Source organism: Thermococcus argininiproducens (assembly GCF_023746595.1).
GTDB classification, from domain to species: Archaea; Methanobacteriota_B; Thermococci; order Thermococcales; family Thermococcaceae; genus Thermococcus_A; species Thermococcus_A argininiproducens.
The window spans coordinates 1,869,856-1,924,318 of record NZ_CP080572.1 but is presented as its reverse complement, the minus strand read 5'-3'; the positions used below and the strand labels follow the sequence as shown (position 1 = coordinate 1,924,318).

65 protein-coding genes and 2 tRNA genes (2 of these 67 running past the window's edge) are annotated in these 54,463 nt (G+C 38.6%); 37 read left to right on the top strand and 30 right to left on the bottom strand.

Features of this window, described 5'->3' with window-relative positions; translation table 11 throughout:
- Window positions 1-871 carry the 5' portion of a cell wall-binding repeat-containing protein gene (locus K1720_RS10515; protein WP_251949159.1) on the bottom strand. Its footprint begins 305 nt before the window's first position, so the window shows 871 of its 1,176 coding nt (coding positions 1-871); its start codon is at window positions 869-871; its stop codon lies beyond the left edge, outside the window.
- Window positions 872-1,214: 343 nt separating this feature from the next.
- On the opposite strand from K1720_RS10515, the gene mtnA reads away from it, so the two are divergent.
- Genes mtnA through K1720_RS10500 form a run of 3 tightly spaced genes read left to right on the top strand, consistent with a single transcriptional unit; the run spans window position 1,215 to window position 6,250 of the window.
- The gene (mtnA, locus tag K1720_RS10510; RefSeq protein WP_251949158.1) at window positions 1,215-2,279 is read left to right on the top strand and encodes an S-methyl-5-thioribose-1-phosphate isomerase; all 1,065 of its coding nucleotides are present in this window, start codon (window positions 1,215-1,217) and stop codon (window positions 2,277-2,279) included.
- Window positions 2,280-2,306: 27 nt separating this feature from the next.
- Window positions 2,307-3,449, top strand: coding sequence for an iron-containing alcohol dehydrogenase (locus tag K1720_RS10505; RefSeq protein ID WP_251949157.1), 1,143 nt, complete (start codon window positions 2,307-2,309; stop codon window positions 3,447-3,449).
- A 29-nt stretch (window positions 3,450-3,478) separates the two neighbouring features.
- Window positions 3,479-6,250, top strand: a complete 2,772-nt coding sequence (locus K1720_RS10500) for a DEAD/DEAH box helicase (protein WP_251949156.1) — start codon at window positions 3,479-3,481, stop codon at window positions 6,248-6,250.
- 119 nt (window positions 6,251-6,369) lie between these two features.
- On the opposite strand, the gene K1720_RS10495 is transcribed toward K1720_RS10500, so the two are convergent.
- Together K1720_RS10495 and K1720_RS10490 are read right to left on the bottom strand one after the other, a co-directional pair.
- Window positions 6,370-6,567 (bottom strand): hypothetical protein, encoded by a 198-nt coding sequence (locus tag K1720_RS10495; RefSeq protein ID WP_251949155.1) that lies wholly within the window; start codon window positions 6,565-6,567, stop codon window positions 6,370-6,372.
- Between the two features lie 44 nt (window positions 6,568-6,611).
- Complete coding sequence (locus K1720_RS10490) at window positions 6,612-7,664, bottom strand: M20/M25/M40 family metallo-hydrolase (RefSeq protein ID WP_251949154.1); 1,053 nt, start codon at window positions 7,662-7,664, stop codon at window positions 6,612-6,614.
- 176 nt (window positions 7,665-7,840) lie between these two features.
- On the opposite strand from K1720_RS10490, the gene K1720_RS10485 reads away from it, so the two are divergent.
- Window positions 7,841-8,530, top strand: coding sequence for an MBL fold metallo-hydrolase (locus K1720_RS10485; protein ID WP_251949153.1), 690 nt, complete (start codon window positions 7,841-7,843; stop codon window positions 8,528-8,530).
- A complete protein-coding gene (locus K1720_RS10480; protein ID WP_055283351.1) occupies window positions 8,527-8,790 on the top strand; it encodes a DUF504 domain-containing protein in 264 nt (87 codons plus the stop codon). The genes K1720_RS10485 and K1720_RS10480 overlap by 4 nt, the downstream gene beginning before the upstream one ends.
- On the opposite strand, the gene K1720_RS10475 is transcribed toward K1720_RS10480, so the two are convergent.
- Window positions 8,767-9,717 carry a DUF835 domain-containing protein gene (locus K1720_RS10475; RefSeq protein ID WP_251949152.1) on the bottom strand — a complete coding sequence of 317 codons (951 nt, stop codon included), beginning with the start codon at window positions 9,715-9,717 and terminating at the stop codon, window positions 8,767-8,769. The two genes, K1720_RS10480 and K1720_RS10475, sit on opposite strands and share 24 nt — an antisense overlap.
- A gap of 80 nt (window positions 9,718-9,797) precedes the next feature.
- Between K1720_RS10475 and K1720_RS10470 the strand changes: the two genes are divergently transcribed.
- On the top strand, window positions 9,798-10,559 hold the full coding sequence (locus K1720_RS10470; protein WP_251949151.1) for a YchF/TatD family DNA exonuclease: 762 nt from the start codon (window positions 9,798-9,800) through the stop codon (window positions 10,557-10,559).
- Between the two features lie 5 nt (window positions 10,560-10,564).
- Window positions 10,565-10,864, top strand: a complete 300-nt coding sequence (locus K1720_RS10465) for a DUF3216 domain-containing protein (RefSeq protein ID WP_251949150.1) — start codon at window positions 10,565-10,567, stop codon at window positions 10,862-10,864.
- A gap of 106 nt (window positions 10,865-10,970) precedes the next feature.
- Here the strand turns inward: K1720_RS10465 and K1720_RS10460 are convergent, their stop codons facing one another.
- Complete coding sequence (locus K1720_RS10460; RefSeq protein ID WP_251949149.1) at window positions 10,971-12,485, bottom strand: dihydropteroate synthase-like protein; 1,515 nt, start codon at window positions 12,483-12,485, stop codon at window positions 10,971-10,973.
- A gap of 197 nt (window positions 12,486-12,682) precedes the next feature.
- Here K1720_RS10460 and K1720_RS10455 point away from each other — a divergent pair, with 197 nt between their 5' ends.
- Together K1720_RS10455 and K1720_RS10450 are read left to right on the top strand one after the other, a co-directional pair.
- On the top strand, window positions 12,683-13,444 hold the full coding sequence (locus K1720_RS10455; RefSeq protein ID WP_251949148.1) for an ABC transporter ATP-binding protein: 762 nt from the start codon (window positions 12,683-12,685) through the stop codon (window positions 13,442-13,444).
- A 9-nt stretch (window positions 13,445-13,453) separates the two neighbouring features.
- Window positions 13,454-14,986 (top strand): hypothetical protein, encoded by a 1,533-nt coding sequence (locus K1720_RS10450; protein ID WP_251949147.1) that lies wholly within the window; start codon window positions 13,454-13,456, stop codon window positions 14,984-14,986.
- 185 nt (window positions 14,987-15,171) lie between these two features.
- On the opposite strand, the gene K1720_RS10445 is transcribed toward K1720_RS10450, so the two are convergent.
- From K1720_RS10445 to K1720_RS10435, 3 genes are read right to left on the bottom strand one after another with little or no spacing between them, the layout of a single operon-like run.
- Entirely contained in the window at window positions 15,172-15,525 is a 354-nt protein-coding gene (locus K1720_RS10445; protein ID WP_251949146.1) for an Mth938-like domain-containing protein, read from the bottom strand.
- Window positions 15,518-16,042 (bottom strand): NUDIX domain-containing protein, encoded by a 525-nt coding sequence (locus K1720_RS10440; RefSeq protein WP_251949145.1) that lies wholly within the window; start codon window positions 16,040-16,042, stop codon window positions 15,518-15,520. Before K1720_RS10440 ends, K1720_RS10445 begins: the two co-directional genes overlap by 8 nt.
- A gap of 48 nt (window positions 16,043-16,090) precedes the next feature.
- Window positions 16,091-16,930: a PfkB family carbohydrate kinase gene (locus K1720_RS10435; RefSeq protein ID WP_251949144.1), complete on the bottom strand. Its 840-nt coding sequence runs from the start codon at window positions 16,928-16,930 to the stop codon at window positions 16,091-16,093.
- Window positions 16,931-16,977: 47 nt separating this feature from the next.
- Here K1720_RS10435 and dapA point away from each other — a divergent pair, with 47 nt between their 5' ends.
- From dapA to hypD, 3 genes are all read left to right on the top strand, one after another.
- Window positions 16,978-17,859 carry a 4-hydroxy-tetrahydrodipicolinate synthase gene (gene dapA, locus K1720_RS10430; protein WP_251949143.1) on the top strand — a complete coding sequence of 294 codons (882 nt, stop codon included), beginning with the start codon at window positions 16,978-16,980 and terminating at the stop codon, window positions 17,857-17,859.
- A gap of 77 nt (window positions 17,860-17,936) precedes the next feature.
- Window positions 17,937-18,161 carry a HypC/HybG/HupF family hydrogenase formation chaperone gene (locus tag K1720_RS10425; protein WP_055283372.1) on the top strand — a complete coding sequence of 75 codons (225 nt, stop codon included), beginning with the start codon at window positions 17,937-17,939 and terminating at the stop codon, window positions 18,159-18,161.
- 2 nt (window positions 18,162-18,163) lie between these two features.
- Window positions 18,164-19,273, top strand: coding sequence for a hydrogenase formation protein HypD (gene hypD / locus K1720_RS10420; protein ID WP_251949142.1), 1,110 nt, complete (start codon window positions 18,164-18,166; stop codon window positions 19,271-19,273).
- A gap of 9 nt (window positions 19,274-19,282) precedes the next feature.
- On the opposite strand, the gene K1720_RS10415 is transcribed toward hypD, so the two are convergent.
- On the bottom strand, window positions 19,283-20,107 hold the full coding sequence (locus K1720_RS10415; RefSeq protein WP_251950727.1) for a DUF835 domain-containing protein: 825 nt from the start codon (window positions 20,105-20,107) through the stop codon (window positions 19,283-19,285).
- 310 nt (window positions 20,108-20,417) lie between these two features.
- Here K1720_RS10415 and K1720_RS10410 point away from each other — a divergent pair, with 310 nt between their 5' ends.
- From K1720_RS10410 to K1720_RS10400, 3 genes are all read left to right on the top strand, one after another.
- Window positions 20,418-21,611, top strand: coding sequence for a pyridoxal phosphate-dependent aminotransferase (locus tag K1720_RS10410; protein WP_251949141.1), 1,194 nt, complete (start codon window positions 20,418-20,420; stop codon window positions 21,609-21,611).
- Between the two features lie 76 nt (window positions 21,612-21,687).
- Window positions 21,688-21,825, top strand: coding sequence for a hypothetical protein (locus K1720_RS10405; protein WP_251949140.1), 138 nt, complete (start codon window positions 21,688-21,690; stop codon window positions 21,823-21,825).
- Complete coding sequence (locus tag K1720_RS10400; RefSeq protein WP_341480984.1) at window positions 21,810-22,019, top strand: DUF234 domain-containing protein; 210 nt, start codon at window positions 21,810-21,812, stop codon at window positions 22,017-22,019. Before K1720_RS10405 ends, K1720_RS10400 begins: the two co-directional genes overlap by 16 nt.
- Window positions 22,020-22,125: 106 nt before the next feature.
- Here the strand turns inward: K1720_RS10400 and K1720_RS10395 are convergent, their stop codons facing one another.
- Together K1720_RS10395 and K1720_RS10390 are read right to left on the bottom strand one after the other, a co-directional pair.
- Window positions 22,126-22,329: a MoaD/ThiS family protein gene (locus K1720_RS10395; protein WP_251949139.1), complete on the bottom strand. Its 204-nt coding sequence runs from the start codon at window positions 22,327-22,329 to the stop codon at window positions 22,126-22,128.
- Between the two features lie 181 nt (window positions 22,330-22,510).
- Window positions 22,511-22,588: transfer RNA gene (locus tag K1720_RS10390), tRNA-Arg, on the bottom strand.
- Between the two features lie 114 nt (window positions 22,589-22,702).
- Here K1720_RS10390 and K1720_RS10385 point away from each other — a divergent pair.
- A complete protein-coding gene (locus K1720_RS10385; protein WP_251949138.1) occupies window positions 22,703-23,146 on the top strand; it encodes an Lrp/AsnC family transcriptional regulator in 444 nt (147 codons plus the stop codon).
- Here K1720_RS10385 and K1720_RS10380 read toward each other — a convergent pair.
- The 6 genes from K1720_RS10380 to K1720_RS10355 all read right to left on the bottom strand — a co-directional run bounded on the left by K1720_RS10380 (window position 23,135) and on the right by K1720_RS10355 (window position 28,163).
- Window positions 23,135-23,485: a hypothetical protein gene (locus K1720_RS10380; protein WP_251949137.1), complete on the bottom strand. Its 351-nt coding sequence runs from the start codon at window positions 23,483-23,485 to the stop codon at window positions 23,135-23,137. The two genes, K1720_RS10385 and K1720_RS10380, sit on opposite strands and share 12 nt — an antisense overlap.
- 32 nt (window positions 23,486-23,517) lie before the next feature.
- Window positions 23,518-24,231 carry a phosphoribosyltransferase family protein gene (locus tag K1720_RS10375; RefSeq protein WP_251949136.1) on the bottom strand — a complete coding sequence of 238 codons (714 nt, stop codon included), beginning with the start codon at window positions 24,229-24,231 and terminating at the stop codon, window positions 23,518-23,520.
- A 64-nt stretch (window positions 24,232-24,295) separates the two neighbouring features.
- Window positions 24,296-24,820 (bottom strand): YkgJ family cysteine cluster protein, encoded by a 525-nt coding sequence (locus K1720_RS10370; RefSeq protein WP_251949135.1) that lies wholly within the window; start codon window positions 24,818-24,820, stop codon window positions 24,296-24,298.
- 12 nt (window positions 24,821-24,832) lie between these two features.
- Window positions 24,833-25,072 (bottom strand): Lrp/AsnC family transcriptional regulator, encoded by a 240-nt coding sequence (locus K1720_RS10365; protein WP_055283388.1) that lies wholly within the window; start codon window positions 25,070-25,072, stop codon window positions 24,833-24,835.
- A complete protein-coding gene (locus K1720_RS10360) occupies window positions 25,069-26,415 on the bottom strand; it encodes a signal recognition particle protein Srp54 (RefSeq protein WP_251949134.1) in 1,347 nt (448 codons plus the stop codon). The genes K1720_RS10365 and K1720_RS10360 overlap by 4 nt, the downstream gene beginning before the upstream one ends.
- Before the next feature lie 455 nt (window positions 26,416-26,870).
- Entirely contained in the window at window positions 26,871-28,163 is a 1,293-nt protein-coding gene (locus tag K1720_RS10355; protein ID WP_341480968.1) for an MFS transporter, read from the bottom strand.
- 60 nt (window positions 28,164-28,223) lie between these two features.
- On the opposite strand from K1720_RS10355, the gene K1720_RS10350 reads away from it, so the two are divergent.
- The 4 genes from K1720_RS10350 to mtnP all read left to right on the top strand — a co-directional run bounded on the left by K1720_RS10350 (window position 28,224) and on the right by mtnP (window position 31,354).
- On the top strand, window positions 28,224-29,069 hold the full coding sequence (locus tag K1720_RS10350; protein WP_251949133.1) for a damage-control phosphatase: 846 nt from the start codon (window positions 28,224-28,226) through the stop codon (window positions 29,067-29,069).
- Between the two features lie 82 nt (window positions 29,070-29,151).
- Window positions 29,152-29,361: an RNA chaperone gene (locus tag K1720_RS10345; protein ID WP_055283396.1), complete on the top strand. Its 210-nt coding sequence runs from the start codon at window positions 29,152-29,154 to the stop codon at window positions 29,359-29,361.
- 101 nt (window positions 29,362-29,462) lie between these two features.
- Entirely contained in the window at window positions 29,463-30,509 is a 1,047-nt protein-coding gene (locus tag K1720_RS10340) for a hypothetical protein (protein WP_251949132.1), read from the top strand.
- Between the two features lie 41 nt (window positions 30,510-30,550).
- On the top strand, window positions 30,551-31,354 hold the full coding sequence (gene mtnP, locus K1720_RS10335) for an S-methyl-5'-thioadenosine phosphorylase (protein WP_251949131.1): 804 nt from the start codon (window positions 30,551-30,553) through the stop codon (window positions 31,352-31,354).
- Between the two features lie 34 nt (window positions 31,355-31,388).
- On the opposite strand, the gene K1720_RS10330 is transcribed toward mtnP, so the two are convergent.
- Window positions 31,389-31,859, bottom strand: a complete 471-nt coding sequence (locus K1720_RS10330) for an Lrp/AsnC family transcriptional regulator (protein ID WP_251949130.1) — start codon at window positions 31,857-31,859, stop codon at window positions 31,389-31,391.
- A 149-nt stretch (window positions 31,860-32,008) separates the two neighbouring features.
- Here K1720_RS10330 and K1720_RS10325 point away from each other — a divergent pair, with 149 nt between their 5' ends.
- Together K1720_RS10325 and K1720_RS10320 are read left to right on the top strand one after the other, a co-directional pair.
- A complete protein-coding gene (locus tag K1720_RS10325) occupies window positions 32,009-33,190 on the top strand; it encodes a saccharopine dehydrogenase family protein (protein ID WP_251949129.1) in 1,182 nt (393 codons plus the stop codon).
- A 181-nt stretch (window positions 33,191-33,371) separates the two neighbouring features.
- Complete coding sequence (locus K1720_RS10320) at window positions 33,372-34,805, top strand: Na+/H+ antiporter NhaC family protein (RefSeq protein ID WP_251949128.1); 1,434 nt, start codon at window positions 33,372-33,374, stop codon at window positions 34,803-34,805.
- Window positions 34,806-34,923: 118 nt separating this feature from the next.
- Here K1720_RS10320 and K1720_RS10315 read toward each other — a convergent pair whose 3' ends face one another.
- From K1720_RS10315 to K1720_RS10305, 3 genes are read right to left on the bottom strand one after another with little or no spacing between them, the layout of a single operon-like run.
- Entirely contained in the window at window positions 34,924-35,175 is a 252-nt protein-coding gene (locus K1720_RS10315) for an Lrp/AsnC ligand binding domain-containing protein (protein WP_251949127.1), read from the bottom strand.
- Window positions 35,168-35,686, bottom strand: a complete 519-nt coding sequence (locus K1720_RS10310; RefSeq protein WP_251949126.1) for an Lrp/AsnC family transcriptional regulator — start codon at window positions 35,684-35,686, stop codon at window positions 35,168-35,170. Before K1720_RS10310 ends, K1720_RS10315 begins: the two co-directional genes overlap by 8 nt.
- The gene (locus tag K1720_RS10305; RefSeq protein WP_251949125.1) at window positions 35,664-36,638 is read right to left on the bottom strand and encodes a 2,5-dihydroxypyridine 5,6-dioxygenase NicX family protein; all 975 of its coding nucleotides are present in this window, start codon (window positions 36,636-36,638) and stop codon (window positions 35,664-35,666) included. The genes K1720_RS10310 and K1720_RS10305 overlap by 23 nt, the downstream gene beginning before the upstream one ends.
- A gap of 198 nt (window positions 36,639-36,836) precedes the next feature.
- Here K1720_RS10305 and K1720_RS10300 point away from each other — a divergent pair, with 198 nt between their 5' ends.
- The 5 genes from K1720_RS10300 (at window position 36,837) to K1720_RS10280 (ending at window position 41,374) form a co-directional block, all read left to right on the top strand.
- A complete protein-coding gene (locus tag K1720_RS10300) occupies window positions 36,837-37,967 on the top strand; it encodes an aminotransferase class V-fold PLP-dependent enzyme (protein ID WP_251949124.1) in 1,131 nt (376 codons plus the stop codon).
- 5 nt (window positions 37,968-37,972) lie between these two features.
- A complete protein-coding gene (locus K1720_RS10295; protein WP_251949123.1) occupies window positions 37,973-39,301 on the top strand; it encodes a sodium-dependent transporter in 1,329 nt (442 codons plus the stop codon).
- 48 nt (window positions 39,302-39,349) lie between these two features.
- A complete protein-coding gene (locus K1720_RS10290) occupies window positions 39,350-40,588 on the top strand; it encodes an aminotransferase class V-fold PLP-dependent enzyme (protein WP_251949122.1) in 1,239 nt (412 codons plus the stop codon).
- Window positions 40,589-40,608: 20 nt separating this feature from the next.
- Window positions 40,609-40,986, top strand: coding sequence for a RidA family protein (locus tag K1720_RS10285; protein ID WP_251949121.1), 378 nt, complete (start codon window positions 40,609-40,611; stop codon window positions 40,984-40,986).
- Window positions 40,987-41,047: 61 nt separating this feature from the next.
- Window positions 41,048-41,374 (top strand): cupin domain-containing protein, encoded by a 327-nt coding sequence (locus tag K1720_RS10280; RefSeq protein ID WP_251949120.1) that lies wholly within the window; start codon window positions 41,048-41,050, stop codon window positions 41,372-41,374.
- Between the two features lie 336 nt (window positions 41,375-41,710).
- On the opposite strand, the gene K1720_RS10275 is transcribed toward K1720_RS10280, so the two are convergent.
- Window positions 41,711-42,346, bottom strand: a complete 636-nt coding sequence (locus K1720_RS10275) for a DUF257 family protein (RefSeq protein WP_251949119.1) — start codon at window positions 42,344-42,346, stop codon at window positions 41,711-41,713.
- Between the two features lie 343 nt (window positions 42,347-42,689).
- Window positions 42,690-43,322, bottom strand: coding sequence for a DUF257 family protein (locus tag K1720_RS10270; protein WP_251949118.1), 633 nt, complete (start codon window positions 43,320-43,322; stop codon window positions 42,690-42,692).
- Between the two features lie 377 nt (window positions 43,323-43,699).
- Here K1720_RS10270 and K1720_RS10265 point away from each other — a divergent pair, with 377 nt between their 5' ends.
- Entirely contained in the window at window positions 43,700-44,374 is a 675-nt protein-coding gene (locus K1720_RS10265) for a hypothetical protein (RefSeq protein WP_251949117.1), read from the top strand.
- Here the strand turns inward: K1720_RS10265 and K1720_RS10260 are convergent.
- A complete protein-coding gene (locus tag K1720_RS10260) occupies window positions 44,358-44,861 on the bottom strand; it encodes a hypothetical protein (RefSeq protein ID WP_251949116.1) in 504 nt (167 codons plus the stop codon). The two genes, K1720_RS10265 and K1720_RS10260, sit on opposite strands and share 17 nt — an antisense overlap.
- Window positions 44,862-45,041: 180 nt before the next feature.
- Here K1720_RS10260 and K1720_RS10255 point away from each other — a divergent pair, with 180 nt between their 5' ends.
- Window positions 45,042-45,218, top strand: a complete 177-nt coding sequence (locus K1720_RS10255) for a hypothetical protein (protein WP_251949115.1) — start codon at window positions 45,042-45,044, stop codon at window positions 45,216-45,218.
- Window positions 45,219-45,221: 3 nt separating this feature from the next.
- Here K1720_RS10255 and K1720_RS10250 read toward each other — a convergent pair whose 3' ends face one another.
- A complete protein-coding gene (locus K1720_RS10250; protein ID WP_251949114.1) occupies window positions 45,222-46,361 on the bottom strand; it encodes an SDH family Clp fold serine proteinase in 1,140 nt (379 codons plus the stop codon).
- Window positions 46,362-46,679: 318 nt separating this feature from the next.
- Here K1720_RS10250 and K1720_RS10245 point away from each other — a divergent pair, with 318 nt between their 5' ends.
- From K1720_RS10245 to K1720_RS10230, 4 genes are all read left to right on the top strand, one after another.
- A complete protein-coding gene (locus K1720_RS10245; protein ID WP_251949113.1) occupies window positions 46,680-47,267 on the top strand; it encodes a hypothetical protein in 588 nt (195 codons plus the stop codon).
- Entirely contained in the window at window positions 47,236-47,697 is a 462-nt protein-coding gene (locus K1720_RS10240; protein ID WP_251949112.1) for a hypothetical protein, read from the top strand. Before K1720_RS10245 ends, K1720_RS10240 begins: the two co-directional genes overlap by 32 nt.
- A gap of 28 nt (window positions 47,698-47,725) precedes the next feature.
- Window positions 47,726-48,316, top strand: coding sequence for a hypothetical protein (locus K1720_RS10235; protein ID WP_251949111.1), 591 nt, complete (start codon window positions 47,726-47,728; stop codon window positions 48,314-48,316).
- Window positions 48,317-48,507: 191 nt separating this feature from the next.
- Window positions 48,508-48,948: an AbrB/MazE/SpoVT family DNA-binding domain-containing protein gene (locus K1720_RS10230; RefSeq protein ID WP_251949110.1), complete on the top strand. Its 441-nt coding sequence runs from the start codon at window positions 48,508-48,510 to the stop codon at window positions 48,946-48,948.
- Between the two features lie 97 nt (window positions 48,949-49,045).
- Here K1720_RS10230 and K1720_RS10225 read toward each other — a convergent pair whose 3' ends face one another.
- On the bottom strand, window positions 49,046-49,456 hold the full coding sequence (locus tag K1720_RS10225; protein WP_251949109.1) for a hypothetical protein: 411 nt from the start codon (window positions 49,454-49,456) through the stop codon (window positions 49,046-49,048).
- A gap of 217 nt (window positions 49,457-49,673) precedes the next feature.
- Here K1720_RS10225 and K1720_RS10220 point away from each other — a divergent pair, with 217 nt between their 5' ends.
- Both K1720_RS10220 and K1720_RS10215 read left to right on the top strand, forming a co-directional pair.
- Window positions 49,674-50,438: a minichromosome maintenance protein MCM gene (locus K1720_RS10220; protein WP_251949108.1), complete on the top strand. Its 765-nt coding sequence runs from the start codon at window positions 49,674-49,676 to the stop codon at window positions 50,436-50,438.
- A 190-nt stretch (window positions 50,439-50,628) separates the two neighbouring features.
- The gene (locus tag K1720_RS10215; RefSeq protein WP_251949107.1) at window positions 50,629-50,871 is read left to right on the top strand and encodes an AbrB/MazE/SpoVT family DNA-binding domain-containing protein; all 243 of its coding nucleotides are present in this window, start codon (window positions 50,629-50,631) and stop codon (window positions 50,869-50,871) included.
- A gap of 60 nt (window positions 50,872-50,931) precedes the next feature.
- On the opposite strand, the gene K1720_RS10210 is transcribed toward K1720_RS10215, so the two are convergent.
- Both K1720_RS10210 and K1720_RS10205 read right to left on the bottom strand, forming a co-directional pair.
- Window positions 50,932-51,009: transfer RNA gene (locus K1720_RS10210), tRNA-Gly, on the bottom strand.
- A 57-nt stretch (window positions 51,010-51,066) separates the two neighbouring features.
- Window positions 51,067-51,774, bottom strand: a complete 708-nt coding sequence (locus K1720_RS10205) for a nucleotidyltransferase domain-containing protein (RefSeq protein WP_251949106.1) — start codon at window positions 51,772-51,774, stop codon at window positions 51,067-51,069.
- 83 nt (window positions 51,775-51,857) lie between these two features.
- Between K1720_RS10205 and K1720_RS10200 the strand changes: the two genes are divergently transcribed.
- Both K1720_RS10200 and K1720_RS10195 read left to right on the top strand, forming a co-directional pair.
- Entirely contained in the window at window positions 51,858-52,274 is a 417-nt protein-coding gene (locus K1720_RS10200) for a VHS/ENTH/ANTH domain-containing protein (protein WP_251949105.1), read from the top strand.
- A 76-nt stretch (window positions 52,275-52,350) separates the two neighbouring features.
- Entirely contained in the window at window positions 52,351-52,569 is a 219-nt protein-coding gene (locus K1720_RS10195; protein WP_256468528.1) for a winged helix-turn-helix domain-containing protein, read from the top strand.
- Here K1720_RS10195 and K1720_RS10190 read toward each other — a convergent pair.
- Together K1720_RS10190 and K1720_RS10185 are read right to left on the bottom strand one after the other, a co-directional pair.
- A complete protein-coding gene (locus tag K1720_RS10190; protein ID WP_251949104.1) occupies window positions 52,556-53,740 on the bottom strand; it encodes a hypothetical protein in 1,185 nt (394 codons plus the stop codon). The genes K1720_RS10195 and K1720_RS10190 overlap by 14 nt on opposite strands.
- Before the next feature lie 112 nt (window positions 53,741-53,852).
- Window positions 53,853-54,463: the 3' portion of an L-threonylcarbamoyladenylate synthase gene (locus tag K1720_RS10185; protein ID WP_251949103.1), read on the bottom strand. Its footprint extends 415 nt past the window's final position; 611 of the gene's 1,026 nt are visible here — the last part of the coding sequence; its start codon lies off the right edge, out of view; it ends in the stop codon at window positions 53,853-53,855.

Here is a 54,463-nt window from a genome sequence, read left to right as displayed (position 1 = left end):
TAATCACTGCTTCTGCATGTGCTTTGGCTGCTATTGCCTGGCCATAGGCTTTTCCGTATTTTCCTTCGCCATATGCTTCTTTAGCATTTTCAAGTTCCTTCTCGGCAAGGAGTAGAAGTCTCTCTGCAGCTGGAACTTTCACATTCTCGTTTTCCAATAGCTCCTTAGCAAGTAATGTTTTGTTCTCAGCAATTTCTATGGCCTCCCATGCCATTTCAGCTGTTATGTTGGCTTCCTCTTTGGTTACGTTGACTTTCAGCTCTTTCCTTATTCTTTTTTCCATCATTTCCGTCACATTTTCTGAAAATGGGGTTTTTATTATTACAATATGAGTTACCTTGATCATGGCGAGTATCTGAGTTTGGTTCTCAGTCTTGTTAGTGTCTATATACACAGGAAAAGCCTTTTCGACCTTAATTTTCTTGAAGGCGCCTATGTCTCGGCCGTGAGCAATGATGATCTTAACGTTATCTAGAATCTCTGGATAGTTTTCCAAAACATACTCTAGCACTTTAATATTTGTCTCATATCTGTCATTTCCCCATATTCTTGCCCACTCTATTCCCATATCGTCTAAATCTTCCTCATAGTCCTTGGGCACAGCCGCCGGGCCACCTATGATTAAGACCTTATCTGGGGCAGCGCTCATTATTTCCGCTGTTAGGTTTGGGTCGTACACTCCCCACGATGTTATGAATATTGTGAGGTTCATGCTCTCTCCTAACTTTTGTGCGAGTGTTAGGTCAGCTTCATTATTACTTACGAGTATTACAAGAGTGAGGTCACTTTCTTCAGTTGCGGTAGTGGTGGGTACTATGCTTAGCAAAAGGAAGATTCCAAACAGTCCAGCAAATACTTTTTTCGCCACCATGTTATATCACCTCACTTATTATTAAGTAAAAACATCTATTTAAGCTTTTTTCGTGAAATCGTTTTGTTTAGTTTTTGTTTGTTCAAAAATAATCTATTTTAAAGGAGTTTGAGTACCTCATCGTTAAATACCGTTTTTAAGTGTTTACGAATGTTTAAAGAGGGTTATAAGACCCCTTTATGAGAATCCTACACTTAATCTTTTAGTTTAGACAATGAAACAGTATTGGGGCTAAAAACTTGTTGACTGACCTCCTCCCCGCCCTAAAGGACGAGGCTTTCAAAAGAAAAATGTAAAAGCAAACTTTAAATCATTCAGTGAAGAAAGGATGGTGGTGGTTGGAATGAAAATAAAGTATAAACCTGAGGAATTGACGAGACTTCCTAGAAGCGTGGAATTTAGAGAGGGGAAGGTTCATATAATCGATCAGCTCTTGCTTCCAAAAGAGTTTAAAGTAATATCATTGGAGACTGTTGAAGAGGTGGCTAGAGCAATAAAAACTCTACAGGTTAGGGGCGCTCCGGCTATAGGTGCAACTGCTGCTTATGGACTTGCACTGCTTGCTGAAAAGAGTAAAATGGAAAATAAAGAGAAGTTTTTAGATGAGTTCTACAGAGCTTTTGAAGTTTTAAAGAATACACGGCCAACAGCTGTAAATCTTTTCTGGGCTCTTAATAGAATTAAGGATATTGTGGAAGAACACAGAGAGGAGAGCCTTGATAAAATAAAAAGCCTGATTGTTGAAGAAGCACATAAAATAGCAGATGAGGACGTAGAAGCAAACCTCAGAATGGGCCACTATGGGGCTGAAATTCTTCCTGAAGGAAACATTTTAACTCACTGTAACGCTGGAAGTTTAGCAACAGTGCATCTCGGTACAGTAGGAGCAGCTTTGAGAGTAATGCACAGAGAAGGTAAATTGAGGCTTTTATGGGTGGATGAGACAAGGCCAGTTCTCCAGGGAGCCAGACTTTCAGCTTGGGAGTATCATTATGATGGGATTTCATTGAAACTGATAAGTGACAATATGGCCGGTTTTGTAATGCAACAGGGAAGAGTAGATGCAATAATTGTTGGGGCAGATAGAATTGTGGCAAATGGTGATTTTGCCAATAAGATTGGGACTTACTCTTTAGCAGTACTTGCAAAAGAGCACAACATACCCTTTTTCACGATTGCACCGTTGTCAACAATAGACATGAGTCTTAAGAGTGGTAAAGAAATCCCAATTGAAGAGAGACCAAAGGAGGAAGTCTTAACATGCGGGGGATGTAAAATAGCTCCAGATGTCGATGTTTACAATCCGGCCTTTGACGTAACTCCGCACAAATACCTCACAGCAATAATCACTGACAAAGGGGTGGTCTATCCTCCTTTCGAGAGAAATTTAAAGAAACTCTTTGAATAACGTTTTAATTTTCCATGGTGAGGGGATATGAAGTTCTTTGGCTTAAAAACAAGGATAATAATTGGGGAAGATAGTCTTCGATATGTTCAGAGTATTGCGAGAAATTATGAGAAGGTTATGATACTTTCGAGCAAATCCATGCGAATCCACGGATTCCTTAATGAGGTTATGGACTATGTAGAGGAAGCTGGAGCCGAGGTAGATGCCATAGAAGGATTGCCTGCTGAGCCTGATTATGAAGATGTTGAAGAGTTAATTCCGAGGGTTAGGGCTTTTTCTCCAGATTTGCTCATAGCTCTTGGAGGGGGAAGTGTAATAGATATCACAAAGGCCGTAAAGGTCTTTTATGATGCACCAGAAGTTAGTTTTGAAGAGGTAGCATTTTTTAGTAGGTTTACAAAGCCTGTAAAGGTTATACCAAAACTTAAAACTCCATTAGTGGCAATACCTTCTACAAGTGGGGCTGGAAGCGAAGTTTCTGCCGCGAGTGTGCTAAGAAAAGACGGAGTAAAATACAACCTTGTCTCCTACGAGATTGCTCCAGAATATGCAATTCTTGATCCACGGCTACCAAGAACAATGCCAGAGGAAGTGGCAAGGAATTCAGGTCTGGATGTTTTAGTTCATGGAATTGAGGCATATACTACCAAAGTAGCAACTCCATTCAGTGATGCCATGGCGATAAGAGCCATAAAGACTGTTTTTAAGTGGCTTCCGCTGTCAGTTAAAGGAGATGAAAAAGCTAGAGAAAAGATACATTATGCAGCAACAATGGCTGGAATAGCGTTTTTAAATGCTCGTCTGGGTATATGTCATAGCATGAGTCATAAAGCTGCTTGGATAGCTCCACATGGTTTACTTAATGCGATTTTCCTGCCATATGTAATTGAATTCAACATGAAAAGTGAATATGCAAGGAGAAAGTATACCGAGATAGCTAAAGAGGTTGGATTTAACACAGCTGAAGAGCTTGTTGAAGTCATGAAGGAATTCAATGAAATGCTTGGGGTTCCAAAGCTGAGTGACATAGTGAATGAGGATATATTCCTTCTGAAACTTGCTGAAATGACGGATATGGCCTATGCTGATCCTTTAGTCACTTTTAACCCTGTTGAACCAAGTGTGGATGACATCAAAGAGCTCTACAGAAAGGCGTATTATGCCGAGTAGTTTTTAAACCCTCTTTCACTTTTTTTATCATGCACTTTCTTTTAAAACGAGCAATAAAAGAGAGATTTGGGAAGCTTAATGAACTCCAAATGAATGCTTTTGAAGAAGTTAGCTCTGGAAAGAGTGTTTTAATAGTTGCTCCTACTGGTAGTGGAAAGACCGAGGCTGCAGTATTGCCGGTTTTTAATGCAATCCTTGAAGAAGGTCTGAAACCAATTTCTGTTCTCTATATAGCGCCGTTAAAGGCCCTTAACAGAGATTTACTTGACAGGTTAGTCTGGTGGGGAGAAAAACTCAATTTGGATGTAGAGGTTAGACATGGGGACACTTCTGCCTATAGAAAATCTAAACAAGTTAAAAAGCCTCCTCATATGTTGATAATAACTCCTGAAACTCTTGGAGTTATTCTTACAATGAAGTCTCTTCGTAAAGCTCTATCCAATGTCAAGTTTGTGATTGTTGATGAAATAGTAGAGCTTGTTGATAATAAAAGAGGAATACAACTTAGCCTAGCTCTTGAAAGATTGGCAGAAATAGCTGATTTCCAGAGAATTGGACTTTCTGCGACTGTGGGGAATGAGGAAGAAATCAAAACATGGCTTAAGGCTGATACTGTCGTGAAGCCACTGATAGCTAAGGCGTACAAAGTTAAGGTTTTGTTTCCACAACCAGATGAAAAGGACTTTGAGCTTTCTAAGGAGTTGAGCATCCCATTAGAGGTTGCTACTAGGTTGGGGGTTCTCTGGGAAATAATAGAGAAATATGAAAGAGCCCTGATTTTTACAAACACAAGGCAGTTTGCTGAAATTTTAGCTCATAGACTTAAGGCTTGGGGAAAGCCAGTTGAGGTTCATCATGGGAGTCTCTCAAAAGAGGCTAGAATTCAAGCTGAAAGAGCTCTTAAAGAGGGGAAAGTAAAGGCCCTTGTGTGTACATCCTCAATGGAGCTTGGAATAGATATAGGAGATGTGGATGTTGTAATCCAGTACATGAGTCCAAGACAGGTAAATAGACTTGTCCAACGGATTGGGAGATCAAAACATAGGGTAGGAGAGATAAGCGAAGGTTATATCATCACAACAAATATGGAAGACTATTTAGAGAGTTTGATAATTGCTAAAAGGGCCTTGGAAGGTAAGCTTGAAGCCGTGAGACCATATGAAAATGCTCTAGATGTTCTGGCCCATTTCATAGTTGGGCTTCTAATAGAACACAAAAAACTCCCAAGAGAAGTCCCATTTGAAATAGCTAAAAGGGCGTACTCTTATAGAAACCTAAGCTGGGACGACTATGGTGCAGTTCTAAACATGTTAAATGATGCTAGGTTAGTAGGTTATGATGAGGAGAGCGGACTATTATACCTGAGAAGAGGGGCATATCAGTACTATTATGAGAATCTTTCCACAATCCCAGATGAAATCAGTTACAGGGTTTTTGACGTCAAAACTGGTAAGATTGTCGGTCGTCTGGATGAGAAGTTTGTGATGGATCTTGAAGAAGGGATGGAGTTTATCATGCATGGAAGAAGCTGGATAATTTTGGGGATAGATGAGGAGAGTAGGCTTCTTAAAGTTAGGGAAAGTAAAAGCTTAGAAAGTGCAGTTCCAAGCTGGGAAGGCGAGATGATTCCCGTGCCGTTTGAGGTGGCTATTGAAGTTGGAAAACTTAAAAGAGATCTTCTTTTTGATTTTGCCTCTGCTAAAAGAGTAATATCAAATGTAGATTTTGATGAAAAAGAGCTTGAATTTGTGAGGACACTTCTTGAAAAGCAAAAACCTTTAGGAACGGATAGGGACATTGGGATAGAGTCCATTCCAAAGGCCCTTGTGATTCATGCTGATTTTGGAAACCAGGTTAACGAGAGTATTGGAAGATTTCTCATGGCATTTTTGACAGCAAAGTATGGCAAAGTATTTGCAATGAAAGCTCAAGCTCATGCGATAGTACTTCACACTCCGTTCCAGCTTAACCCCAATGAAGTCAAGAACTACCTCCTCCAAGACCACAGGGTTCTTGAGTTTGTGATAGCTAGAGAATTGAGAGGGAGCACGGCCTATCGGTGGAGAATGCTCAATGTGGCAAAAAGAATGGGGACTCTAAGAAGGGAGGCTAAAATAAGAAAAGTCGAGAGGCTTTTTGAAGGTACAGTTATTGAGAAAGAGACTTTAAATGAACTTTTCCATGATAAATTAGATATTAAACAGGCAGAAACAGTCTTAAGGGCGCTAAAGGAGGGTAAAATTAGAATCAAAGTAAATCTGGGAAGAGAACCATCTCCACTTGCAGCTCTTAACTTAACTGTTGGTGGGGAGTTTCTGGTAAGTGGGGAACTGGAAAAGGATGAAATATTAATTCTCTTTAAAGAGCGTCTCTTAAACACGGAAGTAGCTTTAGTATGCACAAATTGTGGATGGAGGAGCACTACAAGAGTCTCACGTTTAAAAAACCGAGTTAAAGATTTACAGTGTCCCAAATGCTCTTCCCTAATGATAGCTGTAGCCCATCCAATAGATGCTGAACTCTTTATTTCGGCTTTAAAGAAGTTTAAACGTAGGGAAAAACTAGAGAAAGAAGAGGAAAGTGCTTATCGGAGGCTAATAAAAGCAAGCGATCTTGTAAAGGCCTATGGGTTTGATGCCGTTCTAGCTTTGGCGAGCTATGGCGTCGGGGCAGATACAGCAGCAAGAATCTTAAGCCAATATAGAGGGGAAGCATTGCTTGTTGCTCTGTTGGAACGGGAGAGAGAATTTATACGTACAAGACGCTTTTGGGTGGATAAAAGGGAGAACAAAGGGAATTAGGTTTTATGGATGTTTATGGTTAGTCGGTTTAGGGAAAAGAAATTACATCTCCACCGCTCTTCTCATGTAAGGGGATATTCTTCCAGAGCTTCAGGTTTTTTAAGACCCTCAAAGTTCCTTTAATCTATCGGCTTTTTCCCACCCTCCGTCTGCCGTAGAGTATGAGAACCTCCTTTCTTCCCGAGTGGTACAGTTCCTCTAGGAAACGGAACTCCTCTCTTCGTTTTGTAAACATTATCTTCACCAAGATAATCTTTATCAAGATAATTATTAGGCCTTTCGAAGTCCTCTAAATCTAGACCAAAAGGCCCTCTCATCAAGCCCCGCAAGACTATGAAATACAAAAAGAACAAAAGAAAAGTCAGCTCTGACCGTAAATCTCATTAACCTTTTTCAGGAATTCACTGGCACTTACAACGTCTCTAACATCTATACGTTCATGCTTGGTGTGTGAGATATCAAGGTTCCCTGGCCCGAAGACAATAGTTCTTGTACCGTTGTACACAAAGTTTATGGCATCTGTCCAGCTTCTCATCCCTCCAAATTCATCTAGACCCACTGCATCCATGGCCTTTTTAGCTATCTGCACAATCTCTTCATCCTCTTCAAGTTCATATCCATCCCATATCTCAGTGTATTCATATTTGGAAGTGTACTCTTCAAGTATTGGCTCCATGAGGTCTAGAATATCCTCGACCTCTTGCTCTGGTAATAATCTTGCCTCAAACCGTCCCCTACATAAAGCGGGGATTAAATAATATGGGTTCTCACATATCAGTTCTTGAAGGCCAATGTACGCATCGAAGTATTTACCCTTCTGATTAAAGGGTTCAAGAGCTTTAAGTTCTTCGATCATTTTGTAAGCTTGGTCGATTGCATTTATTCCGCTCTCTGGGCAGGCACCATGGGCTTCTTTTCCATCTACTTCGAAATATGCTTCAATGTTACCTGCGTGAGCTACATGTACTTCTAAGTCTGTAGGCTCAAGTACGATAGCCATCTTTGGTTTGTAACGTTCCATGAACAATGCTGAGCCCATTCCGCCTTTTTCTTCATCACTCACAAAGACGACTCCAACGTTTAGTTCGCCATTCTCTTTTTTCAGACTCTCTAGCATGAGAAGTACACTGGCAAGTCCACCTTTTACGTCACTTGCTCCAGTACCATAGACTATGTTTCCTCTCACAAAGGGTTCTGCTCTTATATCTATTGTGTCCATGTGGACTTCAAAGAAGAGCTCAGCTTCGGGATTGACAACTAGATCAATTACTCTTCCGTCACTCTCTATGTGAACTTCATAATCAAGTTTATGAAGAAATTCCATTATGTGTAAAGCAAGGCGATCTTCATGGTCTGAAGGTGAGGGGATCTTTAATAACTCAACTAAAATCTCTTTTGCCCGTTCGGCTTTCATTTTGGTCACCTGAGTGAAAATGCGATTTTCGTACTTATAAACACTTTGGGTTGAGGAAAAGTTTATTTTATCCTCCATCAACTATCCTTGGGCGATGAAGAGATTCATCCCTCCTGACGGGACAAGTCCTCGGATGAGGATGCGGTCCCCCCTTGAGCCTTTTTGAGGTGAACAACATGATTCCTATAGAGATACCCCCTAATACTGTCATGCTCAGAGGAGTGGGATATGATTCAAATATTTACCTCTTTCGTGATGGAGAAGAGGGTCTTATAGTAGATACCGGGACCGGAGTTTACTGGCACAAGTATTTTGAGGTTTTTGAACGTGAAGATTACCTTAGGGGACTTAGACGTGTTATTATCTTAAGCACGCATGAACATTTCGATCATGTGGGGGGTAACAGGAGGTTTAAAGAATTTTTTGAAAAAATGGGGTTAGAAGTGAGTTTTGCAGCTCATGAAGTTGCAGCAGAAATTCTTGAGAAAGGTGATGATTACGTCATACTCTCCTATGCTTATGGAAGAAAGTTTGCTCCCCAAAGGGTGGATCTATTTATTAAAGATAAAGATGTCTTAAGAATTGGGAGGAAAGAATTGATTGTTTTTCATACTCCTGGCCATACAGCAGGTAGCGTTTGTATATATGAACCCAAAGAGAAGCTCCTCTTTACAGGGGATACTCTATTTAAGGGCTCTGTAGGTAGAACTGATCTGCCAACAGGGGATTTTAAGGACCTCGTAACTTCTTTAGAAAAATTAGAGGGGATTGAAGTAGATATTGCCCTGCCTGGGCATGGGAGGCCCATACTTGATTGGAAGAAGAATCTTAAGGATATTCAAAAATACTTGGGGGTTATTGAGTGAGAAAGGGCTTTGTTAAAGAAGTGCTATCCAAGCTTAAATATGATCCTCGTGAAAATGAGGAGGACTACTATATCGTCATAGAACATAGGGGCGCTTATGGAGATATAAAAAAGATTCCTGTCAAACTGATAACTCTTGGACATGGGTATTTTTTCATTGAAGATACACAAATTCCCTACCATAGAATCCTTGCAGTAGTTAGAAAAGATGGGAAAATAATATGGAAAAAACGTGGATTAGGAGATAAATTCAAATTCTGAAATTAGAAGCCCCTTATTCTTTTCTTCAAATGTGTTCAAATCTCCAGAAATTAGCAAAAAGCTTTTACTCACAATTGCATGGTCTTTTAGGTATGTCAGTATTTCAAAGAGTTTCTTGAACCCAATTTTGGCATTAAGGTGTTCAATTCCCTCTATCGCGAGTATGGTGTTTCCTTGCTTCAAAAAGTCTATCATGAACTTCTTGGAGTCTTCAAAGCGCTCTGGTGAAATTGAACCGATTACAGGAACGTTTGTTATCCAGTAAACCTCTATCTCCTTCTTAAAGAGCCCTTTAATAGTTTCTGGGTCATCTCGTGTTATGACCATGCTTTTTCTGTTGTCTAAAATGTTCATAAGGAAGTAACGGGATTTGAATTTGCTTGAGAAAAGGTATCCTCTTGGCGAAGGTTCCTTGAGCTTAACTTCATCTTCAGATAGTGCAAGGAGCAAGTCATAGAGTTCTTTTAATTCCTCATAATGTTGTTGCGCTTTTCTTGACATTTGGGAAAGAATTAACTTCAACTTTTCATCTATGGAAACCCTTGCTAAAATTTCATAAATCTCTTTTTCTAGCAGTTCATTGTTCATGCATACACGGAGAACCTTTAAATACTCAGTAACACTAGTCAAAGTCTTTTGAGGAGGTTTGATCTCAAGAAGCGGTAAGTCAAGTTCTATTGGTTCTTCTTCTGGATAAAGAAGTTTGAATTCGTTATAAAGTTCGTCTCTATGTTTGAGATTTTCTTCAGAAAGCATAGAAAAGAGGGCTTTTGCACTCTCTATTTGGCAGTTTTCAGCAAGTTTTTTGTAATACTCGCTCTCTTTTTCTTTATTGGGTATTAAATAACTCAGAATTTCCTTTGGAGATTTATCTTTAAGATACTTAATGATTTGATCGTTCTGTATTAGATGTGACCAAATCTCCATTCTATCCCCCTCTACTTTTTAGTCAGTTCAAATAGAAAAGCTTTTCTATGATTTAGGCTATGGCGTTAGGAGGGTAAAGGATGATAGATGCTCATGCTCACGTGGAGATGTTTAAGGGAGACGTTTCGCTCATTATAATGGAGAGTAAAGAAGAATTAAAAGCTATAGTGGACTCTATAACTGAGTACAGAAAGTTTCATGTGTGGAAAAGTTGGGAACTTTTGAAACCTTACTTTGACTTTATATTCCCCACTTTAGGATTTGCACCTAATGAAGCTCGAAGAGGTAACTGGGAGAAGGTCAAAAAGGTAGAGGATTTTATTTGGCAACATAAGGATGAGATAGTTGCGGTTGGGGAAATAGGTCTTGATTACTACTATGCCCAGACGGAAAAAGAAAGAGAAAACCAGAGAGCGATATTTGACTATTTTCTTGGTGTTGCGGAGGAATTAAAGCTCCCTGTAGTCATACATGCTAGAGATGCTGAAAGAATAGCTTTTGAAATGGTTCAAAGAAGAGGGTTAAAGGCTTACTTCCACTCATATAGTGGAAACATCGATGTTGCTAAGGAAATTGTTGAAAATGGCCATTTTATTGGCATAAACACAGGTATAGTTTTTATCCCAGAGATCGAGAATGTCACGAGGGCTCTTGAAATTGAGAGCATTCTTGTTGAGACTGATGCTCCATATATGAGTCCGTTTAAAGGTGAAAAGAACAAACCTCAGTACATAAAAGTTGCTATTGAAAGAATATCTGAAATCAAGGAAATTAGCTTTGATGAGGTTGAACAGATAACAGAAAGGAATACGTTAGGATTTTTTAGACTAAATTTGGGGTGAGGAAAATGGAAGAGATTGAAAAGGTTAAACTCTTGTGTGAAAAGCTTGGAGAAGGGAATATGGTAAGGGCGATAGACTCATTTGTAGCTCTTCAAAAAGAACTTTCAAGTAAGAAAGGTGAGGACTTTGTAAATATATCGATTTTGGGTTTTATTGAAGGAATGTTGGTAAGTTTTCAAAGAAAATATCCAGAGAACGAAGATGTTCAAGCTCTTCTAGAAGAAGTGAAGGCAAAGAGAGAAAGGCTTGAAGAGAAGTTCAAAAGAGCAAAGGTGCCACTTTTTGAGGGAAATAATAGCACTTAACTATCAGCCCTGGCTGTATTCATCATAGCCAAAGGGCTCGGGCCGTAGGGAAAGTTCATCACAAGCCCGCCAAAATAACTTCTCCGTTTACTTTTAAATTTTTTCGCTAGTAGAACTCTTTGAATAGCTCACCTTCTTGAAGATAGGTTCGTTTGAGCTTAAGGGCGGTTTTTGCTTTTTCTAGTTCTCTACCTAAATAAAAGGCATGTCTTGGGGAGATTTTGAAGTTTTCGAGGATTGTGTCGATTATTGCATTTGGTTTGTCCCCGACAACGGTTAAAACCTGATCAGTGCCCTTATGGGCTATGACCCAGATTTTATCATCTTTGAGGAATATCCGAAAGTAAATGTCTTCTAACTTAATCTCCCTCTCTCTAGCCTTTATAACAGGTGAGTCTATGGTATACTCCACTTTTTCACTTCTCTTCTCTTTAAGGATGAGAAGATCAAACCCTAGGTCTTTGGGCATGTTGAATAGCATCATATCTAGGGCTCTCTTGAGTTCTTTAACGGTTCCCCTGCATTTTGGACTAACTTCGGTGGTTAAAAGTAAAGAGATATTAAGTTCTTTTGCAATTCCGGCCAAAATAGCGTTTATGCCAACACTATCCGCATCAATCATTTCTACGACGTTACCAACACCAGCCAATAGAACGTCCTCTGGATTTCTCTCACGATAGAATTGAAAAGCACTTAAAGACCGTGTTAGATGAGGGATGTGTTCAAGAATTGGATCCAAGATAATTCTCTTATAACCAAGATCAATTGCTTTTTCTTTGAGTTTCTCTAAAAATTCAACTCTTTCTTTTGGATTTTCTGGGAAATATCCTTTTTTCTGATTAGTTGGGATTAAGACAACTGGTTTTTTTGTAACAAGAGCGTCAACATTGCCTTCGTCCACACTTAAAAGAAGATCCATATAGTTCAACGCGTTCTCAAGTTCTTGTTCATTTAGGGAATCAAAACTTATAGGGGGGTCAAAACCATTTCCTCTTAACATTTCTCTGATTTCTGGGATGTTTTCAATAAATTCAAGATTTTTTTCTCCGCTTATCATCCCCACATCTATGATGTCGGCACCATTCTTTAGGTAATATATAGCCTTTTCTACGATTTTGTTTAGATCAAGTTTGGGTGCATCTACGATTTCTGCGACAATCCTCTGGGGAAAGTCCAACCCAACAGGCAAATTCCCCACCAAAAAATTGTATGGCTTCTTGAGAGCTTTTTCGATGTAATTCTTGTTTTTTGTCTTGTTCTTTATATCATCTATTCTTTTTAGGGCATCAATTTGAAATAGTTCATCGGCAGGGGTCTCTTTGCTTAGTTTGAAACCACTCTTAAGAGCCTTGAGTGTTTGAGGGATGTCGTATGCATATTTGGGTCCTTTGAAAGTTGGGATTCCTAAGGCCTCTTCGATCTCCTGAGTAGAGCCTTTAACTAAGCCTGGAACCATAATTAGGTCGTAGTTCTTTATTTTGGCTTGTTTTAGATAATTGACTATCATTCTTGGAGTCAAAAAAGCTGCAACACTAACTGGACAAACAAAGACATCACATCCCTTTCCATATTGTCTTACTAGGGGTTCTGCAATTTTCCCTGTTACTAAGAGAATTTTCATGGTTTGGTATTGGAGATAAATATATTTAGAGATTTTGCTTAAACATCCTTCCAACGTGAAAGCCTTGCCCTTCATAGCAGAAAGGAGGGAAATGTTTAGAGTATTTACTTTTTGATAATATCATAGAAAAAATGTTCAACATTGAGGGAAAGCTATTAAATATGGTGTGGACTTATTCGGATTTAGGTGTAAACATCATGATTAGGGTTGAGGGGCTCTCTAAAAAGTTTGGGGAGAAGATTGTACTTAATAAAATCAGTTTTAATGTCAATGATGGTGAGATTTATGGGCTATTGGGCCCAAATGGAAGTGGAAAGTCCACAACAATGAAAATTCTTGTTGGGATATTAAAGCCAACTGCAGGAAAAGTGGATATTAATGGAATTGATCCCTCAAAGGACCCAATAAAGGTTAAAGAAGTTTCAGGATATGTTCCAGAAACGCCTGTTCTATATGAGAGCCTAACCCCTGCAGAATTTTTCAACTTCGTTGCTAGTATTAGAGGGATCCCTGAAAATGTCTTGGAGGAAAGGGTCACCTATCTTGTTGAGGCATTTGGAATTGAAGAATACCTTGACCAGTTTATTGGAACTCTCAGTTTTGGGACCCAACAGAAGATTTCATTAATCTCTGCTTTGCTTCATGATCCTCAGGTGCTGATTCTTGATGAGGCTATGAATGGTCTTGACCCTAAGAGTGCCAGGATCTTAAGAGAGCTCTTACTTGAGTTTAAAAGGGAGGGAAAAAGCATAATCTTTTCTACTCATATTTTGCCTTTGGCGGAGATGATATGTGATAGAATCGGGTTGATATATAGAGGAGGGCTTATTGTAGAGGGGACAATAGAGGAGTTGAAGGAAAAGGCCCATGAGGAGAATCTTGAAGACATATTCCTTAAGCTTACGGAGAGTAAGGAGGAGATTTACAATATAGTTCAGGCTTTAAAAGGAGCGTTATAGGTGATTTTCATGATCGGCACTCTTTATCGTGAACTCCATTATCAAATAGCTAAAAGGAATCCTCTCATTGCAAACGATGAAAAGCAGTTTAAAAAGGCTATCAAAAATGCAATGAGTATTAAGCGTGGCGTCGGGATACAAATTTTAGGTTTTTTGCCTTTTGGACTGATAATGGCTTCTACTTTTATTTTCACAAATGATAAGATAGTTCTTGCTTCATTGATGGTCTCTCTATCCCTTCTTCCCTTTATTTTTGCTATGTATGTGACTGCGATTCAAACTTCTTATATTCTCTCAGTTGGAATTTTTGAACCTTTGAAGTATCTTCCAGTAAGACTTGGATCGAAATACCTTAGTGGGCTTTTATTGCTTGAGATTTTCCCGGCTTTGGCCACAGTGCTTCCAAGCGTCTTCGTCTTAATGGCAAAGTATCCATACGCAGGATTACTTGGGATCTTTTGGGTATTTATGGGCCTCTTTTTAGGTCACACATTAGGACTCATTGCGGTAAACTTTTTCTCTCTTAAAATTCAGCATAGGGCCGGGAAGGGGCAGTCCATTAGAAACATTGCAAGGATTGTGCTTTTCTTCCTCTTTATAGGCATGTTCATGGTGATGAACTACCTTCAGTATTATATACGGGATCATTCAGAAGAGGTCGCGAGGATAGTTGGGAAATATTTTATTGCATATCCTTTTTCAGTAGCCTCTATTTTTGATCCATTAAGGAGTCTTGTTCTTCTTGGCACATATTTTTGTGTATTTGGATTCCTCTATTACCTGATTCTTAGAAGTGTATGGGGTAAAATACTAGAGCCTGCTGTAGTTTCGGAAAAACAGATCGTGACTAGATTTAAAGCAAAGACCAGGAATAAAATCCTTGCCGTAGCCTTCAAGGATTTTAAGATATTTTTACGAAAGCCTGCAATGCTCGTTGCCTTTTTGTTTCCAATTTATATCATTTTCCCAACGCTTATCTCTTCCTTCAGAGAGGGACATCTTAGTCTAGTGGAAGTTCTTCCTCTCCTCTTTATGATTGGTCTCTTTTCTGTTCCTGGCGCTGATGCAGTTCTCAAAGTTGAAGGGAAAGCCTTGGACTTTTTAAGAACACTTCCCCTGAAAAAGAGAGAATTTGTGGTTGGAAAAGTTTTATCTATGGCCATTGTGCCAATTTTGTTAGGGATAGCTCTTGTAGGTCTTGGAAGTTATTATGACTACAAGGCAGTAGTTTTATTCCCATATGCAATCTTGCTTCCATTGATAGCGTCTTTTACGACCATGTTGTACTTTTTCCATTATTCCGGAGAGGAGATTGGAATACCAGACCTCAAGTGGATTCATGTTATTTTCATGTTTATCTTAGTGGGGGCTATTTTCGCAATCATAGCTATTCCCCTTGTCTTGAGTCTGGAGAATATTTTTATAAGTCAGTTTATAGGCTTTGTAATTCTATTAATCTTGGTATTTCTTATCTTTTTGGGAGGTCTCCTTCCGAGAGGGAGGGGATGCGAACACTCTAAAAGCAGGCACCGAAAAATTTAAATACTCTTGCTGATAGTAATTAGTAGTTCGACAATTTGAAAAGTAGCCGGCGATTCGCTCGTCAGGGCGATAGTCGGTAGTGGCCGTGTGAACCGGCCGGTGAGAGTGAGGCTACCGGCAAGGGGGATGCCGAATGAACTCTCACGAAGCCCCGTCCATTAAGGCGGGGTAGTTCACACGCAGCTCTAGCAGGTAATATGGAATATCCCAAGAACTCTCTCCTCTTTTTTGAGATCGTTGAATATTTTTATTGCTTCCTTGGTAGGTCTCTCAATAACTCTTTTTCCTTTCATAAGTTCTCTGCTCTCTGGGAGTAGAGAAAGTATGCCGTAAATTCCAGTTCCAACTACAAGTATATCAAAATCTTCTCTCAGATACTCTTTTAACTCGTCAGGGTCTAGCTTATGGCTTGTACCATGTTTGTTTTTGGATATCCACTTCTTTCGCTTTTCAATCCTTCCGGAAGGGTAAATGACAATATCATGAGTATAGTCTACTCCATTCACAGTTATTCTCCCAAATTCCACTCTCTCAATCATTTTTCTCACCTAATAACTTTAAGGCATCGTTTATGATTTCTCTATGATCAAAAGCAAGTTTAAGGCCTTTTAATTCACTAATTCCAAAAACTTTGGCCTCTTTAGCATCGTCTCCGCCCTTTAATGTTCCCTCCCCCTTGGCTAAAAAAGCTGTTGTGACAGTATGCCCCCTTGGATCTCTATTAGGGTCACTGTAAACTCCAATGAGCTTTATAAGTTCTACGTCAAGGCCCGTTTCTTCCTTTGCCTCTCTTATCGCTGCATCTTCCACTTTTTCACCATACTCTACAAATCCACCTGGCAGGGCCCAGTGGCCTTTGTATGGCTCATTACGGCGCTGTATTAGAACTATACCATTTTTATAGAGGATTACTAAGTCTACAGTCAAACCTATACACTGATATGTCTCTACTCTAACCTGAGGATGTTTAGTCTCAACGAGTTTTTTTATCTCCTCTCGAAGGGATGTGATATTATATCCTTTTGGAGTTTTTATAAGCAGGATATACCTTTCCATATTGTGCCACCTTGCTTAATAATAACTCATGTGGGATTCAACAGCTGTTCATTTCTCGTTATTTACTTTTTCAACTTCTACAAATTTAGCATTTTCTAAGACCTCATTAAGTGGAAAATCAAAATTTCTTCTTTCTAAGAACATTGCCGTGAATGCGTTGGCTCTCTTCAGGGCTGGGATAAAGGGTAATGTCTTGTAAAAGTAAGAGAAGGCCGCTAAAAATACATCTCCCGCCCCAGTAGATTCTTTAACGTCTTTTTTTATAGGTTTATAGAGATACTTTTGTCCTTCGTGATATACAATCCCACTTTCAGGGCCGTTAGATATCAACAGGACATCCACTTTTTTTGGATCTATATTATTTAAATGCTTGAATTCATTAACATCTGCATGAAGGATCTTTACTTTGCTTAGGAAGCTTCCATCAATATCTTTCAATCTTATACTCTCGTTTTTTACTTCTCTAATGAACCCTTGGATATCGACGGCCAACCACTCCTCTTCAAAGTTGTGCACCATCTCAGGCGGAATTTCATTTGCCACTGGATTCAGTAAGATTATGTCAAATTTCCCTTCTGGAATTTCTTCCGGAGAAAAGGGCTCTGCTTTTGATAGAAGTCTAAGGGTTCTTCTGTTTTCATTGATATATTTTAGCTCATATGTTGTACTGTTTTTGGAGGGAAGTATTATAACAGAAATTCCATGCTCTTCAAGTTCATTTAGCCATGAAATTGGAAATTTCTCCCCAACTTTAGTTAGAACCACTACCTCACAGAACTTTGAGAGTGCTAAAGAGGAGTAATAAGCGCCACCACCAACTCTCTCGATTCTCTCGCTTCCTTTTACTATTATGTCGTGTGTTATATGTCCAATTACTAAGCACCTCATTTCTTCCACCCGCAAGGTTTAATTAGGTTAAGGTTCTTTTTAAATTGATGCCTATGTTTGAGGGTATTTTTGTTCCTCATGTAACGCCCTTTGATGATAGAGAAGAGATAAATGAGGAGATACTGAGAGAACTCGTTCACTATTTTGCAGATGCAAAGCTTAATGGACTGGTAACTTTGGGAAGTAATGGTGAATTTCCCTATCTTAGCTTTGAAGAGAAATTAAGGATTTTGAAGATTGTCAGAGAGGAGTCTCTTCTTCCTGTTATAGCCGGGGTTGCTGAGAATTCAACGAGGGAGACTATTCAGCTTGCAAAGGAAGCTTGGGATATTGGCGTTGATGCAGTTCTAATTGCCCCGCCCTATTACTTTAAGCCCAATAAACGCGAACTTTTGGCTCATTATTCAAGGATAGCTTATGAGGTAGATATCCCCATTTTGCTTTATAATGTTCCAAAGTTCACTACGATTAATATCGATCTTGATACGATTGAAGAACTTGTGGAGGAACATTCAAATATTGTGGGAATAAAAGACTCCAGTGGATCAATAGGTAGAATAGCCGAACTTATAAGAAGAGTGGGAGACAAAATAAACATTTTGGCTGGAACAGCAGATGTAATGTATCCTTCATGGCTTTTGGGAGCACATGGGGCTGTTGTTGCTGTAGCCAATGTCGCTCCAAGGCTTTGTGTGGAACTGTATAATGCATTTCTTGAGAAAAAGTATGAAAGAGCTAGGAAACTGCAACTTATGGTAAACTATCTCAATGAGGTTATTGTGAAGAAGTATAACCAGATAAGTGCTATAAAAGAAGCTATGAGAATGTGTGGGCTTGAAGTGGGCTATCCCAGAATGCCTGCTCTTCCCTTGGATGAGGAGGCTTTAGAAGATATAGAGCAGGTCCTGTTGGATATTGGTCTCATTTAGTACACAATTCTGTGAACAACTTATGGTTTAAAAAAGAATTAAAAACCAGTTCCCGTACCCATTTTAGGTGAGAGAAAATGTGTTTGGCAATACCTGCTAAGGTTATTGAAATTAAGGATAACGTTGCTATAGTGGATTTTGGAGGAGTTAAAAGAGAAGCGAGAATAGACTTCGTAAAAGATGTCAAAGTGGGAGATTATGTTATAGTCCACACTGGGTTTGCTATTGAAAAGCTTGATGAGAAGACCGCCCTTGAGAGCATTAAAGCTTGGGAAGAAGTTATGAAGGCCATGGAGGAATGAACATGGAGCTCTCAATATTCCAAGATAGGGAATTAGCTCAAAAAATATTGATGGGCATAAAGAAAGAGGCTGAAAAAATAGGAAGAGAAGTAAAACTTATGCACGTTTGTGGAACTCATGAGGATACAGTTACTAGAAATGGAATAAGGTCTCTTCTCCCGGAAAACGTTAAAATAATGAGTGGCCCAGGGTGTCCTGTTTGTATCACACCTGCAGAAGATATAGCTACAATGATGGAGATAGTGCGTAAGGCGAAGGAAGAGGGTGAGGAGATTATCCTGACGACCTTTGGTGACATGTATAAGATCCCGACTGCAATTGGTAGCTTTGCAGATTTAAAAAGTGAAGGTTTTGATGTTAGGGTTGTTTACTCAATATACGATTCTTATAAGATTGCTCTTAAAGAGAGTAATAAACTTGTTGTTCACTTCTCTCCAGGTTTTGAAACCACAACAGCTCCAGCGGCAGGAATATTAAACGAAGTCATTGAAAAGGAGATTGAGAATTTTAAAATATATTCTGTTCACCGACTAACTCCCCCTGCAGTGGAGGCACTAATAAAGCAGGGGACAGTCTTCGACGGATTAGTTGATCCTGGACATGTCTCCACCATCATAGGAGTTAAGGGATGGGAATACATAACAAAGGAATACGGTGTTCCGCAAGTTGTGGCAGGTTTTGAACCGGTAGATTTCCTTATGGGTGTGTTCATGCTTCTAAGGATTATACGGAAAGGGGAAGCTAAGATAGAAAACCAGTATACAAGGGTTGTTAAATATGAGGGAAATGTGAAAGCTCAGAAGACTATAGAAGCTATTTTTGAGACTGTAGATGCAAAATGGAGGGCCCTGGGAGTAATACCCAATAGTGGCTTGGAACTTAAAAAGGAATACAAAGACTACGAAATAAGGAGTCTCTTCAAGATTAGGCCTCCAGAGCTTCCCGATTTAGAAAAAGGCTGTATATGTGGGGCAATACTGAGGGGTCTAGCCTTGCCTACTCAGTGTCCTCTATTTGGAAAAACATGCACTCCGAGGAATCCCGTTGGTCCATGTATGGTATCTTATGAGGGCACATGTCAGATATTTTACAAATATGGTGCACTCTTCTAATTTTAATTTTTATTCTATCACTGGGAATTCCTTCTTTAATATCGCCCATTGGTTTTTATTCCATGCCTCTGGAGAAATTACCAGGAGAACTATTGAATTCGTTAGAACAGCGTAATCTTTAATGCTGGAGAGAAACTTAAAGATCCTCTCAAAGTTGTTCTCAAGAGCGAGGTATTCCAATCCCTCTATCAGTACTACTTTTGGAATATTGTCCTTTTTGAGAAAGTCTACTATCAAATGTCCTAGGTACTCAAGGTTTGTAGGCCATATGCACTGTTCACATTCTACTTTTGTAAGCCACATTATAGGGGTTTCCTTAACTCCAAAAAATGTTTTCACTTTGTCAGGTGAGGTTCGGGAAATAATGAATCCAGGACGCTTTTGTAGGATACTTAGGAAAATTTCCTTCTCTTTTCCGGGAATTACAATATAAGAGCCTGAAGTTAAACTAGCATCTAGGCTGTCTGAGTCTTTTAGAGATCTCTCTTTGATAACCCCTATTGCATACCTACTCACAAGTGCTCCAAAAAGTGATGCAAATGCATAAAGAAACAACAGTTGGAATATTACCCATATGTTGTCTGCAATCCATTCCGACTTTTTTATAAATTCTTCTGTGAAGTAATCTGAAAAATATGCTGGAGCATAGAAGCACTCTGCGATAAACCATACCACCGTGGCAAGAAGCAAAGCATCATAAAACTTTCCTGCACCCATATATCGCTCCTTAAATGGTTTCCTGAACTTGAGAGCTAGGGCTATTGTTATTATATTGATTAGGAGAGTGATACTTTCATTAAACTCTTCACTTGAGAGGATTTCAACAATCCCCATTATATCCACTTTTTCTAAGTGTGCAACGCGTGTTAATAAATTTTTTGATCAAAAGAACAAGAATCGGGTAACTACAAAAGGAATAAAGACAAATATTCGCTGATTTTCTTAAACTTTGAAGTGAATACAAAGGCTCGGAGGGTGTTCACGTCATCATTCTTCAGCATGCTTGCTAATCGTCATTGCCTGAAATAGCTACGTTTTTTCTTTTTTAAAGCTATCTCTCAAATATGAAGAGTAATTCTACAATAAGAAAAATTTTTATGCTCGGAAAACAAATATTTTTGACCTACTTTGGAAGGTGATGGTTATGATAAAGGCATCTAAACGGGCTATGGGCATTGAGTATGCCATTAGAGACGTCGTTCTTCCGGCAAGAGAACTTGAAAAACAAGGTGTTAAAATTATCAAACTGAATATAGGGGACCCAGTAAAGTTTGATTTTCAACCACCAGAGCATATGAAAAAAGCCTATTGTGAGGCCATAATGGAAGGTCACAACTATTATGGGGACAGTGAGGGGGACAAAGACCTTAGAGCAGCCATAGTTGAAAGGGAAAAGAAAAAGAATGGGGTTGATATAACACCAGAGGACGTTCAGGTTACGGCAGCTGTTACTGAAGCTTTGCAATTTATCTTTGGGGCCCTGATAGATGGAGGGGAAGAGATACTTATCCCCGGTCCAAGTTATCCGCCTTACGTGGCTTTGGTACACTTTTATGGTGGAGTCCCAGTGGCCTATAGGACAATTGAGGAAGAGGGGTGGCAGCCGGATATTGATGACATGAGGAAAAAAATAAGCGACAAGACAAGGGCTATAGCAGTCATAAATCCAAACAACCCAACTGGTGCATTATATGAGAAGAAAACTCTTCAGGAAATAATTGATCTCGCTGGAGAATATGACATACCAATAATAAGCGATGAGATCTACGATCTTATGACATACGAAGGAAAACACGTTTCTCCAGCTTCTCTAACTAAAGATGTACCTGTGATAATAATGAATGGCCTTTCAAAGGTTTATTTCGCTACAGGTTGGCGTTTAGGATACATGTGTTTCGTTGATCCAGAAAACAAGCTTGCTGAAGTAAGAGAAGCCATTGGAAAACTGGCGAGGATTAGACTCTGTCCAAACACTCCTGCCCAAAAAGCTGCTATAGCAGGTCTTACAGGCCCAATGGATTATTTGGATGAGTACATGGCAAAGCTTAAGGAGAGGAGAGATTACATATACAAGCGCCTAAATGAAATACCTGGAATAAGCACCCAAAAACCGGAAGGAGCTTTCTATATCTTCCCCAAGATTGAGGATGGCCCATGGAAGAACGACAAGGAATTTGTACTTGATGTTCTCCATAATGCCCATGTGCTATTTGTCCACGGGTCTGGATTTGGAGAAGGAGGAGAAATGCACTTCCGTTCAATATTCCTTGCACCAGTGCCTATTCTGGAAGAGGCTATGGACAACTTGGAGAAGTTCATGAAGGAAAGACTTGGTTAGTTTTTCTTCTTTTTTTGGTAGGAAAGAGTATTGAGTTCTTCAAGGCTTTCTAAGACCTTTTTGTTTCCTCCTCTCAATGATCACAGTGACGGTCATTCTCAGAAGAGATATGTTGTTAGAAGTTGCAATTGAAACCTCTAAGCACGATCTTAATCGACATTTGAGCTTCACCTTCACGGACATGGCAAAGGGTTCTTTATCAGGCTCAATATAGAACAAAAGCTCCCGTTCAAGTTTACAAAGATTGGAAGATGGTGGCACAGGGATGAAAAAAATAGAGTTGTTGCTTTGAACGAGCGAGAGAAAAAAGCTCTGTTCGTCGAGGTCAAGTGGAAAAGTCTTAGTGAGAGAGTATGCGAAGGGTCTTGGAGGTTTTCTTATCCACTCGTAAGTGCTTCTTTTGTGTGAAGTATATTGGAACCACTCATTATCATCCTTCGGTGCTCACTTTTAGAGTGTTTGCATTTCCTCCCCTTTCGGAAGGAATCTTCTCCAAATGATAAAAGGTTAAGTCTCAACCTCCAGAAACGACTGGAATAACTTCAACATAATCCTCATCTTTAACAGGATCATCTTCTAAAGCTACTTTCCCATTCACCTTTGCTATTGCACTTTCTGTGTTGAATCCAACTGCTCTAAGCACATCTTTAACTTTCATACCCTTCTGATACTCTACCTCTCTCTCGATTTTTCTTCCAATGACCTTGACCTTAATCATAAGACCTCACCTGAGGAGCATTTTATTTGACATTTTTAACTTTGTCGAAAATTTCTTTAAATTGATTATTGAGATTCTACTGTCGATGATGGGCGTGGCCCGGCACTGAAAGATGATGAGGGCCATCACACCTGAGACAGAACTCATTTTATTTTTCTTGTATAACAACAAAGAATTCTTCTGGCGGACCGGCCGGGATTCGAACCCGGGACCCTCGGCTTAGGAGGCCGATGCCCTATCCTGGCTAGGCTACCGGTCCACTCCCGTTTCCTATCCGTTCTTTCTCGCTTATAAATTTTGTGTTAAACTATTCTATTTAACAAAAATCCAAGGGTATTTAAAGTATTTTTCAAATTCTCTTTGGTGTAGAGGAATGGTGGATGAGCTCGATAGGAAGATAATCTCGATCCTTCAGAAAGACGCTAGACTTTCTTATAGAGAGATAGCCAAGAAATTGGGAATTGCAGTTGGAACAGTTTATAACAGGCTTAAAAAGCTGGAAGAAGAGAAAGTGATCTTGGGCTTTACCCCAAAACTTGATTACAGTAAGTTGGGTTATGATCTGACAACCATTATTGGAGTTAGGGCCCAAGGGAAGAGGATAATTGAGATCGAACGAGAGATATCTAAAGATCCCCATGTGGCATGTGTATATGACGTAACTGGAGAGTATGACATAATTGTAATTGCAAAATTTAGGGGACGAGAAGATATGAATAAATTTGTGAAGAAACTTCTCAGGATAGATGGGGTGGAAAAAACTTACACACATGTTGCTATGGAAGTGGTGAAGGAGGATTTCACATTAGAGGTTTAGAAAAGTGTCTATGAAGCGTTTGGCGAGACTTTGAACGCTCTCTGCGGGAAGTTTTACCTTTTTTCCGTTTACAGTACCTTCAAATATCAGGGGAGTGGGGTTTAGAGTTTTGATGGCTTCAAATTCTGCATGTTCTTTGAGAGTCTCTTTGAGGACTCTCTTGTACTCTTCCAGTGATACTATTTTTATAATGCCCTGAATCTCTATGGTTTCTCCACATTCTTCAATTGGGCAAATAAATCTAAATTCCTTGTTTAACTCCGTTTCCACCATTATACTTTTACCCATAACGTTGTATATCATGAATCTATCTTCTGTTTGAATATTCTCAACTTCCATTGGGGGGCCTCCAAAAGTAATAAAAATTAAAATTAAAGTTGAATCATAACATCCACAGGGATATTATATTCCTCATTTATTCTTTCAACGACGGTACCAACGCTTATCAGGAAGAACATTCCTACCGGGGTAGCATTGGCCTGTTTACACATTTCTAACAATGCCTTTTGGGTTTCTCCACTTCTTACCACATCATCGACTATGAGCACATTTTCTCCTTTTTTAATAGCCCAGTAGGGCAGATAAAGTGTCATAACACTACCAGAAGAACTTGATACATAATTCACCTCATAGAACTTCTCCACACCAACCTCTCTCTTCTTTTTAGCATAAACTACATCGACACCAAGTTCATTTCCGATGTGGATTGCCAAAGGAATACCATCTGTGGCAGCCGTTAATATCTTGTCTATCTTCACTTCCCTATATTTTGAGGCAATGGTCTCGGCAATGAGGCTCATTAAGTCACTATCACTAAGAATTTTCAAATTGTCAAATAGTCCATGCTTATCAAATATTATTCTCCGCCTAACTTCTTCTTCTAGGTTTAGGTAAGGTGAGAGTACCTCTATTAACTCCTTAGTTCTCTGGGTACTTGGAAGAACTTTCCCTCTCACGTATCTGTTTAGCACTGTGATTGGAAGGCCTGTAATCCTTGATAACTCTTCATAGGTGTAATTCTTCTTCAAAAGCCTTAAAATCCTGATAACTCGAAGTTTTTCCTTGACAGCTTCTATTTGACTCAAGCTCCCACCTCCTGTTGGTAGATAATATTGACAGAAAAATGTATAAATATGTTTCGGTTGGCCTTCAAATTGTAAGATTTTCTGGTTTGTAGTGCGTGTTTAAGATTCCCAGTTTATGCTGGTATTCTCTAATAACGTCTCCAAAGTATCTGAGGGCAAGCTCGAGTGTGATAGGTTCGCCCTCGGGGTGATTAATTCCCTTACAGAAAGAATCTTCTTTGAGGTATACTTCGAGGGCTAGACCATGTCTAACTAAGATAAAAGGATAGAGTTTACATGCAAGTGGTCTATGGGAGTATATCTTGCACTTACCATCTTCCTGAAGGAAAGGGCAAGCGTCGTCAAATGGTCTCTTTTTTAGACCATATCCTAAAAATTTGTTCCCACGATAGAACATTTTCTCATAATCAACGAATTCCCATGCGTTGTATCCAAGATCCTCTATTTTGGCAATGTCCTCATTCCTTAAGGGTATGTCTAACTCAATGCAGCATCTACCACATCCTGGTAAACACTTAAATTTAAAAGAAGGGTCATTTTCAATTCGAAGGCTATCCAGGTGTATTGTGGCTACCCACCTTTTCTCCACCTTTTTATCACCTCAGCTCCCATAGGAGCTTGCTATTAACGTCTCAGTCATCTCTATCTCCCTTATTTTCCTCAAAACTGTGTCATGAAATTCATCGAGGGCCTTGATATTGTCCACTTCAACGCGGAGTATAATATCATATTCTCCATAAACCTTGTATATCTCCTTAACTTGGGATACTCCATTCAGTTTGTCATATACCAGATCTTCATTTCCGGGCTTAACAATAATCAACACAAAGGCCTCTATCATAGACCAAACCCTCCAACATTAAACTTCCTGGCCATCTTGGCCAATTTTCTTTTATCCATACCCTTAAAGAATTTTTTCATTTGATTGTATTGGTTGAGTAGCTCTCTTACGTCTTTTGGTGTTGTACCTGAGCCACGGGCTATTCTCTTTATCCGTGAATAGTTTATTATTTCGGGATTTTCAAGTTCTTCCTCAGTCATTGAGTCCATAATAACTTTGAACTTCTTTAACCTAGCTTCACTGACTTTTATCATTTCATCAGGGATGGAATACCCCATTCCAGGGATCATCTTCAATATTTGCTGAAGGGGCCCCATTTTACTCATGGCTTCGAGTTGGGCGTACATATCCTTGAGGTTGAATTTTCCTCTAAGGAACTTTTCCACATCCTCCTCTTTGAATTCTACTTCCTTGCTCAGTTCTTCGAACTTTTCTAGCAACCCTTGGATATCTCCAAGCCCGAGGAGCCTCGATACAAATCTTTTCGGGTCAAATGATTCAAGATCATCTATTTTCTCTCCTACACCAATGAATTTTATTGGAGCGCCAGTAGCGACTACTGCGGATAAAGCTCCTCCTCCTTTTGCAGAACCATCAAGTTTGGTAACAATAATTGACCCAATGGGGGTTGCCTCTTTGAAGGCTAAAGCCTGGTTATATGCCTGTTGTCCGATGGTACCATCTATTACCAGGATGACTTCATGTGGATTTATTGTATTGCTTATCTGTCTCATTTCTTCAATTAGACCTTTCTCTTCTTTGTGTCTTCCAGCGGAGTCAACTATTATCACGTCTGCTCCTTTCTTCCTGAAATACTCAACACCCTCTTTTGCGAGTTTTATTGCATCTTTTTCCTCTGGATTTCCAAAGACTTCGATACCATGAGGTTCTACAAGCTGTTTAAGCTGGTGATACGCACCAGGACGCCATGTGTCTGAACACACAACTCCAACTTTGTAACCATGTTTTTGAAAATAGCGGGCCAGTTTTGCAACGCTCGTAGTTTTTCCAGAACCTTGGATACCCACTGTTAAAAGTATAGTGGGCTTTGCTTTGATTTCAATTGGCTTAGCCTCTTTTCCTAGAAAGTTTGTAAGTTCTTCATACACTATCTTTATTATATGTTCTTTTTTGGAGACCCCAGCAGGAGGTTTCTCTTCTAGGGCCCTTTTTTCTATTTTTTTGGTTAACTCAAGAACAAGACGAACATTAACATCACTCGTGATTAAAGCTCTCTGAATATCTCTAACAACATCTCTCACAAGGGCTTCATCAACCGTGCTTGCACGTGCAAGCTTTCTTAGGGCATTATTTAATGACTGTCCCAGTTTATCTAGCACCATTTTTTCCACCATACATAAAGGCGTTTGTAGGTTTGTGACCTACCTCGTTCTGAAGGAGGAGGTTTTGTGAGAGTTCACTGGGATTACCCTCACTCTCACTGGCCGGGTCACGCGGCCACTACCGGCTATCCTCCCAACGGAGGAATCGCCGGCTACTTTTGTAATATGTGATCGGGCTAAAGCTTGTCCAAGCCCTCATGGTCTTGTAGTAGCCTGAATATTGTCTAACGGTTGATATTTAACTTTTTCGGTGTCTACCTTTGGGTGTTTGTATCCCCGCCCAAGGCCAAGGTTTTCGAAAGATAAGTCCGCACATGGATGGTTGAAGATTAAAATGGGCTTGGATGAGGTAGAAAGTGGAGTAGGTTTTGAGAGTTTATGAGTATCTGTTTGTGAGGGAGTTGGAAAAAAGAAAAAGAAGCCCCTTAATTGAGGAACTCTCATGTATTAATCTTTTATGCTAATTTTATTCCTTTTGTTTCTTCTCCAAGGATAAAGACGTCAAAAGCGCCTATTATTGATACAATTGCTATTGCCAGCACCGCTACTCCAACTGTGGATGTTTCCATGATTCTTCCTGCTAGTATTGGAGCTAATCCACCACCAATTCTGGCCATTGCACCGGCCCAACCAGCTCCGCTTCCCCTAACTTCTGTGGGATAAAGCTCGGGAGTGTATGCATATATGGCTCCCCATGCTCCTAGGTTGAAGAAACTGAAGAGCACGGCACTAGTGAGGATCATTGATACATTTCCAGAACTTGCATAGTTGTAAAACATTACTCCCGCGAGCCCTGAGAGAAGTAGATATCCTGAAAGGGTTTTTCTTCTTCCAATTTTTTCTAATAGATAAGCGGCGCTCCAATAACCAGGAAGTTGGGCTATAGCAGTTATTATAAAGTATTGGAAGCTTTTAAACACTGTTATTTTAAGAGTAGCCGCTAAGAACTTTGGAAGCCATACAAAAAATCCGTAATAGGCAAAAGCAATGCTAAACCATGCAATTGATAACATTAATGTGATTTTTCCATATCTCTGCCAGAGCTCTAGAACAGTAACTTTTGTTCTTATTTTCTGTGGTTGCTCCAATTTTGCTTTAACTCCAAATATTCTTTCTAGTATTTTTTCAGCATCTCTGGTTTTCCCCTTCAAAGCCAAGAACCTTGGGGATTCTGGAAGCCACAGTACTAAGGGTAATAGTGCCAAGACTGAGCCCCCAAAGAGGAGTATGCTTCTCCAGCTGGCCTTTAAGATTATTGCAACTATTCCTATTATTATTGTACCGATTGCCCAAAAGCTTTCGAGAACTGAAATCATTGCTCCTCTGATTTTTGTAGGCATGAATTCTGCAAAGTACGAGCTCGCTACGGGAAGGGCCCCTCCAAGGCCCAAACCTACGATAAACCTGAGACCAATAAGCTGGTCCAATGTACCTGCAAAGCTGCTTGCAATACTACCAAGGCCAAAAAGGCTAATTGCAAGTCCCAAGGCTTTCTTTCTTCCGAGATAGTCTGATAGTGTTCCAAATGACCATGCCCCAACTAACATTCCCCAGAGTGCCGCAGAACCCATTGCACCAAGCTTGCTTAGACTCGCTTGGAAGGCAGGTTCTTTACTTATAAGAGGGATCACAAAACTCACTGAGAGCGTGTTTATCGCTATAAAAGCCCATACGGTCCCGAGTATGCCTAAAAGTAAATAATGGAACCTTCCGAATTTTGCTTTATCTATGGCCTCCACTTCACTCACCGAACATCTGTTCGGTAAACACTTTTTAAATTTATTTTAAATTTTGAAGTAGGTGAGAGCATGAGAATTCATTATGAATGTTTCATGTGTATTGCTGATCAGTGCCAGAGAATTATTGAAATGTCAACAGACGACTTGGAAAAAAGGAAAAAAGCAGCAGTTTTCGCAGCAAAACTCATGAGTAAACTTAAGGAAGATTCAATCTCAGGAATAGTTGCTAGTGAAATATTTTCTGAGCTCTATAAGTTTCTTGGGGTTGAAGACCCATTTAAGGAATATAAAGAGCGCTCAAATGAGCTTGCGAAAAAAGTTTTAGGTAGTATTGAAAAAAATTTAGACGTTGATCTTAAGACTGCCCTTAAGCTTTCAATAGTTGGAAACATCATTGATTTTGCAGTAGGATATTCTCTAGAAAAGATAGAAGGGGACATTATCCAGCTAATTAATGAAGACCTATATATTGACAATTCAAAGGAGCTTTTTGACAGACTTAAGAATGCAAAGACACTTCTTTACCTCACCGATAATTGTGGAGAGATATATTTCGACAAGCTCTTTTTGAAAAAAATACGTGAAGAATTTCCTGATATTAAGGTATATATTGCTGGAAAAGAGCAACCTGCTATTAACGATGCCACTGTAGAAGACCTAAGAAATGCAGGCCTTCAGGAAGTTGGAGAAATAGTGTCCACAGGTTTTGGAATTGTAGGGGTTCCGTTTGACAGAATTTCTGGGAAATTTAAAGAGATCTTTGAAAGTGCCGACATAATTATAGCAAAAGGCCAGGCGAACTTTGAGACATTAAACGAGCTCGGCGATAATAGAATATTTCATCTGTTGAAGGCAAAGTGTAGGCCGATTGCAAGAGAGTTAGGGGTTCCACAGGGGGCCATCCTATGTATATAGACATTTGACGATATTAATATTGACAAGCATCGATTAGAAAGCCTTTTATACCGTGGAGTTGTATAATATAATGGTGATACCTATGCCAACTATGATTAAAAAGGATTTGAAAAAGTTTATGAAGGAATTAAAACTTCATTATGACGATGTCTGGCGTGTTCCTTCTAGTGAGTACCTTAAGCAACCGGATTTCGTTGTAGTTGACCCCAAGACGGGCAAAAAAATAAAAGTTAGTTTTGTGTCATTAGATGATGGAGAAGTTGTCAGTGTAGTGTATGATGACCTTAGCTAATTTCGTTTTTTGACGTATTTTTTTGCGACACTTATTTTATATACATAAAATTGTGAAAAGCGTTAAATATTCCTTTGTCCAATTTTTCTTGATGATGAGACATGGAAGAGGATATTATCAACACCATTTTTGATCTAGTCGAGATAATTGCAGATCCAAAAGTTAGGGCAATTACTTATGCACGTATTGGCTTGGAACTTTTTAGGATAGAAGATCCTAGGTATGTAACGGCATTTAGAAAATCTTTTGAAGCTGCAGAGCTTGTTGAAGACATGCGTGAGCTGGCTGATCTTCTTATAAACATTGGAATATACATAGGCGAGACAAACAAGAATTCGGCGATTAGGGTTTTTAGACACGTTGTGGAACTTGTTGATAGCTTGCCTTTCCAAGACAGGGACAAAGCATTGGAGAAAATGATAAGGTCGATGTTAAAACTTGGGATCACCGAATATGCACTCCCATATGCACTGCTGATTGAGGACAGTAAAATAAGGAATGAGATGCTTTTCACAATCCTCAAGAAATATCTCTCCGAGGGAGACCTGAAAAATGCTATTCAGGTTTCAAAGGAGCTTCTTGAAGAGCCTTGGAGCTCTAAAGCAAAAGCGGAGATCTTAAAGTTCCATATTGATAAGGGTGAAATTGAAAATGCATTGGAAATTTTCAATACTATCGAAGAGGACAGGGCAAAGCTACTCATAGAGATTGCTGGAGAGCTTATGAAGTACCCTGAGTATCTATCTAAGTTTCTCAACTCATTGGGAGGGGATGAGCTAAAAGAAGTCTCCAAGAATTTGTTGAGTATTTTAATTGATTCTCCAAGAAGGGAATACATAGACCTAGTAGAGGAGATTGCAGGGAAAGTGGCCGATGAGGCCATTAAAGTGAAGACTGTGGCTTTCTTGAATAGAGTCGGGGAGATGGAAAAGGCCTTAAAATATGCGAAAGAGATAAAAGATGACTATCTACGGTCTTTAGCCTTTGGAGAGGTAGCAATAGCCTACCTTAAACAGCAAGACCTAGACAGAGCTATAGAAGTTGTAATGAATGTTAAAGACCCCAGGTGGAACTCGCGGCTTCTGGGAGAGATACTTGTTAGGGTATTCAAATTGGCAGCAGAAGAGAGTTTGGAAGAAGAGCATTAGCTTTAAATTCTCTTCTTTTAACTATCTTTGGTGATGTTCTGATGGTAAGAATAGCCATAATCGGTGGATCAGGAGTATATGACCCAAAACTTCTTGAAAATTTGAGAGAAGAGATTGTGAAGACTCCTTATGGGGATATTAAAGTCAAGATTGGGACGTATAAAGGAGAGGAAGTAGCATTTTTGGCAAGACATGGAGAAAAACACAGTGTCCCTCCCCACAAGATAAACTACCGGGCTAACATATGGGGGTTGCATAAGCTTGGTGTTGAGAGAATACTATCAACTTCGGCAGTGGGTTCATTAAATGAGGCTATGAAACCTGGGGATTTTGTAATACTAGATCAGCTGATAGATTTTACCAAGAATAGGACGTACACGTTCTATGATGGCGAAGATGCACCTCATGGAAGGAAATTTGTGGCTCATGTTGATTTCACAGACCCTTACTGTCCAGAGCTTAGGGACTCTTTAATTAGGGCTGCAAGAGAGCTTGGCTTCAGCTACCATCCAAGGGGAACTTATGCTGCAATGGAAGGCCCAAGGTTTGAAACAAGGGCTGAAATTAGGGCCTTGAGAATATTGGGTGCAGATGTTGTAGGGATGACACAGTCACCTGAAGCTATCTTAGCTAGAGAACTAGAAATGTGCTATGCTAGCGTTGCTATAGTGACTAACTACGCCGCAGGGATAAGCAAAACTAAGCTTACTCATTCAGAAGTTGTTGAACTTATGCAGCAGAAAAGTGAGGAGATTAAGCTTCTTCTCATGAGGGCCGTTGAGTATATTCCAAAGATTAGGAGATGTACGTGCAAAGATGCTTTAAAAGGTGCTACTGGAGAGTGATCTTACTTTCATTCATTTTTATGTTTTAGTGTCACTACCACCAACCTTCAGAGTTTATTCCTTCTCCGAGGACTAAATGTGTAACTGTTTCTCTAATTTCTGGGCAGATCTCTCTAATTTTCTTTAGGAAAGGTGTAATCTCCTCAACATCTCGAAAATATGCTTCGATTATGGCATCTTTTTCTCCAGAGATGATATATATTTTTGAAATATGGGGGTAATTCTGTAATCTCTCAACTATTTTTGAGCTAGCACTATACTCTACCTTCAGTTCTATTAATGTCTTTACTGGATATCCCAACTTTTTGGGGTCCACATCTATAGTGTATTTCCGTATAACTCCTGCATTGCGCAAAGCTTGCACTCGGTTGTAACATGCTACTGGACTTATCCCGAGTTTCTCACTTATTTCTTTGTATGTAATTTTAGAATTCTTGTATAATTCTTTCAAAATTTTCAGTATGAAGGGATCTTCATTAATATCTTTCATCGGAGTTCCCTCCATGAAATTATCTTGAAAATATTATTTAAAAATTTCGAATTTTTGGTGAATATTATTCTAAAAAATGATCAAAAATGGCTTAAGTATGTAGGAATATGCGTGAAAATGAGAAAATATTAATCTAAGTAGGAACTTACTGGGGGTGGCCTCACATGAAATTTTTTGTCGCCGGAGCTGGAATGATGGGCAAAGCAATAGTAGAGGATTTAATCCAGCAAGAGGATGTCTTGGAAATCATTGTGAATGATGTCTCTAAAAGAAATTTAGAAAATATGGTGGCATGGTTAAAAAAATTAGGGGTTTTTGATGAAAAGAAAATAAAACTTCAGATGATCGATGTAACTAAAAAAGAAGAGTTTGTCAGATTTTTGAAAGATGGGGATTTTGACGTGGCTATAAACGCACTTCCTCATGAGTTTAGTGTCCTTGCACTAAAAGCATATATTGAAGCTGGAATCAGTGCAGTCGATCTTGCTTTTGAACCTGACCAAATACCACTTCATGAGTCTGCTAAAGAACGCGGGATATCGATCATACCTGGGTGTGGCGTAGCTCCAGGCCTTAGTAATATGTTAGTAGGGTATGGAGCAGCAAATCTCGATGTCATTCACAAAATCTCTATAAAAGTGGGAGGGCTACCTCAAAAACCGCTCCCTCCACTTGAATATAGAGTGGTCTTTCATCTTAACAGCGTGTGGAACGAATATATGAGACCAGCTAGGGTAATCCGTAATAGAAAATTAGAGAGAGTTCCAGCACTTTCTGGTGTAGAACCAATAGAATTTCCGGGGATCGGTGAACTGGAATGTTTCTACACAGATGGTATTTCAACACTTCCATTGACATTTAAAGATGCTTTGGAAATAGAAGAAAAAACGATTAGGTATCCGGGACATGCTCAAAAGATAAAGGCCTTGATAGAATGTGGCCTTCTTGATACCACTCCTATTGAAATAGAAGGGGTTAAAATTACTCCTAGGAGCTTTTTAACAAAGCTTCTAACTCCAAAACTTATGTTGGGAGACGAAAAAGATCTTACTGTAATGCGTGTTGAAGTCTCTGGACTTAAGGGAGAAAAGGAACTCCAGTACGTGTTTGATTTAATTGACTATTATGACGAAAACAAGAATCTCACATCCATGGCAAGGACAACTGGATACACAGGGGCTATTGTAGCTTACTTGATGGCTAAGGGAGAAATAAAAGAAAGGGGTGTAATTCCTCCTGAAAAATTGGGCATGAATAAGCTTCTTTTCGAAAGAATATTGTCAGAGCTAGAAAAAAGAGAGATACACATCAAGGAGACTTCTATTGTTATTAAAGACATATCATAAGCTTTTGGGATGGATGTTTAGGCCAAATATTCAGGTGAATTACAAATTTGAGAACTCAGAGGAGGTGATAAGGAGAGATTAGGGAATAATGGATGTTTGAAGAATACTTTCCCCATGTATAAAGAGCGAATTAAAGTTGAATCTTGTTTGAGAAGATTTGGATTAATATGGAGGGTGAAAGATGTTTGAAGGTGGATATGGGGCGTTGTCGTTACTTCCTGTGGTGATAGCTCTAGCGTTAGCTTTCTTCACAAAAGATGCGATCTTCTCATTATTTATGGGAGTATTAGTGGGAGTTGTAATGCTTGGGTTCGAGCCAACTTGGCTGGGGCCGGCTAGAGGTCTGTCTTTGTTATTCCAAGAGGCACTAGGAAATGCAAGTTTCATTTGGGTAGCATCTATTGAAGTTTTCATTGGTATACTAATAGCATTCTTCTTGAAGGCGGGAGTTACTAGTGAATTTGCAAGAGTTGTTTCTACTAAAATTAAAACTCGACGTCAAGCTCAGGTAATGGGATGGCTCTTAGGCATCTTCATATTCTTCAGTGACTATTTCAGCCCACTCTTTACTGGAACTGTTATGAGACCGATAACCGACAAAGTAAAGGTCTCTAGAGAGAAGTTAGCGTATATCCTCGACTCAGGTAGTGCCCCAGTAATTGTGCTAGTGCCATTTACTGGATGGGCAGTATACATCTCTGGACTATTAGCCAAGCAAGGAGGACCAATTACAACTAGTGAAGAGGCCATTCAGGCGTTTGTCCACTCAATCCCCTACAACTTCTATGCAATAGTTACAGTAATCATGGTAGGCCTTATAGCTAGCGGGATCATACCAGACTTTGGTCCAATGAAGAAAGCTGAGGAGAGAGCGATGAAGACAGGAAAAGTTCTGAGGGATGGTGCCATTCCATTGGTAGGTCAAGAATTAGAGAGAATTAAACCCAAAGAAGGCAAAAAGGCCAACATATTTTTGCATTTAGTAATTCCAGTGATGATAGTAATTGGAATAGGACTTGGTTCGTTTATTGTCCTTAAAAGTGCAAAAACGTTGGAAGCATTTATTACTGCAGTATTGTACCTTATAGTAGTGTTGTATGCGCAAGGATTCTTTGATAACATAAGAGACTTGGTGAGCACAGCTATAGATGGTATAAAAGGAGTTTTACCTGCAATTTTGATATTGGCCCTTGCCTATTCCATCAACACCGTCACAAAATCATTAGGGGCCCAAGACTATATTATTTCAGTAACTCAAAGTTGGATGACGCCCTCATTATTAGTCCTGTTAACGTTTATAGTGGCGGCGTTGATCTCATTCTTCACAGGAACTTCTTGGGGGACTTATGCTATAATGATCCCATTCGTCATCCCACTTGCGTACAATCTTACAAATAACACTCTCGGCCCATTGGTTTATGCAACAATAGCGGCCGTAGCTGGAGGAGGTGTCTTTGGAGACCATTGTTCTCCAGTTTCTGATACAACGGTTCTTTCATCCTTCGGTGCTGCTTGTGATCACATGGATCACGTAACCACTCAATTGCCCTATGCAGTGACAGCGGCAACAGTAGCAGCGGTTCTGTATATTATTGTAGGTGTGTTCATTGTTTGATTTTTCTATTTACTTTTCTGATATCAGCGGATGAGGAAAAGTGGTAAGAGTTTTTTCTTGATTAGGGGATAATTGTATAATTAGCGGTTCTTCATTGAGTGTCTAAGTGGATAACTTCTCATTCTTTTACTGTTTTAGTAACTATGAATACCTGGATTAGTTTGACCCCAGGAGTAAGAGAGATCTTGTTTACAATGCTTCCCAGTTCAGTAGTACTTTCCACTATAACCTCTAAGAACAGTTCGAATTCTCCAGTAACTTCGTATATACGGGTTATTTGGGAAATTCTGGCTAAGGTCTCACCTAACTCAAAAACACGTTTCATAGGCTCGATTCTTAAAAATATCAATGCCTTTAAGGGCTCATTCATGTTCCTCTTCCCCAAATAATTTTTCCAAATTACAAGAATGTTCTTTCATTATTATCATAGTAGAAGTTTTGTTAATCCCACCTATTTTGGTTAATGTGGTCAATAGGGTATCTCTCAGCTCACTTACGTTTTTAACAACTACTTTGGCCATTATGTCATATTCTCCACTCACTTCATAGAGTTCAATCACATTTTTTATTTTTTTGAGCTCTGTTATCACGTGTTCACGCATTTGAGGTTCTATTGCCATTTTTATAAATGCTAAAACACCATAACCTAGTTTATCGAAATTTACTTTTATTGTACTCTGCTTTATTATTCCTCTATCTTTTAGTTTCGCTAACCTTTTCTTTGTAGCAGTAACACTTATGCCCAAAACCTTTGAAATATCCACAAGTGAGATGGAACTATCCTTTACCAAGAGTGAAAGAATTATCCTATCTTTGTAATCTAAGTTCTTCTTTATATTGCTCCCCTCCTTTTTAGAGTTATAATCCAACGAGTTTTCCATTTTCCACAAGAACGAACTTTGAGTCCACTTTTAAACTAGCATTTTTTATACTGAGGTCAACATGAGCAGGAGCTTTGGTTTTACCTCCTAAATGCCCTGCATTGTCTCCTAGTCCTATTATAATCACGCCTCTAGCACTTTCGTCTTCAGTGGCATTTCCACGTATTTTCATTAGGGGGTGTACTCCCACTCCAATTTCGGCTATCTTGTACATATCACTGTTATCGTATGAATCTAGTAGTTTTTCTAATTTTTTAGCGTCATCTCCTCCAGAAATATCTATTATTTCTCCATTCTCTATTTTGAGGTGAATTTCTGAGTTTATGATACCTAAATGACTGATGCTTCCGTTAACTATAACTTCCCCATTTGTGGTCCCTTCAATAGGGGCAATACCAATTATACCTCCCGGTATTATTGTGAATTTTCCTGGAGTATTGGCCAGTCCATCAACATAAACGGCAGCTCTACCAGTTATAGAAGTGGTAAGAATTTTTCCGTACTTTGAAATTAGTTCCAAACTTGAAGCATTGCTAAGGATTGATGCAATTCTCTGTGTTTCGTTTGCTAATGTTTTTGGGTCTATAGAGAGGGCCCGAGAGAACATATCTTCATCGATCCTAGGACATGAGGCTATTCTTTTTCCTTTATTCAAGAGATCTTCAAGTGGCCTAGAGAAGCTTAAGGAGGTATTTGAAATAAGTATTATTGCGTTTGCAAGTTCTAATAAGGGGAACGCCTCTCTAGGGATGTCTTCATTTTCTAATGTTACATTAAATGAGAAAACATAAGGTATTGCTCCGTTAGTTAGAATCTTTGAGACTATTTCGTGAATCAGGTTCCATTTGTTAGAGAAATCAGATATTAATAGCACATTTTCGTTTTCTTTTATTCTCAAAACTTCTTGAATCAACGTTTGGGCAGCCCGATCAAGAGTGGAAGTAGATTTCATATAGTTTTGCCTCCTAATAAATGCTTAATGCAAGTTATTAAGTTTATCTTTTTTTTTAAAAATTGGGTTAAATTTTTAAACTATATTTTGGACTTCTACGTAAAAATCCGATTATAAAAACTGTTTCAAAATGCTTAATTTTAATTTTTAAACGTCAAGCTTATATAGAAAACTATGTAAAAGATTTTGGTGTTTCCTATGGACAAACAAGAGATTCAAAGTCTTTTTCCAATACTCTCAGAAAAAAACATCTCTTATTTCGCTTCTTGTTCGTATGGTCCTCTAAGCAAGCCAGTGAAAGAGGTTTTATTGAATTACATAGAAGACTGGGAAAAGAAAGGCATGAACTGGGACTTTTGGATGGAGAAATATGAAGAACTTAGAAAAGAAGCAGCAAAGCTTATCGGAGCCCATGTAGATGAAATCGCTCTTACACCAAACGTGAGCAGTGGATTAGCATCAATAGCGACCGCTCTGGAATACAAAGGTAAAAATGTGGTGCTTAGTGACTTGAACTTTCCTACCGTAGGGCATGTTTGGCTTGCTCAAAGAAAACATGGTGCTAAAGTAAAATTTGTAAGTAGTAAAGAATGGAAAATTGAACTTGAGGAAATAGAGAAGGCTATAGATGACAACACCTTAGTGCTTTCAGAACCGCATGTTTGTTATCAGAGTGGATTCAAATATGAGAGTATTCTTGCTCTTTCAGACATAGCACATGAGCACGGAGCGCTGTTGGTTATTGACGATGCTCAATCAACAGGAGTTGTTGACATAGATGTTAAGAAAGAGCAGATAGATGTATTAGTTACCACAACTCTCAAGTATCTTCTAGGAGGTGCTGGTTTAGGAATAATGTACGTTAGACAAGAGCTAATAGAGGAGCTTGAACCTACAATAACAGGGTGGTTTGGACAACAAAATCCTTTCTCTTTTGATATCTACAATCTAGACTATTCAAACAGTGCCCGAAGATTTGAGAGTGGTTCCCCTGCAGTTCCCACAATATTGACTTCACTTGAAGCTATTAGACTCATAAGGAAAATTGGTCCGAAACGCATTGAGTCTCATGTATCTTCCTTAGTTTCATATGCAACGGAATTAGGAGAGGAGCATCATTTGGACATTCTGTCACCGAAAAATCAAGAAAACATGGGGCCAATGTTTGTTTTTAAAACAGAAAACCCCCACAGAATTGCGAAGAGTCTCTTACAGAACAAAATTATTGTATCCCCAAGAGGACCTGCGGTTAGGGTGGCAATGCACATTTTCAATTCTAAAGAGGATATTGATAAGTTGTTTGATTATTTGGCAGTTTTGGAGAGGTGATTAACGTGCCGGAAATTAGTGGAAAGGGTAGAGAAACTTGGGCGACTAAAACAGGGGCGATTTTGGCCCTTATAGGTGTTGCAGTAGGGCTTGGGAATGTATGGAGATTCCCATACATGTTAGGAAAATTCGGTGGAGCAGCATTTTTAGCCGTCTATCTTTTTTTAATAGTTACAATAGGAATACCTGCTCTTTGGGCGGAATTTACAGTTGCTAGATACACAAAAAGCGGGCCTGCAACAGCATTCATAAAAGCAGGACTTCCAGGCGGAAAATATGTCGGATGGCTACTTGTAATGGTGGCCATCATGGCGGTCTCTTACTATTTAGTGGTAATAGGATGGGTTCTTTGGTATTTCTTAGGATCCCTTGGAGGGATGTACACTAATGTGGACGCTGGAACCTTCTTTGAGAACACATTGGGCAGCATGTCAATACAAGCAGCAATGGACTTGATAGTCTTGGTGTTCATTGGCATGATATTGCTAGGAGGAATTAGAAAAGGAATAGAGCGTGCAAGTAAAATATTCATGCCATTTTTCTATCTGTCATTTATAGTACTTATACTTCGTGTATTCACATTGCCAGGAGCTATGGACGGATTGGCATACTATTTAAAGCCTAATTGGTCTGCAATAACTCCAATGACAATACTCGCGTCAATGGGCCAAGTATTTTTCAGTCTTGGCTTAGGAGCGACATGGATATTTATCTATGGCTCACACCTCTCTGATGACCAAGATTTGGTCTCTTCAGGTGTGTGGACAGCATTTGGTGATACTGCAGCGGCATTTCTTGCAGGTCTTGTGGTACTCCCGGCAGTTTTTGCATTTGGAATAGATCCCGCATCAGGACCACCACTAATCTTTATAACCCTCCCAGAAGTCTTTAAACAAATCCCAGGAGGCCTAATATTCGCTGCATTGTTCTTCCTTGCGCTATTCTTAGTTGCAGTTCTCTCAGCAATACCTGGATTTGAGATTGTTATTGATGCATTTGAAGAAAAATTTGGCTGGGACAGAAAGAAGACTACTATTTTCATGATTGTAATTGAATTTATCCTAGGACTTCCTACGATGTACAATCTAAACTTCCTACTCTACAACGATCTCTTTTGGGGATCTACAATGCTTCCAATAGGATCTTTAATAGCCATAATAACCTTTACATGGATTCTAGGAAGGTCTAAGGCTTTTGAGGAACTGAGAAAAGGCTCTAAAACAAAGTTTAAAGGAACACTTGAGACAGTCTTGTTCTATTGGATAAAGTTTGTCTTGCCAATATTCATAATATTGACACTCTTGTGGGGATGGTATTCCTTCTTTACTTCATGACCTTTTATTTTTTCTTTAAAGCAAACATGGTTGGTGGAGGTGGATGCAATGAGTGTAAATGGAATAAACCTGAAAGAGGTTAGAAATAACTTTCCAATGTTAAAGCATTGGGTTTTCTTTAATGCAGCAGATCAGATGATTCCTGGAAGATACTGGATGGATGCCATGCGTGAGTGTATTACTCTTTATGAGGCTGGGAGAATTGAAGATGATGCTCCGTATGGTCCAGCAACTCACCCATTTCTCACTACAGTTTTTTTTGAAACTATTAGAAAGTCAGCAAAACTTATACATGCAAAAGAGGAGGAAGTAACAAACCTCTACAGAGTGATGACTGGGGCAAACTTGATAATAAATGACTTAATAAAATGGCAAAAAGGAGATAATGTAGTCTTTACTGATATGGATTATCCATCAATCCCGTACATACTCCTTAATTTGAGAAGGAAAGGTATTGAACTAAGAAGGATCAAGAATGTCAATGGAGAAATCTTGATGTCGGATCTGGAAAAAGCTATCGATGACAATACAAAACTAGTGGTTGTAAATCACACCATGGCTTGGAGTGGATTTACATATGATGTCAAAGAGGTCTCTAAATTGGCCCATGAGCATGGAGCATACGTGCTTGACGATGCTATTCAAGCAGTAGGGGCAATAGATGTTAACGTGCATAAAGATGATGTGGATTTCCTTCTTACCGGGAGTTATAAGTGGCAGAGTGGCCCAGAGGGTGCAGGGATATTTTACATACGAGAAGACCTCATAGAAGAGTTTGACCCAGATTTTCGAAACTACATATGGGCGGATGTTCCAGGAGGAATACCTTTCGGAAGTCCAGAGCATGATAACGTGAAGCATTGGGACTACCCACTAGTGAAGACTGCAAACAGATTTGAAATGGGATTGTGTGTAACACCGGTTCTTTTTGGATGGAATGCTACCTTGGACTTTCTCTTAGATATTGGGTCAGAGAAAATTGAAAAAAGAGTGCGTAGTTTAGGGGATTACTTGGTTGACAGGCTTTATGAAATAGGTTGCACCCTTGTGACACCTGAAGATAAAAAGAAACGTCATGGTCTCATAGTTTATAGCACAGGAGATCATCAATTGGATCAAAAGACATACGAATACTTTAGTGCTCCAGCACCCCACGAAAAGCCAATAAAAGTTTCTCTAAGATTTGTTGGTGGAGTAGGGGGGATAAGAGTAAGCACTCACTTTTTCAATACAAAGGAAGAAATAGATTATCTAATTGAGGTGCAACAGAGGTTTTTAAAGAAATAAATCTCTGGAGGTGGAGGAAAATGAAAGAAATAATATTTACAGAAAAGGCCCCCAAACCTATTGGTCCATATAGTCAAGCCATAAAAATCGGGAATTTTCTTTTTATTTCTGGCCAGATTCCAGTAGATCCTGAGAGTGGGAAGTTAGTAGAGGGGGGTATTAGGGCCCAAACACATCAAGTTTTAAAAAACATCAAAGCCATAGTAGAAGCGGCAGGAGGAACATTGAACAATGTGGTAAAAGTTACAGTGTATCTAGATGATATGGATGATTTTGCAGAAATGAATGAGGTGTATTCTCAGTATTTCAGTGAATCAAAACCTGCTAGGGCTGCAATAGAAGTTTCCAGACTCCCAAAGAATGTGAAAATTGAGATAGAGGCTATTGCATATATTTAGTCTATTTGGTTTTCTTTTTAATTTATCTAAGGGCCTCATTAAAAAGCCCAGAGGTGATGTTATGATCCCAAAAATTAATTTGGAGAATAAACTCAAAGAACTTGACAAGCCATGGTCCCCAATCGAAATAGCAAGAGTTAACGAGTATGTGATCAGAATGGCCCTTTTCGAGGGAGAATATCACTGGCACAAACACACAAATGAAGACGAGCTTTTCTATGTTTATAGGGGAAGCATAGTGATCCAGTTAAGGGATCAGCCTGACATAATTTTACATGAAGGTGAAATGGCAGTGGTGCCAAAGGGCATTGAACACTGTCCTAGGGCCTTGGAATCATCCTATGTGCTAATGTTTGAACCTGCAGTGTTGAAAAGTAAAGGGGATTAGATTGTCCACACAAGAGTTGAGGACAGACAGAATTTTTTGAGTTCTAGTCGGCTTGACATTCCCTGTTCCTGACCTCTACCTATCTTGAAGGGCAATGCTTTCAGATAGCAGTAAGATCTTTAGGAAGGTCTCTAAGGTTCTATTCTTTCTTTAAATGTCACGTATAAAACTTCTAACTCAAACGTTCTAACTTATAAGTAAAATGTTAGAACTTCAAATGCTGGCCTCCATAAAATAAAGCTGAAAAAGAGAGTCAAAGGTTTTTATATACAAGTAACAGGCCTATTAACAGTATTTCTTCCATTACTGGAAAGTATTTTTGGTGGAAATAGGCCATTATATTGTAACTTCTAGGCCGTCAATTTTGTTATTTATTGACTTTACAACACTAAATGAAAGCTTCCTTCCTTTCTTTCTGATTTTAATTACTGTAGTTACAACCTCCTCAAACAGTGGGAGGGTGTGTGGGGTACCTGTTTTCAGGAGACTAATATTGGCAAAATAAAATGCTATTCTCTTTGTCCCAGTGAAGGAGAGGACAGTATTTATGGTGGCCAAACTATCTTGCTTGGATTCAGCTAGCAATAAAAGCTTTTCAAAGCCTAAAACCGGATTAATCACCTTGTCGCCTATTGATACAGAGTCAAGGATTTTCTTATATTCGCTCTCTCTAATAACTGGCTCGTTAATTGCAATACGGTCAAGAACTTGGCCAACTTCAAACCTACCTCCGGCCTTTATCACTTTAATATCATTTAAAATGCTCGTATCAAAGCCGGCCAACTCTAAATGGGTTTTGTACAAGTAAAGAGTGTCCAGAACATCATCAATAAGAATATCATAATCTTTTCTTTTACTCCAGGTTAATAAATGATAAAATCCTGCTACTGGACTCGTTAGTGAATCATGTTCTATTAGCACACTCTCTCCCCATTTTATTGAATCCCAAATCTTACTGATGATCTGCTCCATATGACTCACCATTATGACTTTATTTAATAATTAATTCCTTAAATATTTTATGAATATCTACTGCTGGATATTGTAAAATCTCTAATATTTATGTAAAAACATGAGAAAAACTACAAAAAATCCGAAAATTTTTGAAAATTTGTAAGTTATTGAGGAATAAAGCCTCATGCTTTTGAATGTTATTATGCCATAAAAAGCCTCGCATGTCAGAGCAGGGAAAAGGTCAGTAATTATTGGGCTCCAGAGAAACAACCATAAGTATTGTAGCAAGGGTAACTGCACCATTAACCAATATTTTGCTTTTAATGTCTAAAAGAAGAATAGTAAAAGGATTCAAGATAAGTTAGATTACAATTTCTTGGCCGTCAAGCTCAGGATTAAGTGCTTTGGTAATACAAAGTCTTATCCTCCCCCTCTCTTTTTCGAGCTCTATTATTGTTGTAGCAAGCTCCTCAAGCATAGTTAATGGATTTGGAATAATACCCTCCAATATGTCCTTATTTACAAAATAAAATGCTATTCTGCGAGTGTCTCCCACAAAAGCTCCAAGAATACTGACAAGTTTGATTGCATCATTTCTTCTTAAAATAACGTACCTCTCAACCCCCAACAAGAACGCAACAGTAAACTTTTCACTTACTAGCTTCTCGTAGACTTTCTTGTATTCTGAAAGTAATGCTGGCAATTCCCTATCTCCGTTGATGAACTTCACCACATTTACCTCGGGAGGTTCACGATAACCAATCTCAACAACCTTTGCTTTCTCCAGCGCCTTACATTCACTTTTCCCAATTTTCATGTACCTTAAGCACAATTCGAGTCTATTAAGAAGATCCGTAATCAGGATTTGGTATCCTCTGGCATTAGCCCACTTTATTATTTCTGCAAAAACGGGTAACGGGTTTACTTTGGAGGAATACTCAACTAAAACCACTTCTCCGGGATTTAACTTAGTAAATACCTCCCACATAACCATCCCTCAGTATTTTTGCAAAAAATAACTATTTAAACCTTCTCTTATTTCCGAATTAACCATAAGTTCCCTTTCTAATCCAAAAATATTGACTTTTTACCAGCATAAAGCTTAAAAATTCCCACTTGTGTACATTCCATGAACTGTTTCCATTTAGCCACTGCCAAGGGCCTCCCGGCCCATCCTATACTTGTGAGAAGTAGATGTTTTTCACAATTCTTTTCTTAACTCGCAGGCTTTCTAGACAAAATATTTAGCTTATTTTTCTGCTTCATTATTATTTTGACAGTTTTTACTACAATTATTTGTCATGTTGGTAATCGCTACCAGAGTAAGCTATATGTACCTGAGATTCAGTTATAAGTATTTGGAGGTATGTCATGGCAAGGAGAGGCCGTAAAAAGAAAAACAATCAAAAAAACACACATACAGGCCGTCAAGTTGTTTATTTAGATACTGAAATGATATGTGGGTATCTCTTAGATAAGGAGGAATCCGACACCTATATAACTGCCAAAAATAATATCAAAGCCCTTACTAATTATTCCGAAACATATATTGTTAAAATTTCTCAAGTTGTTGTTGGAGAATTCTCTTCTATATTATACCGAAAGAACGAGAACGAACTTAAAGGATGGGAAAGTCGGAATAAAGGTATATTAACTTCTAACCTTTCTTTAGACGAGAAAAGAGAGATAATTCTAGGACAATTTTATACTTTAATTAAAAACCTGAATGCAGAATTACCTCCAGTACCTCCGGAGGCTTATAGAATTGCTAGAATTCTCATGTGTTTAAACAATCCATATGTTAAAAACAAAGAGATATGTTTTGAAAAAATAGACGAAGTAGATGATATATCCTATAACTTTCACGATGGTACTTACCTAACCTCAACGGATGTATTAATTTTGGCTCATGCCATTGCTGATGAAGCCGATTATCTTCTCACAACAGACACGATTATGGTGGGAAATCCAACTGTCCAAAGACTCTGTGAAAAAATTGGAAGAAAACCTCTCAAAGTTATTGATAGCATTATCCAACAATCTTAACCTTCTCAATCTCTCTAATCGCTTCTAATATTTTGTCTTTAGTAAAGTATGGTTTGATATCCTGAATGGTTTTTACCACCAAATCCTCTCTTTCTTCTTCAGGTAAAGAGTTAAGGAAGGGCTTGTGTCTTCCTAACACCATTAGAAGTGTTGCTATTAATTCAAGTTCTTCTGTGTCTTTGTCTTTCACGAATTCTATGAAAGTATCTACTTTCTCCTCTGTAATAAACTCGTCTAAAATTTCTGGAATCTCACCATCATAGTCCCGTTCTATCTTGTAGTAATCATCTGCAAGTTCTGATGAATAAGGCCCTCTAATGTAAAGAGTGAAGTTATATTCCAAATCAATGCCAAAGTGCTTAGCGAGATAAACAAGTTTTTGGAGTCTCATCCTATCTTCAAAAGTCTCAATAGTAAATTTATATCCTGTCTTCTTTTCAAGAGCCTTTAAAAAAGCGACAAGCCTCTTAAATCTAGCCTCCTCCATTACTCTCTCCCATCAGTGGATATACATTAATCATATAAGAAACTTTCGCTACACTGCTGGAAATGCAGACAACAAAATCGTTTTATACACAGACGCCAAAATTCATCTGAAGTTATGTATCTACTAGAGGCAATATTTATATTAACTTTAAACTCCAAAATAATATTAGGGGTGATAAATATGAAAATCGAAATCAAGCTTAATTTCTTGCCATGGAATGAATTTAGATTTGAGTATAAGTTTTCCGAGAAAACTCCAAAAAGCAAACCAAAATCCATTAACGAGCCGAGAGTGTGTTTAAATCCCCCAATTGAGGTATCTCTTGAGCCCACAACCCAAGTTGTTATCCACCAATAATTTTTATAACTTAATCCACTTGACTTCTATTCTTTTAAGGTCAACATCTACTACAGGGGCTTGTCTGTTTAGCTCTTGAATTACTTGTTGTTGGATTCTTGCAACTAAGTTTTGATACAATTCATTAATAATATCTCTCAAGTCCGGATTTGTTTCTATAATTTCAGCAATATTCGGTGGCAACACCAGAGGAATGTTAAGTGAAATTGATGGGGGCATTTGTCTTATTGACTGGACCAAAACCTTAGCAATGTTCACATAGCTTATTGTAGAGCTCTCTAACAATCCACATACATTCTCATCTTCTACTTCTTGAAAATTGTTAGTCCTTAAGAGTTTTAACGGTTCAAATGGCTCATTTAATGCCATTTCTCTACTGTATTCCTTTAGTAATTCCCACATAACTTTTTCTAATTCTGGATCGGCATCTATAATATTTAAGCCAATTTCTTTTGCTTCTTCTTTTTTAATAGCATGACCATGAAAATATGTTTCCTCCACAAGCTTTTTGACAATATTTTCACAAGTGGCATCATCTGGAGAGTTCTTATTTAACTTCAATAATTTCATTGCGACCATTCTTATATAGTTATGCTGTCTATATACTTCTCCAATTGCCAGAGGATTTGCAACATTAGATAGCAACTCAAAAGCCTTTTGAGGCTGTTTTTGTGACTCATATTCAGAAGCAAAGTCAAGGTAAGCTCTTACAGCCTCAACACTTATTGGTATAGGATTGCCCCGAGGGTCTCTTGGGTTAAACGGAGTAGTTAAGGACGGATCAATTGGGCCAAGCTCCGCTGCTGGCCCGCATACAATTTCATCCGCACCTAATGCAATCATAGTTGCAGCACTATGTGCTCTGAACGGAATTAAGACGCCAAAATGGTCACAATATTCTCTTATCAGAGATACTATCTTCCAAGGGACTTCTGTAGCTCCACCCCGACTATACAGAAACAAATCAATTCTTTTGGTCCATCCAATTTCATCAAGAATCTCCTTAAATAATGGTAAGACATCATCTGAAATCTGGCTTAATGGAGGGTAATTTTTTCTATCTCCAGTAACATAGACAATCACTCTCGAATTTCTTAATTTCTCAATTTTCTCAATCAGTTTAACTCTATTTTCTCGAGACATTATTCAGCCTCCTTGAATAGCATTTATATCACCACTTGAAATACGAATTTATTATTTAAATAATTTATGTATGTAATTATTATTGGGGTAGAAACTTTTCCTATATCAACATAATAGAACTCTTTTACAAAATCTGAATCGACACAGAAATGTTAAAAGAAATTAAAGTGAAAAAATCTTACTGTGAGAATACCTCACATGAGAGAGTGCCAAACGAACGAGATGTTCATACATACGTAACCTATTTAAGGGAGTTAATCAAAAAGCATATCGTATCTTAGGTGTCGCAATTATTGTTAACATTTACAGGTGAGGCAAATGCCTTATGAGAGTTTAGTTGAAAAAATAAAATTTAGATCTGGAAAGTTTGATAAAGAACTTTTTGAGAGGATTGTTAAGTATCTCATTGAAAAGGAATTAATTACTCCAGAGAATATAGGAGTATATCGGAGTGGTATTGAAGTTAGAATAAAAACAATAGCAGAAATGGATCTAGTTAAGGAGTTCGGTATTGATATTGTACAAGCAGTCGATTATTTGAGTATTGCTTCTTTCTTAATCTCGGTGGTTCTTCTCTCAAAAATAGAAGGAGAAGAACCCTCTAGTGAATTGGAGCAATATATTGTCGAAAAATTGTACACTCCAGAGACAAAAAAGAAGTTTCTTACAAGGAAATTCATGACAAATCCTATCCTGGAAGAGTTTGAAATATTAAAGTTTGTCAAAGATACCCCTGAAGGTCCTCTTGAAAGTTATGGGGTTAGAATATCAATAGATAACTCAGGAGATATGGATTTTGAAGAGTTCTTCTTTGAAACTACAAAAGAGACCTTACAAAAAATTATTAAAGAAATAAACTCGGTGATCAATAATGATGCCAACGAAGGAAATAAAAAAGAGGAGTAGAGGATTCTATTTTCCCTTTGAAAAAAGATTTTCTCGTGATCTCTCTTATCATGTGCCCATAGAATTAATTAGGGAAGAACAAGCAGAAGCTGAACTAGATTACATTTTGAATGAACTTAAAGCTTACTATGAAAAATCACTTCACGAATCTATATATCAATTAGAGATTCCGAATCGTGAACAGAAACTTAGAGCCATTGTAAAAGGAATTTTGAAGACTCTAAAAGAAATACCAAATATTAAAAGGACAATCCCTAAGATACGAGTAGTTATAGCTCCAGATGAGGAGTATAATGCTAATTTCTTCTATGTAGTAGCTTACCTAAACCGAAAGAAAATAGATGAGGCAGTGAGGGCATTCGAGAAATTAGAAGACAACATTCTCTCAAAGTATCCTGATAAAGATATTCATATATTGTATAGTTTCTAAACAATGCTATTGAAAGGAGAGAGCTTAAATGGGGCCAGAGAAATTCAAAGAGCTCTCACAGCACTTAGAACAAATTATCTCCCAAAAATCTCAACAAACTTTAGAGGAAGCCCTGATTAGGACAACAATTAGCAAATATTACTACTATATTTTTCTGAAACTCCGTGAGGAAATCCTTGATGCAGTTAAAGATGTTATAAATGCACTCAATAACCAAGAATCTGAAGAGATTATTAAATATAAACAAGACCTTCTTTTGTTAGAGAAACTTTTAACACCTTCACTTCCAAATCAACCAAAGAAACATAAAGATAACGTGCACCAAGTAATACAGAGATTTATAGGGGAGTTCGCTGGAAAAACAGTTCGAGAAGCCCTCTTCAGGCTAAGATGGTATCGTAACCTTGCAGATTACCACTTAGATACGCCAATTACAGTTGAACTTCAAAAAGGGGCCCCCATAACCGTAGAGTTTAAACCCGAAGAAATATTATTAGTCAAAAGAGACTTAAAAACAATAGAACGCTGGTTCACAGAGATCAAATCCACACATAGGTATCCAATCCATAAAATGTTGAAATCCAAAGAAGCTCCCAAGAAAATAGAACGAGTAATCTGAGACTTTCTAGTGAAATTTCCAAAGCCAAAACTAACAAACTGGTTTTTATATAATTACCGCTGTTTTTGGAACTTCATAGCAGGAAAAAATTCCGCAAACCCTATATACCATTGATATAACACAATCTGTATAAAAGTTGTATAAAAGTACGTATTCAAATAATTACACGTGAACCCGGAGGGTGGTCGGGCTTGACAACAAAAAACACAGAGTCACAAGTCATCGAGCCACTAGCGAAGTTTCACGCTGAAGTCGACAAATATGGTAGGTTTACTTTGCCTAAAATCACGAGGAAACGATATAGTATAGAGCAAAGCGATTTTGTAGAACTAATAGTTCGTATTATTAGAGACAATGTTGTTTTAAGCCGGGTACATGTATTTGTTCGTGTGGCAAAAGATGGAAAAATCTATCTTCCCCAAAAAATTGTCAAGAAATTCAACATAATCCAAGATGATATTCTCGAAGTATTGTTAATCAGGTACTTTAAAATTGACGACCTCCTCACCGAAGAGGCCCGTAATATTAAGCACTTGTTGAAAAATAAATATGAAATTCTAACGGCTACACAGGAGGCAGAGATCCTCTCTACAAATGTTCAAATAACCTCATCTACTAAACGTGAAAATTAAACATTGTTCAATTTTTTTGGATCTGATATCCGGTCAACAAATTTCTCATGAAGACTTGTTGACCCCATATGTATAAAGGCGAAGTTTAGAAAAAATATCAATAAGAAATTTTTCTATAAACGTGTATAACAACCTCCTCAACTGGCAATTCCAACTCCATGTCGACTTGTCGATCAGGCGAGCGATCAAGAGAGACCACTAGTTTTCTATTATCCTCAACATAAAATAGCAAAGGATCAAGTTCAATGTAGTCTTTTGGCATATGAACTGTTCCAGAATATCCCCTCTCAGACGCGCAAACCACCTCTATGTAAAACCCATATATAGGATGATCATCTTCGTCTTTGAAGTCCTTGTCTTTCGAAACTCTTGCCCTAAGATATAAAACCCGTGACGATTCCTTGAAGGCTTTCTTAACAAAGTTGTCTAAAGCGTCAATTATATCCTTATCAGCTCCCTCCCACAAGGACACAACAAACCTATCACCACTGAATTCAAACCCTACCATCCCAAATCACCTCCTCACCTTATACCTTCCCGGCTTAACTTGATTAGTTAAAATCCTCTTTCCATATCCTCGAGCAAGTTTAAATAATCTCTTACTTGAAAAAATATTAAACTTTTGCCACTCAAAAGCGCCCAATGTCGAACAATTTTTCGTAAGGCATATATATTATATAGATTATAACAGAATTTGGTTATATGCCACTAGGAGGCATCAAGGCATGAGTAGGCAAGAAGAAATAATAGACAAATTTGTCCAGTTTTTCAAAGAATACTTGGATGAAAACGAGAACCTAATTTACCTTAATCAACTGACAAAGATCTTGACTACTTCTCCAAAACATTCAATGGAAATAAATTGGGAACATTTAAATGCATTTAATCCAGAGCTCGCTGAAGAACTTCTTGAAAATCCAGAGGATGTTATTTTGGCTGCTGAAGATGCCATTCAAATAGTCATCCAAGAAGAATTCTTTAAGAAAAACTCTCCAAAAATTCATGCCCGCTTTTATGAGCTACTCAAAACATATTCCGTCAAAGAACTTGGGATTAAACATAGAAATAAATTCGTCCAAGTTGAGGGAATCGTTGCAAAAACAGGAAGAATAGATATATTCGCTCCAAGAATAGCCTTTGTGTGCAAAGACTGTGGCAACATAATGATTAGAATTCAAAAACCGTTTGGCAATGCAATAAAACCAAAGAAATGTGAAGCTTGTGGGGGTAAAGAAATCGAAATTGACACTAATGAAAGCCAATTTTTAGACATCCAACAAATTTGGATACGTGATCCCTCAGATAAGAGAACAAAAATAAAAGCGATTCTGTTGGACGATTTAGTAGATACAGTATCCACCGAGGATAAGATAATAGTAACCGGAATCCTACGTCTAGTATCAAAAGAAAAAAGATCTCCAATCACCTTTGAAAAACTCCTAGAAGTCAACCACGTAACCAAACAAACCAAAACGGAGGGACAAAAATGACAAAAGAACAAGATGTCATTGAGCCTATAGTAAAATTTCATAACAAGTATAAACGTTAAGGGCCAATTAGTCGTCCCTGCTAAGAATCGGGAAATATTCAACTTGAAAAAGGAGACTTGCTTGAAGTTATTGTAGGATCATTTGAAGTCGTCGACAATAAAATAAACACACTAAAAAGACCTATATTGTAGTGAAACTTAGTTCTAAGGGTTTAATTACAATCCCTGGAGAAGTTAGAAACGAGTCAGAGTTATCTTCAGGTGATATTGTTGAATTGATTGTTGTTCAAGTTTACAAACTTAGAGACATACTTGGAGAGCGTACAAAAGTTTATGAATATTTAATAACCAAAGGTTATAAAGTCACCACACCGGAAGAAGAATTGGTCGGTGTTATGAACGAGATGGGCATTAACAAGTCACAATTCTGTTGAAGAATTGCGAGATGGGTCTTCTTGGGTGAGGAAGTTCCACAAATCATCGTGAAATTAGAATGGTGCGGTGGCCGGGATTTGAACCCGGGCCCGCGGCGTGGCAGGCCGCTGTCCTAGGCCAGGCTAGACTACCACCGCACAAGCTCGGTAAATAATCAATTGTAGACGCTTTATAAATCTTTCGCCGAAATGTTATTAAATACCTCCGCTCTCCCTTATCTTTCTTCTAATGTTGGGGTCTCTATCGGCTATTCTCTTCAAGGCCTCTTCAAAGCTCATCCACTCGGGCACCTCTTCATTGAGATAAATTCCTGTTCTTCCTATCGAGTCCCTTCTCGTGAGTATCTTTACTCTCTCCTGAACAAGCTCAATGCTCACCCCAAGACTCTTTGCAACTTCGCTTTCTCTCCCTACAACCTCCTTCTCTATGTGCCCTTTATCTGTAGGGAGTATTAGAATCAGCTTCTTATTAACTCCAGGAACTCTTAGATCTGTCTTAACTCCCCAAATATCGACCATTCCTCCCCATTTATAAAATTCAAATTCTCTGTCAGTAGGATTGATAAGAGGGAAGGTTACCGTTGTCTCTTCATCAATCTCAATATGGCCCTTTATTAAATGCCATGGAGTGGCCATCACAATCCTTCTGTTGTGAAAGGGGATACCTTCTAGACTGAGTTCAATCAAAAAACTTGAGACCTTATAGGGGATGATTATATCTATATCGCTGTCTTTTCTCACGTCCCCTCTGGCAACGCTTCCATAAACATGGGGATCAAACTGTTCTAGCCTTTCCATTATTTTTAATGCCTTTTCCCTTTTCTCTCTTAAAATTGCCCATTTTTTAGGAGAATAAACCACTTCTCTCTCGTCCCACACTCTCACAACTTTTTCTCTTGGCATGCTTAATGATTCGTGTAATTCTTTTTAAGTATCACCGATACTTTTTAATAACTCCACAGTAATTGTTGAAAGGAGGTGGAAAAATGCCAGTACTTGGTATTAATATTACTAAAGTAGAAATGGAAAAGCAGGGAGGAATTGCAAGTAAAGTGGAGATTAACCTTTCACCAAAAATTGAAGAGGTAAGATTGGGAGAGATAAAGACTCCCTCAGGTAAGGTAAACGGTATCGAAGTCCTTTTCACGTATCAAATAGGTTATAGGCCAGATATAGCCCGTGCTTTGATAAGTGGCATGGTATTTTACCTTCCACCACAAAAAGAGAAAATTGATGAGATACTTGACAACTGGGAAAGAGATAAGAAAGTTCCACCAGAGATGTTTGCAGAGATTGTGAATTTCATCACAAACGAGGTAACACCGATGATAATGCTCATCTCAAAGGAAATGCGCATTCCATATCCAATTCCAGTGCCTAGGGTATCTATAAAGCAGCCTTGATTTTTTCTTTTTGCCTCTTTCAAAACACTTATAAAGGCAATGTGTTACCATTCTTCGGTGGTTGTGATGAGGGGGGATTTACTTTGCTTTACCCAAGTCAGCTCTTCAGGTCTTTAATGCCTTAGAGGATAAGCCAATATCTTCTAAAGAGCTAGCAAGAAGAACCAACCTTTCTGAAAGGACCGTTCGATATGCATTGAAAATTCTGAAAGAAAATGGGCTTGTTGAGGAGATATTTTTCTTAAGGGATGCCCGGAGAAGAGGATATAAACGGAAGAAACTCACTCCGGGCTGAGGCCTTCTACTTTCTGAAGGCCTTTTTTAATTTCTGGATACCTGGTCTCAAAAACAAGTTCTGCTATTTCAATTGCTTGGGCATAGGCTTCTCGTTTTGCGTAGAACTCCATCTGCTCCACAAACTCTAGGTAGTTTTTACTTTTCTCTTTAGCTGCCAGATAGAGCATTAAGGCTCGCCTTATGTGGTACTTGTGTTCCAATGTTGTTTCAGCTTCTACCATAAGGCTCTTGTATGCTTTAAGACCATCTAGGAGTTTATCAATTCCAAATAGGGCCTCAGAAAGCATTAACAAGCCTTCACCAAGTTCATCCCTGAACCTAGCTCTTCTATACTCTTCCACAAGTTGGTAGAACATTTTGGTTGCATTTAGTCCTGCAAGCTTTACCCGGTGGGTGTTGCCAGCCAATAAATACGAATACTCTGCATTTAGGAGCATTCTTGCAGTGGAGTAAAGATCCCCCTTTGCATACCAGTTTTTGCTGGCTCTTTCATAGTTTCGCCCAGCGTCTTCCATTAGCTCCATGAAATGAGAATCATATCCAAAAACATCTTTCACAATAAATCCAAGCCTGAAGAATGTGTCACCGGCTTTCTGGTACTCTTTTTTGTTTACGAATATTTCTGCCCCCTTTCCAAAAAGGTCAAGAAGGATGCTTACTGTGTCCTCTATTCCTTCTCTATGGTGAATTATTTTGTAGTATCTGCGGGCAGTTTCATAGGATTGGATGGCTAGCTGAATATTTCCATTTTTGAGTTCAGTATCTCCCAAGTTTTGATACATAGCTCCGAATTCTTTGGCATACTTTTCAAATTTCTCCTTTTCACCTAGGATCTCAAATATTCTTAGAATATTAGAACAGAACTCATCGAGGAGTTCTAAGTTTGGGGTCTCGGCCTCAATCTCTCGTTCTAAAATATCTAGATAATAATAAGCGCTTTTGAGAAGGAAGGGCCGAGCATCTTTTATTCCCTGGGGATTAACATTGAGGATTAAATCTCCTATGTATCTATACATACGAGCAGCATCTAAGAATCGTTTTTGTAATTCATACTCTTTCGCAGATTTTATCAGGAGGTTTATTCCTTTTTTAAACTCTCCTTTAGTTATCATGGTTTTTCCAGCTAGTTCCAGCTCTCCAGGACTAGATCTTATTATACCTGTGATCAAAGGGGCACCCCCGATAGTTTCTGATTTAGCATATGTTTTTCTACTTCAAAATATTTAACAATTTCTCCCATGTACAATTGGATACTTTAATAATTGTAAAATTTTCGAAGAATTAGACTTTTATGATTCTGTAGCCGGCAGCTTTTTTAAGCCTATTCATCACGGCCAGGCCTAATCCGCGTTCTGCTATTCCTTCTGCCAATATTATCTTCACTCCACTTTTATCAAGCTCTCTAAGGGCTTTGAATAAATTGCGAGCTATTTCCTCTTCACTCTCGCCTATGTTGAAATATGCATCTGCCTCATAGAAATCTCCTGTTGCCATAACGCCTACTTTTATTCCTTGCTTTTTATATTCATCAATAAGATCTTTGATCTTCTTAATAACTCGTTCACGTTCGCCATCGATTATTATTACTTGCGCCTCTGGAGCGTAGTGTTTGTATTTCATTCCTGGAGCTTTTGCAAGCTCTACGGCCTTTCCTTTGACTGCAGGATGTATTTTAACTTCGCCGATGATGCTTTTTATTCTTTCTAGAGGGAGGCCTCCTGGCCTTAGGAGCATTGGGGGGTCGGTTGTGAGGTCTATCACGGTAGATTCAACGCCGATTTTAGTTTCTCCTCCGTCTATTATGCACTCTATTTTCCCATAGAAGTCATCGGCTACGTGTTCTGCTAGAGTAGGGCTAGGTTTTCCACTAATGTTTGCAGAAGGTGCGGCAA

What these genes read in the sequence shown, in the direction of transcription:
- K1720_RS10360 (WP_251949134.1), bottom strand. Translation starts at nt 26,415, where the DNA reads ATGGTGCTAGATAAACTGGGACAGTCATTAAATAATGCCCTAAGAAAG.
- K1720_RS10285 (WP_251949121.1), top strand. Translation starts at nt 40,609, where the DNA reads ATGAAAGAAATAATATTTACAGAAAAGGCCCCCAAACCTATTGGTCCA.
- K1720_RS10255 (WP_251949115.1), top strand. Translation starts at nt 45,042, where the DNA reads ATGAAAATCGAAATCAAGCTTAATTTCTTGCCATGGAATGAATTTAGA.
- K1720_RS10290 (WP_251949122.1), top strand. Translation starts at nt 39,350, where the DNA reads ATGAGTGTAAATGGAATAAACCTGAAAGAGGTTAGAAATAACTTTCCA.
- K1720_RS10220 (WP_251949108.1), top strand. Translation starts at nt 49,674, where the DNA reads ATGAGTAGGCAAGAAGAAATAATAGACAAATTTGTCCAGTTTTTCAAA.
- hypD (WP_251949142.1), top strand. Translation starts at nt 18,164, where the DNA reads ATGGAGCTCTCAATATTCCAAGATAGGGAATTAGCTCAAAAAATATTG.
- K1720_RS10465 (WP_251949150.1), top strand. Translation starts at nt 10,565, where the DNA reads ATGGAAGAGATTGAAAAGGTTAAACTCTTGTGTGAAAAGCTTGGAGAA.
- K1720_RS10440 (WP_251949145.1), bottom strand. Translation starts at nt 16,042, where the DNA reads ATGGAAAGGTATATCCTGCTTATAAAAACTCCAAAAGGATATAATATC.
- K1720_RS10245 (WP_251949113.1), top strand. Translation starts at nt 46,680, where the DNA reads ATGCCTTATGAGAGTTTAGTTGAAAAAATAAAATTTAGATCTGGAAAG.
- K1720_RS10505 (WP_251949157.1), top strand. Translation starts at nt 2,307, where the DNA reads ATGAAGTTCTTTGGCTTAAAAACAAGGATAATAATTGGGGAAGATAGT.
- dapA (WP_251949143.1), top strand. Translation starts at nt 16,978, where the DNA reads ATGCCTATGTTTGAGGGTATTTTTGTTCCTCATGTAACGCCCTTTGAT.
- K1720_RS10410 (WP_251949141.1), top strand. Translation starts at nt 20,418, where the DNA reads ATGATAAAGGCATCTAAACGGGCTATGGGCATTGAGTATGCCATTAGA.
- K1720_RS10385 (WP_251949138.1), top strand. Translation starts at nt 22,703, where the DNA reads ATGGTGGATGAGCTCGATAGGAAGATAATCTCGATCCTTCAGAAAGAC.
- K1720_RS10265 (WP_251949117.1), top strand. Translation starts at nt 43,700, where the DNA reads ATGGCAAGGAGAGGCCGTAAAAAGAAAAACAATCAAAAAAACACACAT.
- K1720_RS10475 (WP_251949152.1), bottom strand. Translation starts at nt 9,717, where the DNA reads ATGGAGATTTGGTCACATCTAATACAGAACGATCAAATCATTAAGTAT.
- mtnP (WP_251949131.1), top strand. Translation starts at nt 30,551, where the DNA reads ATGGTAAGAATAGCCATAATCGGTGGATCAGGAGTATATGACCCAAAA.
- K1720_RS10315 (WP_251949127.1), bottom strand. Translation starts at nt 35,175, where the DNA reads ATGAATGAGCCCTTAAAGGCATTGATATTTTTAAGAATCGAGCCTATG.
- K1720_RS10380 (WP_251949137.1), bottom strand. Translation starts at nt 23,485, where the DNA reads ATGGAAGTTGAGAATATTCAAACAGAAGATAGATTCATGATATACAAC.
- K1720_RS10305 (WP_251949125.1), bottom strand. Translation starts at nt 36,638, where the DNA reads ATGAAATCTACTTCCACTCTTGATCGGGCTGCCCAAACGTTGATTCAA.
- K1720_RS10435 (WP_251949144.1), bottom strand. Translation starts at nt 16,930, where the DNA reads ATGAGGTGCTTAGTAATTGGACATATAACACACGACATAATAGTAAAA.
- K1720_RS10345 (WP_055283396.1), top strand. Translation starts at nt 29,152, where the DNA reads ATGCCAACTATGATTAAAAAGGATTTGAAAAAGTTTATGAAGGAATTA.
- K1720_RS10350 (WP_251949133.1), top strand. Translation starts at nt 28,224, where the DNA reads ATGAGAATTCATTATGAATGTTTCATGTGTATTGCTGATCAGTGCCAG.
- K1720_RS10490 (WP_251949154.1), bottom strand. Translation starts at nt 7,664, where the DNA reads ATGAAAGCCGAACGGGCAAAAGAGATTTTAGTTGAGTTATTAAAGATC.
- K1720_RS10200 (WP_251949105.1), top strand. Translation starts at nt 51,858, where the DNA reads ATGCCAGTACTTGGTATTAATATTACTAAAGTAGAAATGGAAAAGCAG.
- K1720_RS10310 (WP_251949126.1), bottom strand. Translation starts at nt 35,686, where the DNA reads ATGGAAAACTCGTTGGATTATAACTCTAAAAAGGAGGGGAGCAATATA.
- K1720_RS10205 (WP_251949106.1), bottom strand. Translation starts at nt 51,774, where the DNA reads ATGCCAAGAGAAAAAGTTGTGAGAGTGTGGGACGAGAGAGAAGTGGTT.
- K1720_RS10495 (WP_251949155.1), bottom strand. Translation starts at nt 6,567, where the DNA reads ATGAGAGGGCCTTTTGGTCTAGATTTAGAGGACTTCGAAAGGCCTAAT.
- K1720_RS10415 (WP_251950727.1), bottom strand. Translation starts at nt 20,107, where the DNA reads ATGGGGATTGTTGAAATCCTCTCAAGTGAAGAGTTTAATGAAAGTATC.
- K1720_RS10260 (WP_251949116.1), bottom strand. Translation starts at nt 44,861, where the DNA reads ATGGAGGAGGCTAGATTTAAGAGGCTTGTCGCTTTTTTAAAGGCTCTT.
- K1720_RS10320 (WP_251949128.1), top strand. Translation starts at nt 33,372, where the DNA reads ATGTTTGAAGGTGGATATGGGGCGTTGTCGTTACTTCCTGTGGTGATA.
- K1720_RS10275 (WP_251949119.1), bottom strand. Translation starts at nt 42,346, where the DNA reads ATGGAGCAGATCATCAGTAAGATTTGGGATTCAATAAAATGGGGAGAG.
- K1720_RS10405 (WP_251949140.1), top strand. Translation starts at nt 21,688, where the DNA reads ATGATCACAGTGACGGTCATTCTCAGAAGAGATATGTTGTTAGAAGTT.
- K1720_RS10460 (WP_251949149.1), bottom strand. Translation starts at nt 12,485, where the DNA reads ATGAAAATTCTCTTAGTAACAGGGAAAATTGCAGAACCCCTAGTAAGA.
- K1720_RS10330 (WP_251949130.1), bottom strand. Translation starts at nt 31,859, where the DNA reads ATGGAGGGAACTCCGATGAAAGATATTAATGAAGATCCCTTCATACTG.
- K1720_RS10485 (WP_251949153.1), top strand. Translation starts at nt 7,841, where the DNA reads ATGATTCCTATAGAGATACCCCCTAATACTGTCATGCTCAGAGGAGTG.
- K1720_RS10280 (WP_251949120.1), top strand. Translation starts at nt 41,048, where the DNA reads ATGATCCCAAAAATTAATTTGGAGAATAAACTCAAAGAACTTGACAAG.
- K1720_RS10240 (WP_251949112.1), top strand. Translation starts at nt 47,236, where the DNA reads ATGCCAACGAAGGAAATAAAAAAGAGGAGTAGAGGATTCTATTTTCCC.
- K1720_RS10300 (WP_251949124.1), top strand. Translation starts at nt 36,837, where the DNA reads ATGGACAAACAAGAGATTCAAAGTCTTTTTCCAATACTCTCAGAAAAA.
- K1720_RS10395 (WP_251949139.1), bottom strand. Translation starts at nt 22,329, where the DNA reads ATGATTAAGGTCAAGGTCATTGGAAGAAAAATCGAGAGAGAGGTAGAG.
- K1720_RS10450 (WP_251949147.1), top strand. Translation starts at nt 13,454, where the DNA reads ATGATCGGCACTCTTTATCGTGAACTCCATTATCAAATAGCTAAAAGG.
- K1720_RS10225 (WP_251949109.1), bottom strand. Translation starts at nt 49,456, where the DNA reads ATGGTAGGGTTTGAATTCAGTGGTGATAGGTTTGTTGTGTCCTTGTGG.
- K1720_RS10325 (WP_251949129.1), top strand. Translation starts at nt 32,009, where the DNA reads ATGAAATTTTTTGTCGCCGGAGCTGGAATGATGGGCAAAGCAATAGTA.
- K1720_RS10270 (WP_251949118.1), bottom strand. Translation starts at nt 43,322, where the DNA reads ATGGTTATGTGGGAGGTATTTACTAAGTTAAATCCCGGAGAAGTGGTT.
- K1720_RS10470 (WP_251949151.1), top strand. Translation starts at nt 9,798, where the DNA reads ATGATAGATGCTCATGCTCACGTGGAGATGTTTAAGGGAGACGTTTCG.
- K1720_RS10250 (WP_251949114.1), bottom strand. Translation starts at nt 46,361, where the DNA reads ATGTCTCGAGAAAATAGAGTTAAACTGATTGAGAAAATTGAGAAATTA.
- K1720_RS10455 (WP_251949148.1), top strand. Translation starts at nt 12,683, where the DNA reads ATGATTAGGGTTGAGGGGCTCTCTAAAAAGTTTGGGGAGAAGATTGTA.
- K1720_RS10500 (WP_251949156.1), top strand. Translation starts at nt 3,479, where the DNA reads ATGCACTTTCTTTTAAAACGAGCAATAAAAGAGAGATTTGGGAAGCTT.
- mtnA (WP_251949158.1), top strand. Translation starts at nt 1,215, where the DNA reads ATGAAAATAAAGTATAAACCTGAGGAATTGACGAGACTTCCTAGAAGC.
- K1720_RS10365 (WP_055283388.1), bottom strand. Translation starts at nt 25,072, where the DNA reads ATGATAGAGGCCTTTGTGTTGATTATTGTTAAGCCCGGAAATGAAGAT.
- K1720_RS10425 (WP_055283372.1), top strand. Translation starts at nt 17,937, where the DNA reads ATGTGTTTGGCAATACCTGCTAAGGTTATTGAAATTAAGGATAACGTT.
- K1720_RS10340 (WP_251949132.1), top strand. Translation starts at nt 29,463, where the DNA reads ATGGAAGAGGATATTATCAACACCATTTTTGATCTAGTCGAGATAATT.
- K1720_RS10445 (WP_251949146.1), bottom strand. Translation starts at nt 15,525, where the DNA reads ATGATTGAGAGAGTGGAATTTGGGAGAATAACTGTGAATGGAGTAGAC.
- K1720_RS10235 (WP_251949111.1), top strand. Translation starts at nt 47,726, where the DNA reads ATGGGGCCAGAGAAATTCAAAGAGCTCTCACAGCACTTAGAACAAATT.